The organism is Hymenobacter rigui (genome assembly GCF_003944715.1).
Taxonomy (GTDB): domain Bacteria; phylum Bacteroidota; class Bacteroidia; order Cytophagales; family Hymenobacteraceae; genus Hymenobacter; species Hymenobacter rigui.
Map to the genome: position 1 here is coordinate 514073 of NZ_RWIT01000001.1, position 56954 is coordinate 571026.

A 56954-nucleotide genomic window follows, 5' to 3' on the forward strand; every position below is an offset into this window, starting at 1 on the left:
AGAAACCCCGTGAGCAAGGCTTCACCATGGTCATGGACAAAGGCCTGAGCGTGCGGGAGGTAGAGGATTTCCTGGAAGTAGGGGCCGAGTACACTGATATTGTGAAGCTGGGCTGGGCCACGTCCTACGTGAACCCTAACCTGAAGCGCAAGCTAGCTGTGTACAAGGAAGCCGGTATTCCGGTGTACTTCGGCGGAACCTTGTTTGAGGCCTTTATCATCCGCAACCAGTTCGATGACTACCGCCGGCTGCTACAGGAGTTTGGGATGGAATACGCCGAGGTATCGGACGGCTCCCTGGACCTGAACCACGACAAGAAACTGGAGTTCATCCGCACTTTGTCGCAGGATGTGAAGGTGCTGAGCGAAGTAGGCTCGAAGGATGCGGAGAAGATCATTCCGCCCTACAAGTGGATTTCGCAGATGAAAACCGAGCTGGAAGCCGGGGCCGTGAAGGTAATTGGCGAAGCCCGCGAGGCCGGCAACGTGGGCCTGTTCCGCAGCACCGGCGAGGTACGCTCGGGTCTGGTGGAAGAAATTCTGACCCAGATTCCGTTCGAGAAAATTATCTGGGAAGCTCCCCAGAAGGCGCAGCAGGTGTGGTTTATCAAGCTGCTGGGCCCCAACGTGAACCTGGGCAACATTGCCCCCAACGAAATCATCAGCCTGGAAACCATCCGGCTGGGCCTGCGCGGCGACACGTTCCTGGACTTCCTGGACCTGGAAAACGTGGACGAAATGTTCAAGCCCGAGCCCAAAGCTCAGGGCAAACCCGGTACCTCTATGCCTCGCGGCTAGGCGGCGCTAACCCCAGCAGGCGAAACCAAGTACAAGAAAAGGCCGGACCGCTCAGCAGTCCGGCCTTTTCTTGTACCCAATCACCCGCACCATGAACCGTTTTACCTCCACCTCTGCCTGGGCCAGCCTCGCGCTACTGGCAGCCTGCGGCGGCCCCTCAAAAGAGGAAAAAGCCGAAGCCGCCGCCACTACACCCGCCGATACAGTAGCCACGGCCGCCAACCCGGTGAGTCTGCCCGAGCCCTACGCCACCAAATCCGTAACCAAGCGCAGCAAAGTCATTGGCTGGCCGGCTGGCAAAATGCCCACCGCGCCGGCCGGCTTCGTGGTAACCAAATACGCCGATGGCCTGATCAGCCCCCGCAACGCCTACGTACTGCCCAACGGCGACGTGCTGGTGGCCGAGGCCAACACCATACCCACCGACGTGAAGGAAAAAGTAGCGGCCCAGCTGGAGCTGGACCCGTCTAAATCGTTGCGGGCCAGCAGCGCCAACCGTATCACGCTGCTCCGCGACACCAATAAAGACGGCAAGCCGGATACTCGTACGACCTTTCTCTCGGGCCTGAACCAGCCGTTTGGCATGGTGCTGATTGATGGGAATTTCTACGTGGCCAATACCGATGGCGTGTGGCGCTACCCCTACAAAGCGGGCGAAACCAAAATCAGCGCGGCCGGTAAGAAAATCATGACGCTGCCAGCCGGGGGCTACAACAACCACTGGACGCGCAACCTGCTGGCCGGGCCCGGAGGCAAGAAAATCTACGTATCGGTGGGCTCCGCTTCCAACGTGGCCGAGCACGGCATGAAGGAAGAGGAACGCCGCGCCAATGTGCTCGAAATAAACCCCGATGGCAGCGGGGAGCGGGTGTACGCCGCCGGCCTGCGCAACCCCGTGGGCCTGGACTGGGCCCCCGGTACCCAAACCCTCTGGTCGGCGGTGAATGAGCGGGATGAGCTGGGCGACGAACTGGTGCCCGACTACCTGACCAGCGTACAGCCCGGCAAGTTCTACGGCTGGCCCTACGCCTATTTCGGCCAGAAGGAGGACCCCCGCCGCAAAGGTGAGCGGCCCGATCTGGTGAAGCAAACCGTGGTGCCCGAAGTGGCGCTGGGTCCGCACACGGCTTCTCTGGGGCTGGCGTTTTACAAAGCCGATAAGTTTCCGGCAAAGTACCGCAACGGCGCGTTCATTGGGCAGCATGGTTCCTGGAACCGCTCAAAGTTCTCGGGCTATAAGGTGGTGTTTGTGCCGTTCAGCAACGGCAAGCCCAGCGGCCCCATGGAGGATTTCCTGACCGGCTTTATTGCCAACGAAGACGACAAGGAGGTGTACGGCCGCCCCGTGGGCATTACCGCCTTGCCCGATGGCTCGTTGCTGGTAGCCGATGACGCCGCCGATACCCTGTGGCGGGTGGCGGCGCAGTAGAGCCCAGAGTTCCGATTCAGGCAAACCGGCCTGCCTCCGCTACGGCGGTTGGTGGGCCGGTTTGCGGCGTTTAGGCGCCGGAGCATAGCGTTGGTGCAATAATCAGGCTAGCTGAACTGTAGCCCTGCATATTTGGGTACTTCATTCTTCCGCCACTTCTTATTTCACTACTTCCATGACTATGTTCCGTACGCTGCTGCTGGCCGGTACCCTGGCCCTTACTTCCCTGAGCACGCAGGCCCAGAAAACCAAAATCAAGACGAAAGCCGCGGATAAGGCACCGGTAGCGGCGGCCACGGCCAACTCCCTGCTGTGGGAAGTGTCGGGCAAGGGGCTGGCGCAACCTTCCTATATCTACGGCACTATTCACCTCATCTGTCCTCAGGATTTGCAGGTGACCGAGCCCATGAAGCGGGCTTTCGGGAGCAGCAAGCAGGTGGTGATGGAGCTGGATATGGACAGCCCCACCATGATGCAGGAAATGCAGGCCGGCATGATGATGACCGACGGCCAGACGCTGGAAAAGCTGCTGCCCGCTGCCGACTATACCCGCGTGGGCGACTACCTCAAAGCCAAAGCCGGCATTCCCATTGCCCAGCTGGGGATGCTCAAGCCGTTCATTGTAACCTCTATTATGTACCCGGCTTTGCTGGGCTGCACCCCGGCTAGCTACGAAACCACCTTCGTAAAACTGGCCCAGGAGCAGCACAAGGAAGTAACCGGCCTGGAAACGGTGCAGGAGCAGATGGGCTTCTTCGATAAGATTCCGTACGCGGTGCAGAGCAAGATGCTCTCCGATATGGTGACTAAGGAAGCTGAAGCCAAGCAGGAGTTCCAGCAGATGCTGACGCTGTACAAAGCCCAGAACATTGAGGAGCTGCGTACCGTGAGCAACAAAAGCAGCTTCGGGTTTCAGGAGTACGAGCAGCTGCTGCTGGACGGCCGCAACCAGCAGTGGATTGCCCGCATCGAGAAGCAGGCTGCCGCGCAGCCTACGTTTTTTGCGGTAGGAGCGGCCCACTTGGGCGGCTCGCAGGGTGTGCTCAACCTGCTGCGTCAGCAGGGCTACAGCGTGAAGCCGGTGCTGCAGTAAGCCTCCGGTGTTTCGATTTCCAACGGCCTCCCGGCGGCGTAGCGCGTGCTGCGCAGCCGGGAGGCCGTATGTTTACGCCCCATGAACAAGCTGCTTGCCTCTCTGCGCAACTGGGTCAGTTACGCGCTGCCCCTGGCCCGGCGCGTGCCCTCGCACTACAGTCCGGGGCTGGTGGTGCGCCAGCACCAGGGCCGCAAGGTGCTCGATACCCAATACGCCAACTATAGCTACGGCCCCCTGCACCAAGTACTGCGCTACGCCCTCATGCACGTGCCGGCCGGCCCGCCCGATGCGCCGGTACTGGTGCTGGGTATGGGGGGCGGCGGTATTATTGAGCTGCTGCGGCAGGAGCGGGCCCATACCGGACCCATTACCGCCGTGGAGCTGGACCCCGCCATTGTGGAAGTAGCCGCCACGGAGTTCAACATCCGGCCCGACAATACGCTGCAGATTGTGTGCGCTGATGCCTTTGCCTGGCTGCCCACGGCTCCCACGGCGGCCTACGAACTGGTGGTGGTGGACCTGTTTCTGGATCTGCTGCTGCCTCCGCAGCTTTCTAATCCTGGGTTCTGGCAGCATCTGCGGCGGGTGCTGCGGCCCGGCGGCACGGTAGTGCTGAATACGCTGCAGCAGGCGCCACTCTACATCGATGGACAGGTGGCTACGGAGTATCTGGCGGGGCTGGGGCTGCGGGTGAAGGAGCTGGAGGTGGAGTACAACCTGGTGCTGATTGCGCGGGGCTGAAGCCTGGCCGGTGCCGCACCCGACCGGAGCCCGTGACGCGGGCAACAGATAAACCCCTTTCTTTGCAGCCTCATCACTGCCCTTATGGAAATTCTGAAGCACCTGCTTGATTTTGTTCTGCACCTTGATAAGCACCTGGCTGAAATCATTCAGGACTACGGTACCTGGACATACGCCATCCTGTTTCTGATCATCTTCGTGGAAACCGGGGTGGTGGTGCTGCCCTTCCTGCCCGGCGACTCGCTGCTGTTTGCGGCCGGGGCCCTGGCCGCCAATCCCGCCAACGGCCTCAGCGTGTGGGCGGTCATCGGACTGCTGATTCTGGCCGCCGTGCTCGGCGATACGCTCAACTACCATATCGGCGACTTTCTGGGGCCGCGCGTGTTCCGGGAAAACTCCCGCTGGCTGAAACGGGAGCACCTAGACCGCACCCAGGATTTCTACCACAAGCACGGGGCCAAAACCATCATCATTGCCCGCTTCATCCCCATTATCCGCACGTTTGCTCCGTTTGTGGCGGGCATCGGCACCATGAGCTACTCGCGCTTCCTCTCCTACAACCTGATTGGGGCGGTGCTGTGGGTGGTGCTGCTGACGGGGGCCGGCTACTTCCTGGGCAGTTTCGAGTGGATTCAAAAGAACTTCGGGCTGCTCACCATCCTCATTATTCTGATTTCGGTATTGCCGGCCGTATGGGAGTTTTTCAAAGCCCGGCAGGAAAGCAAGCGCCCGGTAGCGTAACCGGAAACCATTGTATTTCCTCCAGAAACCGCCCGGGCTGCTTTGGCCGGGGCGGTTTTTTTTGTTGCTTACCTCTCTGAACCCCAGCTCCTCCGTTATGCCCGAATTCGGACTCCTCGGCCGCTCCCTCAAGCACTCCTTCTCGCAGACCTATTTCACCCAGAAGTTTCATAACCTGGGGTTGGAAGACCACCGGTATGAGCTGTTTGAGCTGGCTACCATACACGAGCTGCCGGCGTTGCTGGCGGCCCACCCGGAGCTGCGGGGCCTCAACGTCACTATTCCGTACAAGGAGCAGGTGTGGCCCTTTCTGGATGAGGTAGCGCCCACGGCCGCGCGGGTCGGGGCCGTCAACGTCATCGAGTTTCGGGCTGGTGGGCGGCTGGTGGGGCACAACACCGACTACATCGGCTTCCGGGATTCTCTGCGCACGTTTCTGCCTAAAGGCAACCTGGCCGAGTTCCGGGCGCTGGTGCTGGGCAGCGGCGGAGCCTCAAAAGCGGTGGAAGTAGCGCTGAAAGACCTCGGTATTGGTTACTGGGTGGTGTCGCGCAATGCCATGGGGGCGGGGCTGACGTACCAGGAACTCACGCCCCGGCTGCTGCAGGAGCATCAGCTCATCATCAATACCACCCCGCTGGGCACGTTTCCCGCCACCGAGGAGTGCCCGTCCATCCCGTACGAGGCCCTTACCAGCCAGCACTACCTCTACGACCTGGTATATAATCCGCGCGAAACCGAATTCATGCGGCGCGGCCACGCTCAGGGAGCACACGCTAAAAACGGCTTCGAAATGCTCTGCCTGCAAGCCGAAGCCGCCTGGGAAATCTGGAATGGGTGATGAAATGACGAGGATAATAGACCGTCATTCCGAGCGAAGCCGAGGAATCTCGCGTGCTGACGTTGTGGTAGTAACCCCAACATCAGCACGCGAGATTCCTCGGCTTCGCTCGGAATGACGTTTTTACTTCATTGCCATTTACCCCATCACCCCATTGTCTATCCGCCCTGCTGGCCGCCGCTGCCGCCGCCTTTGCTGTCGTCGTTGCGGATGGAGCGGCGCTGGCGCTGGCCGGCGTCCAGCTTGCCGAAGCGGTAGTTGAACGAGAGGCGGAAGCTGCGCTGGTAGGAGTAGAAGCTGCCGTAGTTCACAAAATCGGGGGTGGTGGTGGTGCTGCGGAACTCGCGGCCGGGTGCCAGGAAGTTGTTGACGCCCAACGTTAGGTCGGCTTTTTCGGCCAGTAGCAGCTTCTTCGCGCTGAGGCCGTAGTACACGCCGCCCGAGTAGCGCGTCTGGAGCTGCACGCCGCCCGTCCAGAAACCGCCGTAACCCTGTGCCGAGTACGTTTTGCTCAGCTTTACCGAGGAATTGACGTTCATATACAGGCTGGCCCGGCTGTTAGTGCCTTGGAGCACCGAGCTGTACAGGCGGGTGTAGTCGCCGCTGAGGTTGGAACTCAGGTCCCAGTCCTTCAGGGGTTTCCAGGAGCCGTACAGGTTCACGCCGTAGTTGTACACCGTGGCCAGGTTGCCGTAGGTGGTTTCGTTGCGGGCCAACGCTTGGTTGTAGGAGCTGAACCGCTCGATGGAGTTGCCCGTGCGCCGCACGAAAGCTGAGGCGTTGAAGGAGCTTTTCTCCCCGAACGTACCGTAGCCCAACTCCAGCAAATCGGCCGTTTCGGGCCGCAGGCGGGGGTTGCCGAAACTGACGGAGCTGGGCGTTACCTGGTTGACGTAGGGGTTCAGAAAGTAAATCTGGGGGCGCTGGATGCGGCGGGAATAACTCAGACGGAGCGTCTGACCGTCTTTTTTGAGGGTACGGGTAGCACTGAGGTTGGGCAGTACGTTCAGGTAGTCGTTCTGGAAGCGGCCGGCCTCGTTCTGAAACTCCCCCGCAATATCCGTGCGCTCCAGGCGGGCCCCCAGGCTGAACGTGTATTTCTTGCCCGCCGAAAAGTTGTAGGTGCTGTACGCGGCCAGCACGTTCTGGGTGTAGTCGAAGCGGTTGGACCGCAGGGCGCTACGCGCAAAATCGGTTTGCCGGCTTACCAGCAGCGTATCCAGCGTATAGTCGCTGGTTACTCGCCGACCGATATGCTTGGCCCCGAGTTCCAGCGTGTTCTTTTCCCCAAACGGATGCGTGTAATCGGTCTGGAAGGTGGTTTCGAGGTTGCGGGCCAAGTTACGGCTGGCTTCCCGGTACTCCACGGGGCCGCCAAACAGCTCTGCCGTTGGGAACTGGTCGAGGCGGTACTGGCCCCGGCTGCGGTTGTTGGTGTGCTGGGCCAGTATGCTCCACTCGCGGCGGGGCTGCTGTTCGCCAAACGTGCGCGTATAGCCCGCATTCAGGTCGAAGTTGCGGCTTTCATCCTGGCGAAGAATGTCGCGGGTATAGAGCGTGTCCAGCTGGGGCTGGCCCTGGTACTGGTTGAACAGCTCCTGGGGTGTGCTGTTGCGGTACAGGTTGCCATTGCCGCTCACCGTGAAGCTGTGCAGGGGTGAGGGGTCGTAGGTAAGCTCCACTTGTCCGTAGCCGCCCTGGCCCTGGTTGCGGGAAGTGGTGCGCTCCGTGAGTTGGCCGGTGCCACCACCGGGCAGAAAACTGGTGCGCTCGGTGAGGCTTTTGAATGGGTACAGGTTGCGGAACCCGCTGAGTTTGGTATTCACGCCTACCTTGCCGCGCTTGGTATTCAGGCTGCCATTGAGGCCCTGGTTGCGGTTGCCGCCGCTGGCCCCCACGCTGCCGCTGGTACCCTGCAGACTGCTCTTTTTGAGCACAATGTTGATAACCCCGCCCGAGCCCTCACCGTCGTATTTGGCCGAGGGAGCCGTAACTACCTCAATGGCCTTGATCTGGTCGGCCGGAATCTGCTTCAGGGCTTCGGCCAGGTTGCCGGCCAGCAGGGCCGAGGGCTTGTTGTTGATGAGGATGCGCACGTTGCTGGTGCCACGTAGCTGCACGTTGCCGTCGCCATCCAGGTTTACCAGCGGGGTTTTGCGCAGAATATCGGCGGCCGTGCCGCCGGCGTTGCTGGCGTCCTGGTCGGCGTTGTACACGAGGCGGTCGGGCTTGGTTTCCACCACGGGCCGCTCCCCGGTTACGGTTACGCCGGCCAGGTTCTGGGCCGAGGCCGTGAGCGTGAGGCTGCCCAGGTCTTGGGGCTCAGCCGTAATAGTTACCGGCTTCACCAGGCTGCCATAGCCCACAAAGCTGATTTGCAGCCGAAACGAGCCAGTGGGCAGGTTCTGCAGCTCGAAGTGGCCGTCGGCATCGGCGGTGCCGCCCAGCAGCGGGGCCGTGCCGGTAGCGGGCAGCAGGGCCACGGTAGCGTACTCCACGGGTTTCTGGGTGGCGGCATCCAGCACCCGGCCCGTGAGCCGGCCGGGTCCTTTAGTGGCGGAAACGGTAACAGACACCTGGGCGTGCGCGGCCAGGGGAGCAGTGGTCACCAGTAAAAGCACCGGTATGAATTGCTTCATATATAGAAATAGAGGAAAGAGAATATGATCAGGGACCAGTTGAGGCCCGAAGAAATCGGGAATACAACGACGTAAACCTAGCCAGTATTGGAGCCAAGAGCACAGAAAATCAACCAACGTTGCAGGCGGCATCAACCAACAGGCAATTCAGCCCAAATTACCACTCCGGCAGCGCGGCCGGCAAAACCGGTGCCGACTGGTAAGCAGGAGCCACGTATTGATTGAAGCCAGCTACGAGGTTGGTTGAAAACCCGCCCGAAAGTGCCCGGCTGGTTGTATGTTGCCAATGCATTGGGTAGGCGGCAGAGCCTGCCATTATCTTACTTCGCTCTGAACCGGTTTTTTTCTCCCGCCCGTGCCGCTCGCCGGCCCGCCTGGCAGTTGCCCCCGTGGCTGCGGCGTTTGCCCTGGGTGCACCTGGGGTGGTTTGCGTTGCTACTATACTTTGATGCCCAGGGCTGGCTACTGAACCAGGGGGTGCTCATTCCGCCGCTCAAGGACCACTTCTGGCCCCTGGCCCTGGTTACCAATACCCTCGATTCGGGCCTGTTCTACCTCAACTGGTTTGCCATGCCGGCCCTGTTCCGGCGCGGGCGCCTGGGAGCCTATCTGCTAGTACTGGCACTGGGGTTGGGGGCGTTTTGCACCACGCGCATCGGGGTGAGCTACTATTTCGAGGAAGTGAAGGTGCAGGGCCAGAACCAGCCGCTGGGCTTCTACGTGCAGGTGTTGCAGAGCTATTACCTGTTGCTGGGCGGGCTGATTTTGGCGCTGAGCTTCTTTCTGCGGCTGGCTGGCGACTACCTGCGGGAGCGGGACAACCGCCGGGAGCTGGAGCAGCAGCACCTGCGTACCGAGCTGGCTTTGCTCAAAAACCAGCTGCACCCGCACTTCCTGTTCAACACGCTCAACAACATCTATTCCCTCACGCTCAATGCCTCGCCCCAGGCCCCGGAAGCGGTATTGCGCCTCTCCGAACTGATGCGCTACCAGCTCTACGACAGCTCCGAGGACCTAGTGCCGCTGGCCCGGGAAATCCACCACCTGCAAAGCTTCCTCACGCTGCAGCACCTGCGCCTGCCCCCCGAAGATGCCGACGAAGCCATTCAGTTCACAGTGCTACTGCCGCCCGGTGCCGACCACGCCTGCCGCCTGCCGCCCATGCTGCTGCTGCCCCTGGTGGAAAATGCCTTCAAGCACGGCGACTTAGCGGCCCGTCCTCACGCCGTGCGCCTCAAGCTGGAGCTCACGCCCGAGGGCCAGCTGCAGTTTCTGGTGCGCAACCGGGTTGCCCCGGAGGCCGCCGGTCCCGGTGGGGTTGGCCTGGCCAATCTGCGCCGTCGTCTGGAGCTGCTCTATCCCGAAAAACACGCGCTGGTTGTTACCGCCAATGCCCAGGAATACGCCGTGCGGCTGTCATTACAAATCAGCGGCTGGTTGTAGTCGTTCAGTTAAATCCATTCCTTCTCCCAAACCTCCCGCATGGAATCTGCTGTTACCCGTCGTCCGATGAGCTGCGTGGTGGTGGATGATGAGCCGCTGGCCCTGAAGGTGCTGGCCGAATACTGCGCGCAGGTGCCGTTTCTGGAGCTGCGCGGGCAGTTCCAGGAGGCACTGGCGGCCGTGGCCTATTTGCAGGATAACCCCGTGGATGTGGTGTTTCTGGATATTCAGATGCCCCGGCTCACGGGCCTGCAGCTGGCGCAGCTGCTGCCCTCGCCCCGCCCGCTTATCATCTTCACCACTGCCCACCCTGATTATGCCGTGCAGAGCTACGAGCTGCCGGCGCTGGATTACCTGCTCAAGCCCATTTCCTTCGAGCGGTTTGTGCAGGCCGCCCACCGGGCCCGCGCTGCGCTGCAGCCCGCTCCTGTAGCTGCGGCCCCAGCGGAACCTACGGAAGCCGTGGAGTCCGGCGAGGCGCTGTTTGTGAAGCAGGACAGCCGCCTGCGCCGGGTGCCCATCGATGAGCTGTATTACGCCGAGGGGCAGAAGGAATATCTGATGTACTACACGGCCACCGGCAAAATTCTCACCCTGCAGTCCTTCCGCAAGCTGGAAGAGCTGCTGCCCACCGGCCGCTTTGCCCGCATCCACAAATCCTACCTCATCAACCTGCGCCACCTGGAGTTTGTGGAGCGCCACCGCGTGCAGGTGCATGGTGCCCAGCTGCCCATCGGCGAAACCTACCGGGAGGCGTTCCTGGAGCTGCTGCGCTACCACGGAAAGCTGTAGCCGTCATTGCGAGCGAAGCGAAGCAATCCTTCCTTCACCCTGCTCCAAACCCAAAAGCAGCAGAAAGCCCCTGACGTCCGTGCTGGCGTCAGGGGCTTTTGAGTAGGTCGCAGGTCTGTGCTCAGATAAGGAAGGATTGCTTCGCCTCTGGCTCGCAATGACGGGCGTGGGCTACTGCTGGCCTTGGCCGTTACCGTCGCCGCCTTGTTTCACGTCGTCGTTCTGGATGCTGCGGCGGCGTTTGGGGGCTTGCTGGGTTACTTTGCCGAAGCGGTAGTTGAAGGCCAGGCGTACCCCGCGCAGGTAGATGTAGTTGTTACTTTCCTGGCGGAACTGGTCGGTGTTCAGTGTTGATTTCAGGTTGCGGGTGGCCGAGAGGAAGTTGTCGGCGTTCAGGGTCAGGTCAGCTTTGTCCTTGAGTAGGTTTTTGCGCAGACCCATTGAGTAGAACGTCCAGGCGGCCTGACGGCCCTGCAGCTGCACCCGCGGCGAGTTGAGGCCCCCAAAGAACTGCAGGCTCAGGCCTTTCTCAAATTTGTAGCCCGAGTTCAGGTTCAGGTTGTACATCACGCCGCTGTTGTTCAGGTCCAGCGCTGCGCTTTTCAGGGATACGTAGTACACGTTCACGTTGCCGCTCACGTCCCATTTCGGCACTGGTTTCACCGAGCCAAACAGGCTGACGCCGTAGGTGGCGTTGCGGCCGATGTTGCGGAACGTCTGGTTGTTCACGCCATTCTCCACAAACCGGTAGCTCTCAATGGCGTTGCCGGTGCGCCGGGCGTAGGCCGACATGTTCAGCACCGAGCCCTTGATGAAGGTAGTGTAGTTGATTTCGTAGCTGTCCGTTAGCTCGGGCTCCAATTGGGGGTTACCGTAGCTCACGTTCAGGGTATCGGAGGTGTTGCGGAAGGGGTTCAGGTAGAAAATCTGGGGGCGCTGAATGCGCTTGGAGTAGGCCAGCCGCAGCGTCTGACCCGGTTTCTTAGGGTTCTGGGGCTGGTAGCTCAGGCTCAGGTTGGGCAGCAGGTTGGTGTAGTTCTGCTTCACGGCCGAGTTTTCGCTCTGCTGTTGCTGGAAGTTGCCGTTGATGCGCGTATTCTCCACCCGGGCCCCCAGCTTCAGGCTCACCTTCTTACTGGCCGAAAACCCGTAGGTACCGTAGCCCGACAGCACATCCTGGTTATAGTCGAACAGGTTGGAGCGACTGGGGTTGTATACCGGGTCGAGGGTGCCGCCCGTAGCGGGGCTGTTGAACACGTCATAGTCGCTGCTTACGCGGCGCAGAATAGCTTTGGCCCCGGTTTCCAGCAGGGCAGTCTCCGAGAAAGGGTGGGCGTAGTCGGTCTGGAGCGTGGTTTCCAGGTTGCGCGAGAGGTTATCCGACTCTTCGCGGTAGTTCTTGGCCAGGTTCTCGGTAGTGTTACCCGCAAACTGATCCAAGTGGTAGGCCTGCACGTTGCGGTTGCGGGTGTGCTGGGCCAGCACGCTCCACTCCCGGCGCTTCTGCTCGAAGGTGCGGGTGTACGAGCCGCTCATGTCGTAGCTCTGAGTGCGGAAGCGGCGCTCTGTGTCGCGGGTAAATTCGTTGCTTACCGGCAGCAGCACGTTGTTGTACTGGTCGTAGTTGCCGCTGTTGCGGAACAGATTGCCCTGCACGTTCAGCGTGAGGTTGTGATACTGGGCCGGGTCGTAGTCCAGTCCCAGCCGCCCGAAGCCGCCGCCCCCGATAGTATTCCCGTCGCCCTGCTGTTCCAGCGAGAGGCGCTCCTGGCCGCTGCCGTCTTTCAGGTAACGGCTCAGGTCATTCCGGTTGGGGCTGTAGAAGGCAAACCCGCTCAGGGAGCTGGTGAGGCCCACTTTCCCCTTGCGGTAGTTGAGCGAGGCGTTGCTGTTGGAGCTGCGCGTACCGGCCGCCAGCCCCACCGAGCCGTTGATGCCCTCCAGGTTGTTCTTCTTGAGCGTGATGTTGATGATGCCGCCCGTGCCTTCGGCGTCGTACTTGGCCGAGGGCGTGGTAATTACCTCCACGCTCTTGATCTGGTCGGCCGGAATCTGCTTCATGGCATCGGCCACCGACGAGGCCACAATGCCCGAGGGCTTGTTATTGATGAGCACGCGCACGTTGCTGGTGCCGCGCAGCTCCACGTTGCCGTCGGGGTCCACGTTCACCAGGGGCACTTTGCGCAGCACGTCGGCTGCGGTGCCGCCGGTGTTGGTCAGGTCCTTCTCGGCGTTGTACACAATGCGGTCCGGCTTGGTCTCGATAACGTCCCGCTCGCCGGTTACCGTCACTTCGCCCAGCTTCTGGGCCGTGCCCTCCAAGCTGATGGTGGGCACCGTGGTCAGCCCGCTGGTGATGGTGACGTTGCGCGTCTGGGTGGCGTAGCCGATGAAGCTGATCTGCAGCCGGAACTCGCCGGCGGCCAGGCCCTGTAGCTTAAAGCGGCCCCGCTCGTCGCACACCCCACCGTCAATAGGCGTATTGCCGCTCAACGGGAGCAGCGTAATGGTGGCAAATTCCACGGGCTTCTTGGTAGCGGCGTCCAGCACGGTGCCTTCCAGCCGGCCGGTGCCTTTGGGTGCCGTGGGCAGAATGGGCCGGGCCGGTGCCGCCGCGCCCGGCTGGCCCGGAGCCCCGGCCGGGCGCTGACCCGTGGTGGGGGCACCAGCCGGCGGCGTAGTCTGAGCCAGAATCGGAGTAGCCAGTAAGCCAGTGAGAAGCAGCGGAAGGGTAACAGTTTTCATCGAGAAATAAAGAAGAGGTAGTTGCAAAGAGAGGGGGCCGGCGGCAGCGCAGAAAACGAAGGTTGCCGAACGGTAGAAAGTAGCGCCTGAAGCGTTTGAAAAGCGGGGTAAGCTGCGCGGATAAGGCGCGCCAAGGACCAGAAAATGGCTGTTACGTTGCCGCCGCCGGTAATTTTAGTTGGTCACGTTGCGGCGCAGCAGCACGAGGTAGCCCAGCACCAGCACCCCGGCAAACCAACCCAGGGAGTACCACTCGTGCTTGGCCAGCTCGTGAGCCACAGTGAGGGTGCCTTTTCCCATCTTCATAGCCATGGCAGTACCCAGCGGCGCGGCGTAGGGAATTTTATCGACGTGCTCCCAGCTCAGCAGGGCAATGGTGGCCACCACCGCGCCCATGCCCACGCCCACCGGTACCACAAAGGAGCGCCAGAACAAACTCACCACGTACTGTACCGCCAGCAGCCCCAAGGTGGCCACATAAGTGCGCAGCAGCATCCACACAACGGTATCAAAAGGAATAGTAGACAGTGCAAATCCCAGCTTGGGCTTAAGCACACTCAGCAGCATCCCGGCTCCCAGCAGTAGGCCCACAAACAGCAGCAGGGCCACGGCATTCAGCGCCAGAATCAGCAGGAGCTTGGACAGAAACACGGCCCCGCGCCCCACGGGCTGAGCGTACAGGTGCTTCCAGGCTGTGGCTTTGGTTTCGATGTTGACGACCAGGCTGGTGAGCAGCACCACAAACAGCGGCAGCAGCAGGGTGCCTGCCGTCTGCCAGCTGGCGTTGATGAAGCGGGGCCACGCGCTGCCACCGGCCTTCATGATGATGTCGCCCTTGAAAAAGAAAATCAGGAACGTAATGAGCACCGGAAAAGCGCCGCTGAGCAGCGTGAGCCGCAGCGCAGCCGTGCGCTTCAGCTTCAGCGTATCGGAGGCCAGGGTGCGCTGCAGTTGCAGGAGCGGAGCCGGCGCGGCGGACAAAGTCGGAAAATCGGCAAGGGTAGAGGGCAGAGTAGCTTCCATAGGAAAAAGTGGATAGGAGGTAAGTGGCATTCCAGGCAGCGCGAGGAAAGAAGGAAGAATGCGTTACACCGCGGCCACGCGGGTTTCGGTGAGGTGCAGGAAGGTGTCCTCCAGGGTAGGCTGCTCCAGGCGCAGGCCGTACAGCGGCTGCTCGGCGGCTACCAGCTCCACGGCCAGGGCGGCAGTGTGCTCCTGGCTCAGCCAGGGCAGCCAGAGCGTGCCGGGAGCCGCCACGGTGGCACCGGCCAGCAGGCGGGGCAGCAGGTTGCGGCAGCTTTCGGCGTCCTGGGTTTCTACTACCAGGCGGGCCCGACCGGTTTGCAGGCGACGCAAATCGGGCAGGCTGCCCTGGAACACCAGCCGGCCCTGCTGAATCACGCCCACGTGGGTGGCCATTTTCTCAATCTCGCTGATGAGGTGGCTGCTGACCACAATGGTTTTGCCGTGCTGCTTGCAGAGGCGCTGCAGCAGTTCCCGCATCTCAATAATGCCGTTGGGGTCGAGGCCGTTGGTGGGCTCATCCAGCAGCAGCAGGTCGGGGTCGGAGAGCAGGGCAATGGCCAGTCCCAGGCGCTGCCGCATGCCCAAGGAATACTCCTTGGCGGGGCGGTGGGCATTATCGGTCAGGCCTACCAGCTCCAGTACCTCGGCCGTGCGGCTGGCGGCCACGCCCCGCAGGCGGCGGGTGGCTTCCACGTTTTCGCGGCCCGAGAGGTGGTCGTAGAGCGAAGGGTTTTCGATGAGGGCGCCCACCCGGTCCAGCAAAGCCACCCGGTGCCGGGCCAAATCGTGGCCGAACAGGTGTACCGAGCCGCTGGCGGGCCGCAACAGCCCCAGCAGCAGCCGCATGGTGGTGCTTTTGCCGGCCCCGTTCGGCCCCAGGAAACCGTAGAGGCTGCCCGGCTCCACCTGCAGGTTTACATCGTGCAGGATAGGCCGCTGGCCGAAGCGGAAATGCAGGCTGCGGGTTTCCAGCAGCAGGGGAGTAGTTGATTTCATAGCGCAGAAAGACAGAGAGAACGGCAGCAAACCTAGCGGCCCTGCTATATCTTCTTCGCTCAATTCAACCAACCCACCGGCCCGGCCCCGAAACGACGGTTTTTCTCGACTAAACCCCATTTCCAACCCCTTGCCCAGCCTTGCTGCAGGTTAAGGCTACCAACGTGGGCGTTGGGGGCAGTAATGGGCGGGTTGATTGAAAAAAAGCCCAAAATGGACCGGCCGCGTGCTATTTTCGATGATGGAAGTTCTGTCCGCTCCCTTAAAAGCATCGTCGGCGAAAGAGGCCGTTGGCTCCCGCCCCGGCTGGCGCAAGCGCCTGCGCGCTTGGCTCCGCCCCGATACGTGGTCGGCGGCCCAGGAAAACCTGCGCGTCCCCCGCTGGATTCACGTGGTGCTGTGGGTGGTGCTGGTGCTGCTGGATGGCCTCAAGCTGGGCAGCGTGATTAACGTGCTGCCGCGCTTCCCGGCCACCCTGGCCGAGTGGCAGCCGCTGTGGCCCATGGTGGGGCGGTTGGTGGTGGAGGATATCTGTGCGGCCACGCTGTTCTACCTGACCTGGCGCTGGCTGGTGCCGCGCACCCTCGGGCGGGCCCGGGTACTGCAGTACGGCCTGCTCACGGCCCTTCTGGTGCTGCCCTACGCCTTTGCCATCGGCTGGCTCACGGCCCAGACTTCCCGCAAGGGCGTGCAGATTTCGGCCTACCGCGTTACGCGTCCGGTGGGCACCAAGGGCCGGCAGGTAACTACCATTGTACCCGGCCGCAAACCCAACGCCGATACCACTGAGGTGTGGGCCCGCATCTTCAGCTCGGCCATTGTGGGCGTGTTCATCATCGGCAGCAGCTCGGCCCTGCGCATCACCGGCGACTACGTGCGGGGCCAGCGCAACCGCCGCGAAATGGAGCGGCAGCAGCTGCTCACGGAGCTGGCCATGCTCAAAACCCAGATTAACCCGCACTTCCTCTTCAACACGCTCAACAACATCTACTCCCTCACCAGCCGCAAGTCGGATAAAGCCCCGGAGGCGGTGCTGCGCCTGGCCGAAATTATGCGCTACCTGCTGTATGAAAGCAGCACCGATACCGTACCGCTGAGCCGGGAAATTGCCCATTTGCGCAGCTTCCTGGATTTGCAGCGGCTGCGGCTATCGGCCTCGGCCCAGGATGCCATTCAGTTTGACGTGGAAGGCACCTCCCCCGATTGCGCCCACCCTATTGCGCCTTTGCTGCTGCTGCCGCTGGTAGAAAACGCCTTCAAGCACGGCGACCTGACGGCCCGGCCCGTGGCCGTGCACATTTCCCTGCTGCTGGCCTCCGATGGGCTGCTGCGCTTTACGGTGCTCAACCACGTGGCCCCCGCCGATGCCGAGCGGGAGCTGCCCAAGCAGCCCGGCGGCGTGGGCCTCGTGAATCTGCACCGCCGCCTGGAGCTGCTCTACCCCGGCCGCTACGCCCTCGATGTGCAAACGCCCCCCGGCCAGCACGTTGTAACGCTGGTGCTGCTGCAGTAAAGACAACAGAACGTCATTCCGAGCTTGCCGAGGAATCTCGCGTGCTGACGCTAGGATTACGCTGGAACATTAGCACGCGAGGTTCCATGCTCCGCTCGGAATGACAGGCTTCCCGCATATCTTTCCGCGGCTGCTGACTAGCCAAGCTGCTCACTCACCAATTCACTAAATCACCAACTCACCGATGACCTGCGTTATCCTCGATGATGAGCCCCTGGCCCTGGACCTGCTGGCCGATTACTGCGCCCAGGTGCCCGGCCTGGAACTGACAGCGCAGTTTGACGATGCGCTGCAAGGACTGGCCTATCTGCAGGATAACCCCGTGGATGTGGTATTTCTGGATATTCACATGCCCCGGCTCACGGGCGTGCAGCTGGCGCAGCTGCTGCCCCAGCCCGGTCCGCGCATCGTCTTCACCACTGCCTACGACCAGTACGCCGTGCGTAGCTACGAGTTGAATGCCGCCGACTACCTGCTCAAGCCCATTGCCTTCGAGCGGTTTGTGCAAACGGTGCAGAAACTCCGCCAGCAGCTGCAGCCCGCCGCGCCCGTAACGGCCGCTCCGGCCGCAGCTCCCGCGCACCCCGAAGCCACGCCCACCGCGCCTGATGCCATGTTCGTGAAAAACGACCACCGCCTCCAGCGTGTCGCCTTCGATGATATTCTCTACATCGAGGGCATGAAAGAGTATCTGATGATTTACACCGCTACCGGCAAAGTGCTCACGCTGCAGTCGTTCCGGCGGGTGGAGGAGGTGCTGCCGCCCGAGCGGTTTGCCCGCATCCATAAGTCGTTTCTGGTGGCGCTGAGCCGCATTGAGCACGTGGAGCGCGGTAAGGTGCAGGTAGCCGGCCGCCTCCTGCCCATCGGCGACACCTATCGGGACTCATTCAACGCATTGATTAAGGCGTATAATCTGCTGTAGAGTGGAAGCTAGGAGTCAGGAGACAGGAGCTAGGGTACAGTTCATTATCTGCGCAACGAAAAAAGGACCTCACGACGCTAGAACAATCTGTTCTAGCGTCGTGAGGTCCTTTTTGAACTTTGGATGACAGGTGGAGTACTAGCCCCTAACTCCTATCTCTTGACTCCTACTTCGCTGCCAGCTTCTTGGCAATTTCGGCGGTGTGGCGGCCCTGGAAACGGGCGCCTTCCAGCTCATTGCCGCTGGGCTGCCGCTCCCCCTGGCCGCCGGCTACGGTGCTGGCACCGTAGGGCGTGCCGCCGGTTACGTCGGTGTGGCCCATCTGGCCCTGCCAGGCGTAGGGCAGGCCCACAATTACGAGGCCGTGGTGCAGCATTTCAGTGTGCAGGCTGCGCAGAGTCATTTCTTGGCCGCCGTGCTGGGTGGCAGTGCTCACGAAGCCCCCGCCTACTTTACCTACCAGCTTACCCTGCGCCCACAGCGCCCCTGTACCATCCAGAAAAGCCTGAATCTGACTGCACACATTGCCGTAGCGGGTGGGCGTACCGATGATGATGGCATCGTACTGATCCAGCTCCTCGGGCTTGGCTACCGGAATATGCTCAAATGCTTTCTGCGCCTGGGTAGCGCCAATCTGGTCGAGTAGCTCCTTGGGCAGGGTTTCGGGCACACGCTTGATGATAACCTCATTGTCGGCTACCTGGCGGGCGCCTTCGGCCACGGCTTCGGCCAGCTTGTACACGTGGCCATAGGTGGAGTAAAACAGCACGAGCGTTTTCATAGAAAGTGGGTTTAGGAGATGAATTGGGAAAGACGAAAAACAAGGCGCAGGCCGCTTTCGGCCCGCAATGCATGTAACTACACGGTAAGACCGGGCCAGGTTACGAAAGCCGAAATTCTATAACGGCAAAAACCTGTCATTGAGAAACTTATCTTGTATTCCCTAAAAAAGCATTTGCCGCGTGCAACCTCCCGTGGGCAGTCAGCCTCTTGGGTGCGTAACGGTTGTTTCGGCTGCAGGGCCGGCCACCAGATTAGTTTATTCCACTTTGCAGCGTATGCAGCATTCCTACTTGCACGGTTTCAGCCTTCCTGCCGGAGGAGCAGCCGTAGGTGAACACCCTAACGCCGACCCCTGCCAGGGTCGGACCCGTCGATGAGCGCCCTCTCGGCCACGTTGGGTGGGGGCGGGCTGCGTAGCCTGCTGCCCGGTGCTACTGAGCGCCGGGAGTCCCTATCGTCGTCCGTATCCGCTCCTGTGCGCACTCTTACCCCGCCTTCCCAACTTTCCGACCTGGAGTTGATTGACGGTTGCCTGGCGGGCAGCCGCCTGATGCAGAAATATCTGTATGAGCGTTTTGCCGGCCGCATGATGACCGTGTGTCTGCGCTATGCCCAAACCACCTTTGAGGCGGAGGACGTGCTGCAGGAAGGGTTTCTGACGGTCTTCAAGAACCTGGGCAGCTTCCGTAGGGAGTGTCCGCTGGAATTCTGGATTCGCCGTATTATGGTCAATGCCGCTCTTCGCCAGCACCGCCGCAATGCCCCGCTGGTAGCCGTCAGCGACGGAGGTGAGTATCCCGAAGACCTGGCCGGCGAGGAATTCACCCTCTCCAACTACAACTTCGAGGAGCTGCTGAATCTGATTCAGGAACTGGCCCCTCGCTACCGCATGGTGTTCAACCTGTTCGCCATTGAAGGCTACGGGCACAAGGAAATCGGCGAGATGCTGGGAATTTCCGAAGGCACCAGCAAATCACAATACTCCCGTGCCCGGGCCATTTTGAAAAGTAAAGTCGAGCGTCTCGACGCGCACCGCACCCATGGCAGCTTCCGCTCCTAACGATACCAACTCCAACCACCAGCCGCCGCAGCCCACCGGCGACCTGGAGCACCTGTTCCGGCAGAAATTCGCCGATGCAGAGGTGGCTCCGCGCGCCAGCTTCTGGGACCAGCTCGACCACGAGCTGGTAGTACAGCAGCACGAGCAGGTGGTGCAGGAAAACACGGCCTACCGCCGCCGCTTGGTGCTGCACCGCTGGGTGGCGGCGGCTTGTCTGTTGCTGGCCCTGGGCTTTGGCAGCTGGGCGTATCTGGGGACTCAGCCGCTGGGCTCTGCTCCGGATTTTGCCTCGCAACTGGGTACCGGTGACGCCGCCGGGCAGCTGCCCGCAACTGCCGGTAGCACCGCCTCGCAGCGCACTGCTGAAGACATGACTGCCGCAGCCAGCACCTCAGCGGTGCAGGAGCTGCTGGCAGTAGCCGGTAGCAGTACCGGTGTGCCGCAGACTGGCAACGCCGGTTCTCATTCAGCCGCTGGAGCCTATTATGGTACCAATGATGCCGGGCAGGCTGTAGTCGCGCAGGGAAGCCGTTTCGGGTATGGCTACACGCAAGCCGGCTACGCCAACAACCAATACGCAAACAGCTCCGCAGGCATTCAACTAACGAATGCCAACGCTGGTGGTGCCGGTCTGCAAACGTACTCTCTCTCGGAGGCCGGCCTGCTGGCTCCGCGGGCTGCTTACCTGCGCCGCCTGTTGGGCCTGGGCCGTCCCGATACACTGAAGCCCGCGCTGCAGGCCGTACCCCAGCCCGCCGCTACCGAGGCCCTGGCCGCTGCTGTGCCTGAACAGGAGCAGAAAGAAACGCCAAAGCTGTGGAAGCGTCTGCGCCTGGGCGGCAGCTACGCCGCGGGAGCCTTCAACCCCAACATCAACTTTTCGCGCACCGATGGCCGCGTAAAGGCTGACCCGGTATCCAACGCCCTGCGCTCCTACTATCAGGAAGAAGCTGAGGATGAATACCGCCGCAACCTGCGGGCCGGTTTCAGCCAGCGCGTGGCTATTACGGCTTCCTACGCCCTCAACAAGCACTGGACATTAACCACGGGGGCCGAAGCCGCCGAACAGCGGGCTACTTCTGCCACCACGTATGGCTTCATTGATGGCAAGCAGGTGGGCCCTCAGGCCGCCGATATTTTCAGCCGGCCGGCCGCGTACAACCTCGCTCCGGCACAGCCCCGCACTACGTCGTACCGCTACCGTACGGCCTCTGTGCCGGTAGGCGTGCAGTATGGCTCCAGCAAAGCAGGCTTGTCGTTGTACGCCAAAGTTGGGGCAGCGGTGAGTGTGCTACTCAGCAGCCGCTCGGAGCTGGATGGCTCGCCGGAAGCCGCCCGCAACTACACCGCCAAGTCGACCGACTCGCCGTACCGGCAGATGCTGGTGGCTGGCCGGGGTGGTGCCGGGGTGCGCTATCAGCCGGCTTCGGCAGGCTGGAGCCTGTCCGTGGGCCCGGTAGCCGAAACCTATTTCACGACGCTCAACGCGCATCCCAACCAACGAGCCATCAACCAAAGCCGCCCCTATAGCCTGGGAATTGAGGCCAGTGTAGAATTCGGGACGCCCAAGCCAATGCCCGGCGTTCAATAAGTAGCCAGCGGCTCTGTAGCCGTACCTCACATGAACCGCATCATAGTTATTTGTCTGTCGTGGCTCCTTCTGCTGGGAGGAGCTACGTCCTGTTCTTCCACCAACGATGCCGCGGCGCCCTCGTGTGCCGGCAACTTTGCCGATACACTCATTGAGCAGCTCAAGCAGAAACCTAAGCAAACTCCGGCGGCTGAGGTGACCCAGTACACCTACCGTTACCAGATCGTATATCTGGTAACCGGCGGCAATACCAGCTACGTGTTTGATGCGTGTGGCCAGGTTATCTGTTCAGCCGCAATGGGCGCTAACAGTACCGGTGACGGCCGCTGCCCCGATTTTGCCGCCACTGCCACCAATCCCCAGCTCATCTGGCGCGACCCGCGGTAGTCGTGCTGCTAAGTCAGGGCAATAGATACCAATAGCCATGCCCCGGCCATCAAGTCGGTAATGGGGCCGCTGTACCTTTCTTCCTTGTCGGGTGATAGTATTGATTATATCATCCGGGAGCTGAACCAGAAGCCGGATATCAATTCGGGCGCATGGAAAGCGGTGAAAAATGGCAACGTATATCTGCACCACCAGACTAAGGCGCTAACCATTATTCCGCACCTGATGAACATGACGGTGGCCAATCAGCAGGACTGGGCCGCCACGGTGCAGCGCCTCGGTCTGCAGGAGCAACCCACCGTGGTGAAGTCCAGCCATCTGAACGTGGCCCTCTGTAACGAAAAATACTGGCTAGCTGTTCTGCCGCGCAACGCCCTGGTCAGATGGGCGCAGCTGAACCATATCGGGCTTGTGCAGCGGGCCGGCTGATACATGCCTAAACAAAGCGCTTTCCCAAAAACCTGCTCACCAAACGGGCAGGTTTTTTTGTTTCCGGGGAAACCTACACTTTGCTACTGTAGTTATCAAAGGCTGACGTTTTTCAGCGTGCCGCCCGTCGGTCTGTTGTTTTTATTCCCCTGCATGAAGTATCAACTCACCTCAGAATTCAAACCCACCGGCGACCAGCCCACGGCTATTAAGCAGCTGGTGGAAGGCGTTAACAACGGCGAGCCGGCTCAGGTGCTGCTGGGGGCCACGGGCACGGGCAAAACCTTTACCATGGCCAACGTCATTGCCGAAACCGGCAAGCCGGCTCTGGTGCTCTGCCACAACAAGACCCTCGCGGCCCAGCTCTACGGCGAGTTCAAGCAGTTCTTCCCCAACAATGCCGTCGAGTACTACATCAGCTACTACGACTACTACCAGCCCGAGGCCTACATTGCCAGCACCGACGTCTTCATTGAGAAGGATCTGGCCATCAACCAGGAAATTGAGAAGCTGCGGCTGCACTGCACTTCCACGCTGCTTTCCGGCCGCCGCGACGTGATTGTGGTGGCTTCGGTGTCGTGCATCTACGGCATCGGCAACCCGGAGGAGTTCAGTAAAAACGTGATTTACATGGCTCCCGGCCTGCGGTACTCGCGCAATAACCTGCTCTACCAGTTTGTGCAGATTCTGTACTCACGTACCGAAATGGAGTTTACGCGCGGCAGCTTCCGGGTGAAGGGCGACACGGTGGATGTGTTTCCGGCCTATGCTGACTATGCCTACCGCATCTTCTTTTACGGCGACGAAATCGAGGCCATTCACAAGATTGACCCGCAGAGCGGCAAGAAGCTGTCCGACGAAAAATCGGTGACGCTGTACCCGGCCAACCTGTTCGTGACCGGCAAGGATACGCTCAACCAGGCTATCAAGGAAATTCAGTTTGATCTGGTGCAGCAGCACGCGTACTTTGAAAAGGAAGGCCGTGACGCCGAGGCCAAGCGCATTATGGAGCGCACGGAGTTCGACCTGGAGATGATCCGGGAGTTGGGCTACTGCTCGGGCATTGAGAACTACTCGCGCTACTTTGATGGCCGGGAACCCGGCAGCCGCCCCTTCTGCCTGCTCGATTATTTCCCCGATGATTACCTGCTGGTAGTGGACGAAAGCCACGCCACCATGCCCCAGATCCGGGCCATGTGGGGCGGCGACCGAAGCCGCAAAACGGCCCTTATCGAGTACGGCTTCCGGCTGCCCTCCGCCTTCGATAACCGCCCGCTCACGTTCAATGAGTTTGAAAGCATGTACCGGCAGGCCGTGTATGTGTCGGCCACGCCCGCCGATTATGAGTTGACCCAGGCCAACGGTGTCGTGGTGGAGCAGATTATCCGGCCCACCGGCCTGCTCGACCCCGAAATTGACCTGCGCCCCAGCGCCAACCAGATTGACGACCTGCTGGATGAGGTGGACAACCGCGTGAAGATGGGCGACCGGGTGCTGGTGACAACCCTCACCAAGCGCATGGCCGAGGAGCTGCAGAAGTACATGGAGCGCCTGGGCATCAAGAGCAGCTATGTGCACTCCGATGTAAAAACGCTGGACCGCGTGGAAATTCTGCGTCAGCTGCGTTTGGGCGAAATTGATGTGCTCATCGGGGTAAACCTGCTGCGCGAAGGCCTCGATTTGCCGGAAGTGAGCCTGGTGGCCATTCTGGATGCCGATAAGGAAGGCTTCCTGCGCGACCAGCGCAGCCTGATTCAGACGATGGGCCGCGCTGCCCGGAACGACCGGGGCAAAGTAATTATGTACGCCGACCGGATTACGGGCTCCATGCAGCGGGCTATTGATGAAACCAACCGCCGCCGCGCCACCCAGTTGGCCTATAACGAGGCTCACGGCATCACGCCGCGCACCGTGCGCAAGTCGCGCGAGGCCATCATGGAGCAAACCTCCCTGTCGGATTACCGCATCCAGGAAGGTGCGGCCTACTCCGGCCCCGACGCCGATGTTGCGTTGGCTATTGCGGCCGAGCCAGTCGTTTCGATGATGGGGCGGCCGGAGCTGGAGAAGCTCATCAAGCAAACCGAAAAGCAGATGGAAGCCGCCGCCAAGGACCTGGACTTCCTCTCCGCCGCCAAGCTCCGCGACGAGCTAGCCGCTTTGAAGCAAGTGCTTAAAACCAAGCGGGAATAACCGCCTGTGCATTGAGCGGCTGCAATTGCTGCCCCCGATAAGCTACCAGCCATTAGTGGTTGGTAGCTTATTTTTCTTGTGGGTATATGTGGTTGATTCGTAAAGTGTTGGGTTTGTGAAATTGTGGCTTTTTAATGCCGTTCGGGCCCGGCAGGTTGTTGATAAACACCAGTTTGCGCACGTGAGCATAGCGTATAGTCATCCGCTTTCTGCCTGGCCCAGCAAAACGGAGGAATGCTGAAAGCGACGCGGCATTTAGGTGGGTGTGTCGCATTGTCCGACCAGCAGAAACTGGGCTGGGAGGCCATGCGCTGCCTGCTCAACGAACTGTCGCTAAGTAACCGGGCAATCGGTCAGCAGGACTTTCGATAACGACAAGGAGGGCAACCGGGATGCGGTGTATCTGTACCGCCAGTAGCACGCGGTGCTGGTTAATACCCGTACGGCTCAGCTGCCAAGGCGCGGAACTGGCAGTAGCATAGTCGTGGCTAAACGGTTAAGCTATTCTTTTTTTATCCCAATTTGGTCTGGTAAATAGTCTATATAGATAAAACTTGCTAGGCAGATATATGGGCAATAAAAGCGCGGATAGCCTGTGTTTCCAACTTTCTCAGCTTATGCAGTAAGTAGCATTCTGAAACAGAAATTTCCAGGTTTTAGAATGTGTAAATAGTTGATATAAAGGTAAATCCAGCGGATTTTGTTGTCAGGTATATAGTGGTTCATAAACCACTACTGCTATGCCTTTCCTCCGGATTATTGTCTGTTTACTGGTCCTGATAACCGGACTGCAGTCTACCGCCTTGGCCCAGACGCCCGCTATGCAAACAGCTACCTCCGTAAGCCGTACTGACCCCGGCTGCGTGCTTATTATCTGCGGCAGTATTAGCCGGGCTGGTAACGCCGCCGATACGGATCCGAACACGGCGGCCCGCATTTCACCGCCATTGGCCCTGGGGCAGGCCGTGCTGGGGCTGCGCTTCGAGTCGGCGGCTCCGGTAGGTACCAGTGCCGCCCTGCTGCTGTCCAGCGGCAGCGACCTGCTGGACGTAGGGGTACTCAGTAATATCAATGTGAGCACCTACCTGGGTAAAAGTCGCACTGCCCGCCAGACGATGGCGCTGTCGTCGTTGCTGACGGTGAATGTACTGAGCACCACGGCAGCTCTGGTGCAGTTTCCGGTGCAACAGACCTTTGATCAGGTAGAAATTTCAGTGGGGGGTGTGGTAAGTTTGAGTTACTCACTGCGGGTGCATGAGGCCTACGCCGCCTCTGCAGTGGCCCCGTTGCCCGTAACACTTACGCACTTCAAGGCTCGGCCGGCCGCTGGTGGAGTAGAGTTGAGCTGGGCCACGGCGCAGGAGCTGAACAACGAAGCCTTTGTGGTGGAGCGCTCCGCCGATGGGCAGCAGTTCGAGGAGCTGAGCCGGGTGGCCGGAGCAGGCAGTACAGCCCAGACTCAGCGCTACACTTACCTCGATGCCCGCCCGCTGTCACTGGCTTATTACCGCCTGCGTCAGCTCGACCACGACGGCAGGGCAACGTGGAGCTCAATAATAACCGTCCAGGCCAACGCTGCATCGGAGCTTGCGGTGTTTCCGGTGCCGGCCGGGACACAGATAACCATCAGCGGCCCGGCCGGGATTCCGTTTCAGATTATCAATCAGCTGGGCCAGGCTGTACGTGTAGGCACCGTTGGTGGCGACCCGGTGTCATTGGCCGAGTTGCCGGCCGGAGTATACATTGTGCGCAATGAGGCCACAGGCCGCAACACCCGTTTTCTGAAGCAGTAGCCGGGCCTACTGCTGCGCCAGCCAGCCGGGAATTTCGATCAGTGAGGCTACTTCCTGAAATGCCACGCCCATCAGATCCGCCTCCGAAACCCGTTCCATCACCCAGGTAGTGTGGTACGGCACGTACACGGCCTGGCTACCCAACCGCGCCACCGGCAGCACGTCCGACTTCAGCGAGTTGCCAATCATCACAAATTCTGCGGGCTGCAGGCCGTGGCGGCTGAGGATGCGCTGGTAAGTAGCTTCATTCTTCTCGCTGACAATTTCCACATGGTCGAACAGGTCGCCGAGGCCGGAGCGAGCCAGCTTGCTTTCCTGATCAAACAGGTCGCCCTTGGTGAGCAGCATCAGCGGGTAGCCGCGCTGCTTCAGCTCCGCCAGTACTTCTGGTACGTGGGGCAGTAGCTCAATAGGATAATCGAGCAGACGCTTGCCGTGGTCGAGGATGTGCTGGATTTCCTGGCCGCTGACCTGTCCATTAGTGAGCCGGATGACGGTTTCAATCATCGACAGCATAAACGACTTGGCCCCGTATCCGAACAAGGGCATATTTTCGCGCTGCACCTCAAAAAACCGGGCGCTGAGGTCATCGGCCGTGCCGTAGTGGCTTAGCAGTTCGTAGAGCCGGGCTTCGGCCAAATCGAACTGGGGCTGATTGGGCCAGAGTGTATCGTCGGCATCGAAGGCAATCAGGCGGGGCGCGGGCATGGCAGCAGAAGTAAGATAGACGAGCAAAGTTACCGAACTTGCCGCCCATGAAGCAGCTGATTGACCTGGATACCTGGAATCGAAAAGAGCATTTTGCCTTCTTTTCCAGCTTTGAAGAGCCGTTTTGGGGTGTGGTAGCGGAAGTGGACGCTACGCAGGCGTTGCGCCGGGCCCGGGAGTTAAACTGTTCCTTTTTTCAGCTGTATCTGCACTGTGCCCTTACGGCCGTAAACCGGGTCGAAAACCTGCGCTACCGCATTGAGGAATCCCAGGTCGTCTGCTACGACCAGATTCATGCGTCGCCTACTCTCGGCCGCCCCGACCATACGTTTGGTTTCGGTTTCGTACCCTATCATCCCGATCTGCAGACATTCGGAAACGGCTTACGGGCCGAAATGGAGGCTGTGCAGCATAGCACCGGCCTGCGCCTCGGCCCCGAAACTGCCCGCCCCGATGTCATTCATTTTTCGGCTATTCCGTGGCTGTCCTTCACTGGTCTTACGCACGCCCGCTCATTCTCTCACCCCGATAGTATCCCTAAGATATCTGTCGGCCGCCTGCGCCCTGAAGGTAACCGCCACTTGATGCCCGTAGCCATCAACGTGCACCACGGCCTGGCCGACGGCTACCATGTAGGCCTGTTTATGGAAGCCTTCCAGCAGGCTCTGAATGGATAATCAGAAAGGCCCCTGTGCCGGCTAGCACAGGGGCCTTTGTACAATTAGCGGGAAACGAGGTTCGAACTCGCGACCCTCAGCTTGGGAAGCTGTGTAACTAGCGCATTTGCCTCTCTTTAGCTGCCCCTGTTAGAGTATTAAAAACTTGTTTTTCAACAAGTTTGCTTATTGTGGCTTGTTGTGGGTATGAGGTTTCTTGTTACTTTTGTGTAAACCGTCGTGTAAACCGACTGGCGGTTTACACACTATGGCTAACAGCAAAACCACAGAGCACAAAGAGGGAAAGGCAACCGTCCGAATCGTTTACTTCACTAGCAAGACGCTAGCCGATGGAAGCCACCCCTTGCTTGTTTGCATTACCAAAGACCGCAAACGCAAGTACCTGGCAACGGGGCAGGCCCTTTTGCCTAAGTATTGGAACGCCGAAAAAAGTAACTACAGGGACGCCATTCGCAAGAGCTATCCCGAGCCCCAACGAGACAAGCTGATAACCAAGCTGGCTGAGTGGGAAGCCAAGTACAGCGGCGCAGCCGATACCCTAGCTGAAGCCGACGAACAGCACGACGCGCCGGCAGTAGCCGCTAAAGCCATTGAGAGCCGCAAAGCCCAGCGCCGCGTGAAGCTGTTAGCCTACTGCTACGAATTGAGTGAGGGCTACACCAAAACGGGCCAGACAGGCAACGCAATTGTCTATCGGGACCTTGCCAACCAGCTAGCCAAGTTCGTAGCTGCTGAAGCCGACGTAACCCCGCCCCCTAGCGGCCGGGGCAAGGGCCAAGAACTGGCAGCATGGGTTAGTCAGCACGACATAACCTTAGACCGTGTAAACGTGAACTTTTGCCGCGAATGGGAGGCCACGCTCCGCGCTACAGGTATTCGGGAAATAACCTTGTCCCTACGGTTTCGCACGTTGCGGGCCGTGCTCAATCAAGCCATTGCAGCCGGTCTAATGAAAGCTGAGAGCTACCCCTTCGCCCGCACGGTGGCTGAAAAGCACAAGTTCACGGTGGGCAAGTTTGACGTGAGCACGGCTAAGCGTGCTATCAGTCGGGAAGAACTACGGCGGCTAGAGGCGCTAGAGCCCACTAAAGAGCGTCAGCAGCTTGCCAAAGACGTGTTTCTATTCGGCTTTTATTGCGGTGGAATCAATTTCGTGGACTTAGGGCAGCTACGTTGGAAAGACCTAGCCGGCACTGAGGAAACCGGGCTACGGCTCAATTACACCCGACAAAAGACGGGCGGCAAGTTCAGTCTGAAGCTCCTGGCTCCTGCTGCTGCCATTGTAGCCAAGTATCGGCCCTTTACCTACGCCGGCCCCGAAAGCTATGTGTTTCCAGTGCTCGACACAGCCAAGCACCAAACGCCTCAACAGGTAAAAAACCGGCTCCACAAGGTACTAGGGCAAGTAAACGAAGACCTCAAGATCTTAGGCCAAGCGGCTGCCATTGCTACGCCGCTCACTACCTACGTAGCCCGTCACTCATTCGCAACTACGCTGAAGCTGAGCGGGGCCGCAACGGGCCAAATCTCGCAAGCAATGGGCCACAAGTCTGAAGCAGTTACCGCTGTGTACTTGGATTCCTTCGCTTCAGAGGTAATGGATAATCTGTTTGACGGGCTTCTATAAAGTAAATACATCTGTCTTTTTAACACCTTCTCGCTATGTCTGACGCTCGCCAACTAATCTCCGAAATTCACGGTGCTACCATAGAGGCTGAATTTGAGCGCGTGGCTGCCAAAGTGCAAGCCCGATTTCCAAATACATCAAATCCAATTGATGTACTGAGCATCTATCAACCTGAATTAACCTTTGCCAGACGACTAGTAGCACAGTGGAAAAGCGACTTTCCCAAAGGAGGCCGGCCCCCTCAATACCAAGCTAAAAAGGGGCTAGTAGCTTTGCTAGAGGAGGAAATAGCTTTCTGGCAGGGGAAGACGCATCCTAGCGCACCAGCAGCGGAAGCAACTACGCCGGAAGTAGCAGATGCTCCCAAGCTGTCCTTGCGTCAAGTAGCCCTCTTATATATCTACACAAGGCAGCATATATCTAACAGTGAGGCAAATGCCATAGCGCGGGCCAACGGTCATACCAGTGGTGAAAAGCTATACAAGCACTACAACAACTTGTCTAAGACTGAAAACCGCACTTGCATAGATGGAAAAGCATTGCAGCCTCTAATCAAAGACGTGCAAGCCGTATTACCCTGGCTTAGCGGACAGCAAAAGGAATATGTTGAAAGTGAGTTAAAAACGCTGAAAAGCAAAATTATAGACCGGTCTTAGACCGGTCTAACTTTTTGTGGGTCAATACATTTGCTGGCATCAAACCAATACGGCCCAAGCAAATGACTAACCCTTTTGAAACCATCAATTCTAGGTTGAGCAACCTAGAAGCATTGCAGCTAGAGACGCTGCAATGCCTACGCCAAGCCATTGCCCAGCCCGCGCCTCAAGTGGGCGGCATAGAGCTTGCCCAAGAGCTTACACGTCTTTCCAAAGCTCGCATTTACACGCTTGTATCGGAGCGGGCTATTCCCCACGCCAAGCGCGGTAACCGGCTTTTCTTCAACCGTCAGGAACTACTTGAATGGGTAGCGGCTGGCAGCCGGGCAGCGGCCTAGCACTATGAAGGCGGGCAAGATGGTTGATACTATCCGGTTTGTAGTGCCAGAGCGGCTAGTACCCTCTTGGCTACGTGCTGAGCTAGACAGCCCCCTTGCGACGCCTCATGCCTTAGGCGAAACCCTGACACAGCGCCGGGTATCGGTAACAGTGGGCAACCTGAACCTACGCCGCAACGCGTTAGGAGAGTACGTAGGCGAAAACAGCCTGCACCGCTTTGGCCAAGGCCACAACGGCGGCACCTTCACCCGCGCCGATGTTGCCGCTGCTATTCAAAACCTATCGGATACGCTAGGCTTCAATGTTTCCTGTTGTAAGCTTACTAAAGTAGCTTTTGGCTCCAACCTGAACGGGTTAGACGTGCAAGCCACGCTGCAAGCCCTTGCTGACTATAAAGGCAAGCGGTTTCTGAAGTACGAAAAGGGCAAGAGCATAACAGGAGCAAAGCGGCTACTCACAGAGCTAGAAATTAAGCTGTATGACAAACAGCGGGAACTAGCCGAAAAGCGTCAAGCTCTGCTGCCTAGTGCCACCCTCCGCTTTGAGCTGACAAGCCGCAAGCTGAGCTACCTACGGCGGCTAGGAGCCACCACAGTAGCCGACTTAGCAAGCCCCGAATTTTTCATAGCAGCAGGAGCCGAGCTAGAGGACCGGCTAGGAGCTTGCGGCTTTACCGAACAACTTAATGGGGAACTACTGTCAGCCGATGAAATTGAGGCGCTAGCTCTTGTAAGCAGCCCGCTTTTCGCCGCCTACGCCGCTAACCGAGCCAACAAAGACCGGGCAACCCGACGCCGCAAGCTGGCAGCTCAGGCCCGCGAAAAGGCCCTGCTGTCAAACCACAAGCATGTCTTGCTAGCACGTCTAAAAGCGGCCTTGTCGGAACTGGCCTAAAAGGGCCGATTTCGACTTGTATATAACCGGAAATCTGTCATCATACACGCGACAAGCACCCCAAAGCAGCCCCACCAAAAGCAGCATAAAGTAACAAAGAGCAGGCTCACAGAATCAGCTAGTAACGAAGGAAACCCTCAGAAGCTAGAAAGCATGGAAACGCCAAACACAGACGCAATCCCAGAAGACAGGAGCGGTAGCCTTTTGAAGTTGAAATACCTCTCAAACCTCAAAACACGATAGAGAGCATGGAAAAGTCAGAAGATAAAAAGAAGGATAAACTTCTGTATGTAAATAAGTTGAGTCAGAAGAACCGGCAAAAAGTGCTTTTCGAAGCTTTCATCGACTATCCGACAGGATTCGGATACAGAGACCGGATTAGAGATATGGCCGTGCGAGCTAACGTAAAGCCTGCAATTATCTTCCAACACGCACGCCGTCACGATTGGGAGAATACCCTAGCACAGGTCTTAGAGGCACAAAAACAGGAAGAGGCATTTGCACAAGCGTTGGACAGCGCCAACCCGCTAGAGCGAGAAATTCCCCTCTCCACCATAGCCAATAAGGTGAAGGGCCTCAGCTGGCTACTCCTGACAACGGCCCGCACCTATGTACAAGCGACGGCATACATGATTCAATACTATGCGGCTCGTATTGCCCGCGTAGCATCTGAAGCAGGGGGCTTTCATCTTCTCAGCAGTGAAGAACTAGCGGAGGTCAAAGGCTACCAAATCCAGCTACAGCAACAGGCCAAACAACTAGAGCCCTACATGAAACCAGGGGCTATTACGGCCCTACTCAGCAGTATCAACTTCTCGCAGCAGATACCAGACGACAGCAGCGAAAGAGATACAACGGCCTTCACAATTGCTTCGCTTACGGCCAAGATGCGAGAGTTAGGCATGTTGTCCGCCTTTGATAACCCAAGCCGAGCCGTCCAGGGCTTCACCGACGAACCCTTGCCTATCCTATCGGGGCATGTCAATCAGGACAACAATTCTCCGATCTCTTTCCAAGACGGAACAACCCCCGGCTTGATTTAAAAAGTAACTTTTTCACCTAACCCTGTACACTCATGGCATTTCAATTTGGCGGGAATAATCCCGGCGCTGGCTATGGTTCCAGCAATCAGCACATCGAGATTAAGCCTCATATTCCTACGGTAGAGTTGAGCACGTTATACGTACTCCTACCTCAGCATTTCGCCGTTGTAGCATTAGGCCCCGGCAAAAGCCTAGAGCAAAGCCGGGCCCGGCTCGGGGCTACACTAGGTAGCAATGGTTATGAATGGGAGGCCGTAGTGGAGTATGCTCGCAATGTCTACGAGCATAAGAAAGGCAAACTACGGGGCGTCAATTCCGAAGCGGAATTTTTGGCTGAGTTCGAGAAGGTGAGGCCACACCATTTGGCCGCTTTCCTAGCCTCTAAGTAACATGCAGTACACCGTACAAGGCCACAGAATCATGTGCTGCCAAGTGCTACCAAAAGTAACTTTTCAGTTTCAGGGCTACACGGTTACAACAGGCCCGGACACAATTGTAGGTTGGGTGCTAGTTGGTGGCATCTGCAAAGGGGTTACTGGACAGTGGCACGATAACTAGTAAGCACATGGCAATGATCTCTTTCACCGTCGCAGAAGCTAGGCTGCTTTCGCATAGCTTGAATAGCTGCAAGGTTAGCCAGTTCAACCAAAAGCAATTAGAGGCGCTTCCCACTATTGGCCGTAAGCTGGCGAACTTCCTACTCGATAACGAGCATAAGAAGCCAAGGAAATCACAAAATCCCCCCTTCTACAATGAAGAACGCGCCAACAAAACGGGCGTTTTTACTGTCCTTCGAGATACAGATATATAAAAAGCTCGAAAGAACGGAATATTCCACAATCAATAGTTTGTGGAATATTCCGTTCTTTCGAGCTTTTTAGTCTACATAGACATGAATATTGAATAATAATCATGTCCTATATCAACATCAGTTAAGTTCTTGTTGGATGATGCTAACAGATAAACTATATTCGGAGATTTATTTATCTTAAAATATTCATCGCTATATGTGTTTTGTATTATAAAATCTACAAAATGAAACGGAAGTATTATATGTTTAAATGGGATTCTTAACTCTTGTATGCCGTCAATCTGTAGATGATTAGTATTGTGTGATGTGACGTCTCTGTCATAGTCAAATCGAACGTGAGTTGTATTGCTAACAGAGATGCCCTGTCCCATTAAATCATGCAATAACATGTAGTGAGCTTCAAGAGCTTCGCTAAATGTTTCTCCGTAATAAGTGTCAATATCTTCTCTTTCGATATTGATTGTTTTAGGTGCTGGGTAATAAGCTAGTCTTATCTTTTTAAGGCCAGTATTATCATAGCTATAATATATTTGTACAGCAGATCTGTCTGTTAGAAGAAATGTAAATTGTCTGTTAGCAATCAAGTCTTCGTACTGCTTTGAGTATACCTGCTTAGATATGCCAGATTTATAGCTGGGCCAGCATATCTCATTGTTTTGTTCGGAATAATTCCTGTCTATTATGAAGTCTTTGAATGCCTTATAAGTGGCATCTAGATTTTCAAAAACATTATTAATTGGAATCATCCTTTTTGATAATTTTGCTAAGTAAATCAGGGTTCTGTCTTAGCGTTTCAATTAAAATTTCTGGGTTCTTACTTATTAATTCATCTATCTGTCTTTGTGATTTTTCTATTTCGTTTTCGGCTTTGTTTAAGATGACCCTTCTTCTTTTTAACTCTTCCTCACTAGGGAATTTGAAATTGAACCTTGGGTAATCGTTACTTATATGCCTTATTTCCTCTGCAAGTTCGTTGATTCTTCTCCCGTTGCCACTTATATAACAATATCCTCTAGAGCGTGTGATGGACACAAATGCTGCGTTTCTTGAACGAAACGAAGTGTTTGTTATAGCGAATTGGGCATCAGTTACAAATACAATGTTTGCCTCATTCCCTTTTGCTCTATATGGAGTGAGAAGGTTCACAAACCCCTTCTCCTGAAAAGTATCAGCAGATTCAATATATCCAGGAGTTATACTCTTGACGCCAAGAAAATCTAACTGCTGGCGCATGTATCCGAAAAGTTCTCCTGTTCCTAGCGTCGCAAGTGTTATTACCATGATCTGCTCAGGGCTAATGCCCTGAGTCGAAATCAGTGTATGTATCTTCTGAGCTACAGAATCATACTCCTCTTTCCAGCTGCTATAGGATTCAAAAGACACTAGCTGCTTGTCATCAGCAGCCTTCTCTTTTAATATTTTTTCAAGTATGTTTTTGCTGAAAGTTTCTGGTCTTTCTATTTCAACCTGATCACCTTCTTTGAAGGTGCTTTTATTAGGTTTAAGTACTCTGTATCCAATGGCACTCCATGATTTATTATCTGATAAAATATCGACTATTCCTTCTTTGCGATATATTCCTAATCCTAGCCCGTGGGCAGTCATTAAAGTAATTCTAGGATTTCTGTAGCAATTGGATAATATAAAATCTTTTTCAATGCCACCAATATATGTCCCTTCAAGCTCTGTATTAGGGATATTTGGATTACCTTCATTGTCTAGTCCAAAAAGATCTCTAGGCTCTTTTATCTTTAATTCATTCAACGATTGAAATTCGTCGTATGCCCAAATTATACGCTTAGGGTTTTTTGTGAGTAAATATATGACTTCGAAGAAAGGCTGTGGAAAATCTTGGGCCTCATCAATCAGTACCATATCATAGTATGGATCCGGGTTTAAAGATTTTAGCTTTCTTAATAGATCGGTAAAAATGAATTCTAGAGGATCTAATTGATTTTTAACATCGCCATATGCAAACGGATTTAATCCAAATCTTTTGCAGACGGAATAGTAAAAGCCAGCCCTACCTTTACCTCCCCAAGCATGCATTACTTCAAGAACTGACCAATCAGGGCTGCTCCTTGTTTCATAGGTATAATACTTAGTTATAAGGTCATGTATCTGATTATACATGCTTTGAGTATTGAACACAGATAGGATTCTCAACTTTTCGTCTTCCTTATGTGTCAAGGCAGCCTTAAGGGCGAGAATAACTGTCTTGCCTGTTCCCGCAAGCCCTCTTATCCTTTGCGGGCCAGAAGGTATTTGCATTGAAACTTTACGCTGTTCTTCATCAAGAGTAAAAGTATTGTCCATCGATCTGTCAATAAGATCTCCTAACAATGTACTCTCAGGATTTAAGACCGCTTTACGAGCTTTTGCAAATACTTTAGTCCCTTCTATAAGGCTTTGAGATTGTTTAGATACATATATGGAATTATTGCTGTTTCTTATAAATGATCTTATATATGATGTTATTGAATTTCGATCGATATGTGGGTTTATTAGGTTAAGAGAGGCTATTTTGTCAGCTGGAGTATTGCAGAATACTAATACTTTGCCGATGACAATTTTTAATTGTCCGGTTCTTCTATCGTAAACTCTGCCATCTTGCTTAAGTCTATTTTGGATCTCGCGTTCAAAGTTGTCAATGACAATATCACGCGAGGGGATTGTTACCCCAGTTTCTGTGATCCAATATTCATCACTATCGTCAGCTGGCCCTAGTATGTGCTCAGATACGATATCTATTATTAAAATACCATGCTCATATATTTGAGCTATGAATGAAGGAATGTCTTTACCCTGCATTCCAACAGAGGGCATTCTATAGCCAAGGGTACCTTCAAATGACACAAAATCACTATTGATCTGTGTTCCTATAATCTTCTCTTCAGCGGAACTGTTGTGGCCTAAGCTACCTGAGATGTACTGCATGTGTTGGTGCTTCGATGTGCAATGCAAAAGTGACTATTAAATAACTGCTAACTGCCTAGTCGAAATATCAAGGAATATAGGGCTATTACAAACACATCTGAAGCGGAGGCGTGGCAGAAGTGTTTTTGTGTAAACCATGATGTAAACCAAAAACAAATCAGCCACTTATGCTGATGCATAAGTGGCTGATTATCAGTGAGCGGGAAACGAGGCTCGAACTCGCGACCCTCAGCTTGGGAAGCTGATGCTCTACCAACTGAGCTACTCCCGCTTCTGGAGTTAGGCAAAAGTACGGGCGAAAAATCAAAATCCAACTGTCTGCGTATCGGAAGAAAACTGCTTTTCTTCGCAGTGCGGTATAGCCGCACACTACCTTGCTGATTACCGCTTATGCCCTGGCCGCTTCCTTCTGCTACCCGTCGTTTGGTGGGCGTATTGTTTCTGATAGCAGGCTTTATGCTACTGCTGGGTGTTGTCCTGCGCCTGTACGTGGTGTATGACGCCTACCAACGGCTTGGTGCTGATGCCGTGGCCTCAACCCAGCTGGTAGTGTACCTGATGATGATGATTGGGGCGCTGATGATGCTGCGCTACGGCTGGCGGGAGCGGCGCGGCAACGATACGGTGGACTAAAGACCTGTACCTTTGCGGGCCAACAATTCCTGAGCACATCTCTTCCGTATGTCTTTTCCGCTCCGTATTCAGGTAGCCAAGCGCACTGCTGCCACTGCTGCTCAACTGGCCGAAATAGGCCGGCGCATGTTTCACGACACGTACGCCGACCAGAACAGCCCCGAGGACATGGCAGCGTATGAAGCGGCCACATTTGGCCCGGAGATTCAGTTGGCAGAATTGCAGGATCCGGATATCGTGTTTCTGGTAGCCTACATGGTGCAGGAGGCCGTGGGGTATGCCAAGCTGAAGCTCCATTCTACGCTGGGGCTCGACCCGGCCAAAACACCCGAGGACCGTCTGGAAATTGAGCGGTTGTATGTGGCCGAAGACTGGATTGGGACCGGCCTGGGTGCGGCCCTGATGCGCCGCGCCATTGAGGAAGCGCGGCAGCAGGGCAGTCGGGCGGTGGTACTGGGCGTGTGGGAGAAGAACGAGCGGGCCCGAACGTTCTATCAGCGGTTTGGCTTCAAACAGATTGGGGAACATACCTTCACTATTGGCTCTGATGTGCAGAACGACCTGATTCTGCGTAAGGGCCTTTAACGTGCCAAGGCGCTGTACCACCGCTGCCTCAATTCCGGCTTTTCTGTTTAGCTACCTCCGTCTGCTGCGTATGCGCTGTTCCCGGTTTGTCTGCTCTATTACTTGGTGCCTTGCTGTGAGCGTAAGCCTGTGCGGAGTAGCGGCATGTTCAGGTAATGCGGACTCAGCAGAGGAAACGGCCGCTACTCCACTGCCGGCCGGTCATTATGAGGGGCCCGTTACGTATCAGGGTAGCGAACTGCGGGTGGCACTAGAGCTCCGGGAAACCAGTGCCGGCCAATTACAGGCAGAAGTGACTTTCCCGCAGATGCCGGAATTGGCCTTTGAGCCGGTACAAGCCTTCTATAAAGCCCCGCAGCTCCGACTGGTGCAGCAGGCAGAAGGCGGCATCAGCGTACAGGCCGTGCGGGAAGGCGACTTCCTGCGGGGCGTACTGAATTGGGACAGCCTACAGGCTGATTTTGTGTGGGTGCGGCGCGGAACTGCGCCTGCGCGCGGCTTTCGGGAGCAGGTCCTCCCCGGCCGCAAGGGCCTTCGCCTGCTGCTTCCCGATGATACACTAACCCACCATCCGGCGCTGGCCTTGGTGGCTTTTCCCGCAACAACCGCCGCTGCCACCCAGCGAGCCATGTATCTGGCGCGGCACGGAGTAGCGGCGCTGGTGGTTCCTACTGAAAGCACCACCCCTGATTCGATAGCGGGGGCCACGGTGAGCAGCGCATTGGTGGCACTACGGCGGCAGACCGGCGTGGATTCCAGCAAAACCGGCTACTGGGCCCGCGGCAGCTCTACGCGGGTGGTGGCGGCCGCCGCTGCGCGGGAGCCCCGTCCGGCGTTTGTAGTGCTGGAAGGAGCTGGTGCCGACACGCGGGCGGAAGCACAGCCCTACACTGTTTTCAATCAGCTGCGGGTTCCGGTACTGGGCCTGTACGCTGCGCTGGATACCACGGTGCAGGTGCGCGAAAGTGCCCGCCGCCTGCGCACGGCGTTGGGGTTCCGGCGTGGCACGCAGGTGCGCATTGTGCCGCAGGCTACTCCCGATTTTATTCAGCCCGGCCGTACCCGCCCCGATGGACAGTGGCAATGGCCCCAGCCGGCGGCGGGCTACTGGTCCGGACTGGTGGAGTGGCTCCGGCAGCGCTGAAGCGCATCAGCTACAGGGTCAGCAAGCCTTTTTCGCGCAACAACTGCCAGGCGGGGCTTAGCAGGAACTGCTCCCAGGGCTGGCCACCGGCGGGGTAGATGGCGGCGGCTTCCTTCAGCAGCACTTTGGAATCGTAGTCGGTAGCCAGTTGGGTCAGGAGCGTGTGCAGCCACGGACCCAGCTCGGCCGGCACTTTTACCTCGAAATCCTCTGCCTGCTCATAGAAGGTAAGCACGGCGCGCTGGCCTTTTTTGGCTGGCTCATAGCGTAGCTCCGGCGTATTGCCCAGCCAGAACAGCCGGTTATTGAGGCGGGTGGCATCGGGCTTGCCAGGCTCCTGCACGGCCTGGCTGATGAGGTGGCGCGGCACGGTGGTTTTGGGCGTACGGAAATCAAACCAAAAGCTGAGCGGCTCCTGCAGCGCCACACCATGTAGGTAGTTGTACAAGGCCTTGGCCAGCCCCGGCCCGAACTGCTCGTGGTCGGTGCCGGTGGGGTCGTCATGCCACAGGTCGTTCCAGGCAAAGGGGCCGGGCTCGGGCCCCACGGCCGCTACTTTGTACTTCGCGGGATTTTTGCCGACGGGGGAGTGGGCCGTCATCGAAAACCGGTGCCAGTAGCCGCTCTGCACAATACCGGCCTGAAACAGCTGTCGCACCACTTCCAGCGAATCCACGGTTTCCTGAGCAGTCTGGGTGGGGAAGCCGTACATTAGGTAAGCGTGCACCATAATACCGGCTTGGGTGAAGCCATCCGTTACCCGGGCCACCTGCGCAATGGTTACGCCCTTTTCCATCAGGGCTAGCAGTCTATCGGAAGCTACTTCCAGGCCCCCGCTCACGGCAATGCAGCCCGAGGCAGCCAGCAGGCGGCACAGATCGGGGGTGAAGGTTTTCTCGAAGCGGATGTTGCCCCACCACGTAATACTCACGCGGCGTTTGAGCAGCTCCACAGCCAGGTCGCGCAGGGCCAGGGGCGGCGCGGCCTCATCCACGAAGTGGAACCCGGTCTGGCCGGTCTGGGCAATAATCCGCTCGATACGGTCCACCAGCAGCGTAGCCGGCGCCGTTTCGTAGCGGCTGATGTAATCGAGCGTTACGTCGCAGAAGGAGCAACGCTTCCAATAGCAGCCGTGCGCAATAGTGAGCTTATTCCAGCGCCCGTCGCTCCAGAGCCGGTGCATGGGGTTCAGCACTTCAATCACCGACAGATACTCCGTCAGCGGCAAATCGGAATAATCCGGCGTGCCTACCTCGGGGTGCGGAATATCGGCGGTGGTAGCATCGTTGCGGTACTCCACTTCGCCCGCCGCGTTGCGCAGAAAGGTGCGTTGGAGGGGATAAGTTTCGGGTTTCGGGTTTCTGGTTACTAGTTGCTGCTCTTCGGGAGCAATTCCATCAGAACCAGAAACCAGCAACGAGCAACTAGAAACATATTCCAACAGCCGCAGCCAAGGCCCTTCGCCGTCGTCGAGGGTCAGGAAGTCGATATAGTCGAAAAAGCGGGGCTCCTGGATAGTGCGCAGTTCGGTGTTGGGGTAGCCCCCGCCCATGCTGGTATAAGTGGCCGGGCGCAGCTGCTTCACGCGCTGAGCCAGCCGCAGCGCGCCGTACAGGTTGCCGGGAAAGGGTACCGTGAAGCCCACAATATCGGGTTGGGCGCGCTCCAGCAACTCGTCCAGCAGCTCCAGCAGCATCCGGTCGAGCAGGTTGGGGGCCGCCTGTAAGGCCTCGTGCAGGGCATCAAACGAGGTGGCCGACATGGCCAGCTTCTCGGCGTAGCGCGAAAAGCCGAACTGCGGCCCTACAGTTTCCTTGATCAGGTCGCCCAGATCTTCCAGATACAGCGTAGCCAGGTGGCGGGCCTGATCGGTGAGGCCCATAGTGCCGAAAGCCGTTTCTAGGTCGGCTACGTTATCAAAGCGGCTGGCCTCGGGCAGAAAGCGGCTGTGGCAGATGCGCGGAGCCAGCGTATTGTCCTTATTCTGCAGAAACCGGATAACCGGCTCGATGGTGCTCAGGTAGCTGTTTTTAAGCCGCAGCATCCGGCGCGCGTTGTCGCTGAGCTCGAAGTGACCGGCCTCAATTTCCGCAAACACCCGCGTCAGGCCTTCCTTCGAAAACAGCTTCAGCACCAGCTCCAGCCCTAAATCGGCCTGCGTGACCTGGTAGCCCCGCCCGCCCAGAAAGCCCTTGAGGTAGGCCGTGGCCGGGTACGGGGTATTCAGCTGCGTGAGCGGCGGCGTGATAAGCAGAATGCGGGGCTGGGCAGAAATCGACACGGAGACAACAACCGCCAACCGGCGGCAAAGGTGCCCGCAAAGGTACGGCGTTCAGTTGCCAGTTATCAGTTGTTCGTTGTCAGATGATGGCTTTGCACTAACAACTGACAACGAACAACTGATAACTATCTACCGTCCCATCTTCATCAATGACGGGTTCAGCCGCAGATACACCTGCGCCGAAACCGGAGTAGAACCGTAGTACACGTCCCGCAGCAGGCTGCCTTCAGGGCGGTATACGGTGGCCTGGGCACCCAGTGTCAGGTCGGTTTTGGCGAGTTGTGCTATCCGGTAGTTTGCGCCCAGCGTGAGGGCATGGATGTTATACACCGATTGGTTGTAGGGCGGAAAATCCTGAGGAGGAAGCTGCAGTTCCTCATTCGATTTCTGCACGAATTCATAGCGGCCATATACAGCCGGTTTGCCCAGCTGTACGTTGGTTTCGGCCAGTACGGAATGCGCGGCCTCATCGGTGCGGCCGCCCTCCACGTGCTGATTCATACCCCACACCAGCGCCGAGGTGATGTAGCGCCCTTCACCCCACTGACTGCTCTGAATAACGGAGGCGGTAGTACGCTTCACATCTTCATCCGCGTGTAGCTCCTCGGGGCTTTTGATGAAGGCCCGGCTGACCTGCAAAGCCAGTGCCCCGGTAGGGTTCCAACTCAGGCGGCCCGCCCACGAGTCGGCGCGGGGCTTGTCGAAGCCGTAGCGGTGCTCATCCGGTTCCCGACCCGTGAAGTTGGAGCCTTCCAGCTTAAACTGCTTGTAGCGCAGGCCCAACGTCGCTACGCCAAAGGTAATGTGGGTAGCATCCTGCCAGTGGTGGCCCAGGGCGGCATCGGGGTTGGGCATGGCCGAAATGCGGTGCATGAATGCCACCGGCCCAATGGCGGGCTCACCGGGGTAGCCCACGTAAGCCGTCAGGTCCACATCCTGAGAAAAGGCGTGGGTGTAGCCAATGCTCAGGGACGAAATCAGGTCGTGGGGGTGCTGGCGGTCCACCAATGGCCGGCCTTTGTAGGCTTCACCGCTCTGAAACAACAGCGGGTAGCCGTTACCGCCCTCCGTGAGCGGGTCCAGCGAGAACATGGCCGTAAGGTTCAGCAGCCCTTTCTCCCCGATGGGGCGCTGGGCCATGGTCATAAACCAGTTAGGGGCATCTACGGTACTACCGCCCCGCCGCCCGTTGTCGCGCCCGATGTTCTGGTTGGTGTAGCGCAGATACAGCGCGCCGTGGTTCATCACCATCCACTTGCCGTGGTGACTCATCCACATATACATAGGAGTGTTATCGGGGTTCCAGGCTGTACCGGAGCCGTTGCGGTTCATGGGCAGGTTGCGCGAATAGGCATGGCTCATGTGCTCCATGCCTTCCATAGCTCCCATCTGGCCCATGCTGCTCATGTCGTGGCCGGCGTGCTGCATGCCGGGCATGGGGCGGCGGGTGGTATCGGTGGGGGCCATACCGGGCATGGCCATATTATGGCCCGCGTGCTGGCTGTGGTCCATGGGCGCGGCGCGGCGGGTGGTATCTACCGGGGCGGTAGTAGGGGCCGGAGCTGTGGTATGGTGCTGATGCTGGGCATAACCGGTCTGCAGGGCAAACAGGCTCAGGCCAAGTGTATGGAGGAGAAAGGTGCGCATAATGAACCGGGCAAAGTAGGAGCAGCTGTGTGAGCAACATTACTGCCGCTGGTGGCTTTGGGTTCTATAAAACCCGGGCCCAATGCGTACGATGTTCGGGCCTAGATTTTCAGAAACTGAATGCAATCAGGAAGGAACATCATGCAGAGCGAAGCATGATGTTTAAAGGGTTTTGATGCTTGTCCTGACCTCAGCAACGAAAAAAGCCGACCCACGGAATGTAGGTCGGCTTTTTTCGTTGCTGGCTTGCTGTTTAGGCCAGCTGGTCCAGCGAAAGGCGGCGGGGCATCAGGTCGCGGCGGAATTCGCTTACGGAGCGGCCGGTGACCTGACGGAACTGGTTGCTCAGGTGCTGGCCGGAGCTGTAGCGCATCTGTTCAGCAATTTCGCTCAGCGTCATTTCATTGTAGCTCAACATTTCCTTCACCCGCTCGATCTTCAGCCGAATCAGGTATTTCTCGATGGTGAGGTTGGCCGTCCGCGAGAATACCTTGCTCAGGTGCGAGTACGTGGCCGCAAACCGGTCAGTTAGGAAGGCTGAAGTAGTCAGGGGCATGCGCGCGGTGCGCAGGTGCTCCAAGTATTCTACCAGCGCCGATTTGATTTGCTCGGTCAGCTGGTCGGCACGGCCCATAATCACATCGAAACCGGCTTCGCGTAGCATCGGAGCCACGGAAACGGGGTCGGCGGGCGTACTCTGGTCCAGTTGTGCCTGGCCCAGCGTCACGTCGGTGGGGCGGTAGCCGGCTTGTTCGAGGAGGTTGCGCACGGCATCAATGCAGCGTGGGCAAACCATGTTTTTAATGTGCAGAAGCGTCGTTTTCACGGATGTTGAGTTGAGTTCAACCGCGTTGCGGTACGCGTAGATTTACGAGGAGAAGGTGGGGTTGTGGTGGGTTTTGCCCGCCGGGTACGTTCCGGCGCAGGCTCGGCCCACTGCTTCCCAAACCAGTTGGCTGCCGCCCAATTCACAAAGGGAACCACCCCTAGGAATGTTACAGCCAGTAGCCAGAAAAATACGAAAAAAGCACCGAAAAGCCGACCAAAAAACTGGTCCTGCGTTCCGTACAGATACCCAATCAGCAGCAGAGCCAGCAGTAGACTGCTTCCAGCCAGATAGGCGACTTTCCGCAGAAGCGGTTGGTAGGCGGCTGATGAGGAGGCGCGTTTCATAAAGGCTATACAGACAGGCAAAGATAACCGACTGTTGCATACCCGCCAGAAACCAGCTGGTGGCGGAAGATTAAGGGTACTGCTGAGGCATGGAAGGAAACGGCTGAAAGTGGTGAATTGGCAGTGGTTGAGGAACGGAAATCATCATACGCAAAAACCAGCCTTGCGGCCAGCCGTACAGCCTAAAATAGTTCCTCTCTTACTGCTCTTCCAACTCCAGACCCATGAAAACGCTCATCTCATTCCGGCCACTGGCCATGGCAGTCCTCCTGGCCGGTACTGTATCGGCTTGCAACACGGGTACCGGCAACGGCGACACAAATGTGGAGCGCGGGGCTGAAAAAAGCCTCGATCCGGCCACTCATCAGAACGCCTCCGTTGCCGCTGACTCGGCTGCTTCCGGCCTTAGCCGCGACACCAGCACCGGCCCCACCGGCCGGCAGCAGTATGAGAAGGCTGCTGATACCAAGGACCGCAACCACGACGGCATTGCCGATTAGGCAGCAGTACAGTACGTGCCTAAGCAGAAAAGCCCGCAACAGCTGTTGCGGGCTTTTCTGTTTGGTAGGCGGGCGGGTAAAGAGAGCTAAGTTGTTTTCGGAAGCTGGAAGCGGGAATATTACTAGCGGTGCACGGGCTTAGTAGAACACGAAGCCATTGGGGCCGATTCCGACCGTGAAGGAGTCGATGGCCGTGCCGTTGGTACGGTACCGAATTACCTTGTCGGCGGCCGTGAAGGAACCTATACCGCCGTAAATGGTGCCATCCTGCGGATCAACCCCCAGCCCGTAGAAGCTGCGCTTAATGAGGGGCGTGGCCGGCAGCGTGGCATCACCGGTGCCCAGGGTGTACACGCCGCCCAGGTACGTGAAGTACAACTGGTTTTTGGCCCCGTTGATGGTGAGGCGGTTGGGTGTGCTACGGTTGGAGGCTACTTCGCGGGTGATGGCCGTCAGCTGGCCCGGCACAATCATCGAGAGGCTGCCTTTGGTGGTGCGGGTGTAGTCGGTGCTATAGTCGGCGTTGTAGTATACTTTGCCGCCACTCAGTACCCACACATTGCCGTTGGCATCCTGCGCCAGGCTGTTTGGCGAGTCGCCTACCGTAATGGCGCCTTCCACGGCATCGGTAGCAGTGTTGATAACGGTAACCGTGTTGCCACCGCTGTTGGTCACGTACAGCCGGGACCCGGCCACCAGCAGCCGCTCCGGCTGCACACCCACATCAATGGTTTTGGTAACAGTATTGGTTTTCAGGTCAATCACCGATACGCGGCCATTGCTGCCGCTGTAGGATACGGTTTCGGTAACGTAGCCTTTGCCGGCCGAGGCCGCCGCAAAGTAGCGGGGCAGCTTCAGGCCGGTAACGGTAGCCTTCGAGCGGAATTTGGCCAGGGACACTACTTCCAGCTTGTTGCTGTTGTTCACCACAATGTATCCCAGGCTATCCTGCACGGCCATGCTCTGGGCCACGTCGCCCAGGGTCCGGCCATTGGCGGTGCTGAATAGGCTCTTACCCGTAACGGCGCTGCTGGCTTTGCTGAACAGGCTGATGTCGGCGTTTGAGCGCAGGAAGTTGCCTTCGTTCACCACAAACACGCTGCGGGTTACAATGGGCTGTTCGGTTGGTTTCGGGTCAGTAGATGGGTCGCAGGCCAGCAGGCTCAGGGTAGCAGCACTGCCCAGCAGTAGCCGGCCAGGCAGACCGGAAAAGGCGTTCAGTAGTTTCATGAGAAAATAGGGAGTGAAAAAAATGACGGGTTATTGCCACAGCAGCCGCAGGCTCAGGCTGCCGTGGCGGGGCGGCATGGCGCGGTTCTGGTAGCTTTGATACAGGCGGTTAGTAAGGTTGTAGCCTTGGGCCAGCAGCTGCAGCCGCCAGCCGGGCCGGGCCGTGAGGGTGTAGCCGGCCGTGGCATTCAGTAGCAGATAGCTGGGCAGAAACTCCGTAGCCGACGCATCGGTGTAGCGGTAGCCGGTAAATGTGAGGGCCGTACTCAGCTGCCAGCTGCGCCAGGTATGGTCGGTGCTGAAAGCCCCCGTGTGCAGCGGCACAAATGGCAGCTGCCGGCCCACGGGGTCATTATCCGTAGCTACTCCCTTGGTTTTCTCCGACTGCGTGAAGCTGTAGCTGGCCCGGGCCGCTGCCGTGTAGCGCCCCTGTTTCCAGGTAAGCTGCGTGCTGGCCTCCAAACCCTGAGCCCGCACCTGTCGCAGGTTGCGCGGCGACCAATACGAAGCACCTGGCGTCCACTGCACCCAGTTATCTACCAGTTGACGGTAGGCGGTAAGCTCCGTCTGCAGTTGGAGGTGGGCTGGGGTTGCCGTGAGAGTATGCGTTACGCCGCCTTCGTAGCCAATGCCCTGCTCGGGCAGCAACCCGGGGTTGCCGCCGGGGCGCCAGTACCGCTCGTTCAGGGTAGGGGCCCGGTAGCTGCGTGAGGCATTGCCTTTGAGCTGAATAGCGTGCTGAGCAGTCTGCAGGGCTATCCACTCGGCGCCAGCGGTGGGAGTGAGCGGCGGCCGGCGACCAGGCAGCATGGCCTGCCGCAGGTTTAGGGACAGGCGTAACCGGGGGCGTGGGTCGTAACGGAGCAGGGCAAAGCCTGAATAGCGGTTTTCTGTGCGTGGCTGGCTGCCGTACCCATCTACCTGTGCGGCAAAATGCTGAGCCTCAGCCCCCGCGCGTACTGACGCATTCGGCGCGAAGGTCCAGGTGTGCTCGGCCTGGGCTTGGCTGGTGCGCACTCGTGATTCGCTCAGGCCGCTCACCTCGTCGCGGTAATTTAGCACATCCTCGAACCAGGCGGCGCGGCCGGCCCACTCATGCGCCTGGGTTACGTACCGGTAGCCGGCCATCAGCCTTCGGCTCTGGTCCCGCTCCTGGGCGCGCGTATTGTTGGTGCCGATGCCCGGCTGAATCTGGCGGTCCGCATCCGTCAGCCAGGCTGCCGCCGATACTTCACTGCGCTGCCCCAGCCGGAGCGTTACGTCCTGCGTGAGGCTGGCTTGCCGGAAAGCCGCATTTTCCTGGCGTCGCCGTACTAGTCCCTGGGCTTCCCGGGTGTAGTACGGAAAGTCGTTTTCGGCCTGGCGGTAGAGCAGACTGGTGCGCACGGCCAGCTTCTGGTTGCTGAAAGCCGCTTCTACGGTGCCGGCTCCCAGTCCGTAGCTGCCGTAATCGGCCTGAGCCGTGCCCCGCCACCCAGCCCCCCACCGCGTAGCCGACGACAGCAGCACCGTGCCGCCCACCGCGCCGTTGCCGTAAGTAGCCCCGGCCGGGCCGGGCTGAATTTCTATCTGAGCATTGCCACTGACGGGCAGCAGGGAAAAATCGGCTTCTCCCAGAGAAGGCAGATTGATGTTGAAGCCATTCCAGAGTACGGCCGTGTGCCGGGCGGAAGTACCGCGCAGCGTGATGGAAGCCAGCTGACCCGGACCGTAGTTTTTGAGATAAATGGCCGTGCGGGCGCTCAGCGCATCGGTAAGGGTACCGGTGCGGTAGTTGGTGAGGGCCAATGAATCCAGCATGAGCCGCCGGCTGCCCACGGCAAACCGCTCCGGGCGCACCCCGGGAATCCGCACGGTGGGCAGTTGCTGAACGCGGGCAGTATCGGCGGTAGGCGTTTGGGCCAGCGCCGGCAAAGTCAACACGCACAAACTACTAGTGAGCCACCGAAGTAGCCACCTGCGCCGCAAGGCCGTAAAATCCATCTGGTGAACCAAAATTTTCGAAATCGAAAAATTCAGTTCAAAACCTCGTTGCCTGGCCGCTACGCACAGCCAAACCCCGAAGCCGAGGCCGAAAACAGAAGAGTATGCTGCCCGACCGAAGCCGGACCACTGATTTCATTCTCCGCCCTTCCTCCGAAGGCGCTGAACATGGGAAATGTAGCGGCAGGTCTCCTGGCTTGCTCCGGGCGCGTCGCCTTCCCATTTCATGGCTTCCCGCAGGAAACCACCCGTGAAACAGTGGCCGGTGTTGACGCGCCGACTCGTGAAGCGTACAGTTGCGGGGACAGCTCCGGATTTTAACCGGATTCCCTTTTCAGCCGCGCCCCGCACTTGGGGTCTGGCCACCTCTACAGCGGCAAAGGTAGGCAATGCCACGTATAGGTTGGTTATCTGGCTGAAATTCCTGCTACCTCTATGTCCACACTACCTCCGGCCTTCTACCGCCGCCCCGACCCCGTTCAGATTGCCCGTGAGCTGCTGGGCAAGCACGTGTATTCCTGCTTGGATGGCCAATTAACCGGCGGCCGTATCGTGGAAACGGAGGCGTATTCCCACGAGGGCGACGACTCCATGCAACTGCACCTGAAGCGGCGCGGAACCCATGGCCGGGCGTTACACGAGTCCGGCGGACGAGCCTATCTGTATCAGGTGTACAACCGCCATACGCTGTTCAACATCAGCACCAATGCCGCCGAAAAGCCCGATACGGTACTAATACGAGCTGTTGAACCACTGGTGGGATTAGACGTTATGGCGGCTCGGCGAGGCGGCCTGGCCCCCGACTCGCCTAAACTCACGGCCGGACCAGGGCTGTTCACCCAGGCCTTCGGTATTACGCCCGCCCTCAGCGGCACCGATTTGCAGGGCCCGGTACTTTGGCTAACAGATGAAGGCGACACCATTGCCGACGCCGATATTGTGGCCAGCCCCCGCGTGGGCCTGGCCTACGCAGGCGAAACGGCCGCCACGCTGCCTTGGCGCTTCCGCATCAAGGACAGCAAATGGACCAGCCCGGTGAAGTGAAATCTGGATGGAGTATACTGGTTTTCTGACTGTGCGTTAGCTCGCCAACACGCCGCACCTACCACAAATCCTCATCCACAAAATCCGCTTAACATCGAGTAATCAGTGATACTTCTCGCACACCAGTACCATCAGCTTGCCTTCCAGATTGGTGGTAGCAAACAGGTACAGGTCGCCGCCTTCTTTGATGGCGGTGCGGTGCCGGAACTCGGCTACTGAGTCTGGGAAATTGCGGGTGGTGACGTGGGCACGGTTGTCGGGGCCGAGGTGGGCGCGCAGGGCCGCGCCGTCATACTTTTCCACGGCCCGTATCCGGAAAATCCGGCCTGGAAAATCCGGACGCAGCACATCCGAAGTGTACAGGTGACTGTGCTGGTGCAGTTTCAGCAGCTCGAAAGCTGTGCCGATGCTCTTGAATGCCCCGGCTTTCAGAACGGCCACGTTCGGCTCATACAAGTACTGCTGAGGCTCGGCATACCGGGCTACGGCGCGGGTTTCGCGGGCCCGGTTCAGCCGGAATTCCTGCTGCTGACCGTTGCGGAGCATGTTCACAGTGTACCGTTCAGGGTCAACGGCTGGCTCAGGGCCCAGCTCATACAGCACTTCCTTGCACTCATTATCCACGGCCACCACCCACAGGCGGCGTACCTGCCGCAGCTCCTGAATAGCCTGCTCAATATCGAGCATGGGGGAAGTTTTGAGCAGTACACATCGGCTTTTATGCAGCAGCAGCGGCATCAGACGAAGCACATCCGGCTCACAGTCCTGCAGGCGGAAAATCTTCTTGGCAGCCGTGTCGCGGCGGGCGGGGTCCAGGTACAGCCAGTCGAATGTATCGGGGGTGTTACGCAGAAACTGTACGGCGTCGCCGGTATGGCACTGCACGTTTTCAATGCCCAGCTGTGTCAGGTTGAAGCGCACTACATCTGCCAGGGCCGCGTTGCGCTCTACGTAATGCACCTCGGCAATAGTAGCCGCAAAGTGAGCCACATCTACCCCGAAGCCACCCGTCAGGTCGGCCAGGCGCTGCCCCTGTACCAGGGAAGCCTTAAATGCCGCCGTACGGGCCGACGAGGCCTGTTCCACGGACAACGTGGGCGGAAAAACAAGGTCGGGGTTTTCGGCCCAGGCCGGGATTTTGGTCTTGGCCTTCTGACGGGCCTGAATCTGACGGATGAGGTCGGGTACCGGCAGGCCGGGGTAGCGTCGGGCCTGCAGGGCTAGTTGGGCGGGGTCGTCGTGCAGGTGCTCAGCAACGTATCGGCGGGCCGCAGTCGGCAGCGGGTATTCCATGTAGGGTTCCTACGAAAAACAGGCCGGCGCCGGACGCTGATCCGGTGCCAGCCCTGGCGAAAAGCAGCATCAAACGTAAGCAGGAAATCCGGCAACAGCCAGTTTCTGCTCGCGTGTAGGCCACTGGGATATAAAGACAGGCATTCCGGACAGGGAAGGAGGCCGCCGCCGCTTAAGGCGTGCTGCAACTCCAATTCCTGCCCGGAATGCCTGAAAACGCGAGTTAGGCTAGCGTAGGTTCCAGCTGAGGGCCAGCAGCGGCTGACCGCTCCGGCTGGCGGCCAGACCTACCGCACTAGGCCGCAGCTGATACAATACCCCCGTGCGGGCTGCCGGCACCCCGGCATTATGTGCCTCTACCGCCCGCTGAAAGTGCGAGTTGGTGTTTCGCGAAATAAAGATGTTACTCAGCAGGCTAAAAGCGGCCACACCAATGGCAGCCTGCTGCTGCGTATTGAAATATTGCTGTTTTTCGTCTTTGGCCAGTACCTGCTGACCATACACGCCTACTGCTCCTACAAAGGTGAGGCGCTCAGCCAGAAACAGCCATTTCTGCCGCCGGTACCGGTTCAGGTTGTCCAGCGCTTCTTGGTTGCCGGCCAGGTAAGGGCGCAGCCGCTGCCCGAAGAACCCGGCACTCTGGTAGTCGGAGCCTGCATCTCCCAGACCCGTAGCGAAATAGAAGTTTTTTTGCACGCCGTTCAGTCCCCGGTCCTTGTCCTCCGGAGCCAGCCGGATAACAGTGGAGGCCTGCTGTGCCTGGGCAGATACAGAGAAGCCTACAGCACACAAGACAACGAAGGCAGAGCGACGTAAAACGCCGGAAATACGGTTCAGATGGGGTTGGGGCATGTGGACAAAACTAGTGCATATATAGTCAGGTTGCTAAGTGTTTGAGCGAGAAAAAAGTGCAATTCATCGAGGAAAAGTTTTAGAGCCAATCCAACAAAAGCACTCCGGCCTTCGTTCTGGCAGGCAGTTCACCAATTTCTCTGCTCATGAAAACGCTGACTTCTCTTTTCCGCCCGGCCGTTCTGTTGGCTGTTCTGCCCGCTACACTGGTATTCTCGGCTTGCTCTAACGACGACGATAATAATGCAACTCCGGTGCCCGATCAGGGCAGAGTTACCGCCGTACATGCGGCCCCTAATGCCAACGTCAAGGTATCGGTGCTGGTCGACGATAAATCGGTGAAAGACCTGAACTATGGTGACAACTCCGGCTACTTGGCCGTGGATGCAGGAAGCCGGGTCTTCAAGATCAACGTGGCAGGCACTTCTACCACCGTAGCCACCGCCACCCAGACTGTTGCCAAGGATAAGAACTACTCGCTCTTCGCCTACAGCCCTACCACCCAGGCCAACTCCATCAGTGCCATCTGGGTAGAGGACGACCTGACAGCTCCTGCGGCCAATCAGGCAAAAGTACGCGTGGTGCATCTGGGCCTGAATGCGCCCTCACCCGTGAAGCTCTCCCAGGAAACGGTAGCCGGCTCTACTGATGTGCCCGGTGTCAGCGCGGCGTTTGGTGCAGCCTCTTCCTTTGCTTCCATTCCCACCGGCACGTATAACCTGCTGGTTACGACGGGAGCTACCTCTGCCAAGGTTGTAGCTGTCGGCGACGGTAATGGCTCCGGTACGGGCACCAAAAACTACGAGGCCGGTAAGATATACACCGTTTTGGTGCGCGGCAGCCTGGGCAGCCTCAACACCGACCTGCAGCCCAAGGCGGTGCTGATTCAGAATAACTAACTCGGCATCTGTAGCTTGAGTGCTGAAGCCCGTCCTGCCATCCGTGCGGGGCGGGCTTCGTTGCGTATAGTAAGGAGCATTGCTGCTTGAAAAGAAAAGGATAACAAATCGAGTATCTTTGCGGTTAGAAACCGACTACTTCACCTCTGTATCTGACTGATGGAGACTAAGACCACGGCCTACGTTCCGTACAAAGTAAAAGACATGAGCCTCGCCGAGTGGGGCCGCAAGGAAATCCGCCTCGCCGAAGCCGAAATGCCCGGCCTTATGTCGCTGCGGGCGGAGTATGGTGCCAGCAAGCCGCTGAAAGGCGCGCGCATCGCCGGCTGCCTGCACATGACCATCCAAACGGCCGTGCTCATCGAAACCCTCGTTGAGCTGGGTGCCGACGTTACGTGGTCGTCCTGCAACATCTTCTCCACTCAGGACCACGCCGCTGCGGCTATTGCCGCCGCCGGTATTCCGGTGTATGCCTGGAAGGGTATGAACGAAGAAGAGTTCAACTGGTGCATCGAGCAGACCCTGTGGTTTGGCGAGGAGCGTCAGCCCCTGAACATGATTCTGGATGACGGCGGCGACCTGACCAACATGGTGCTCGATAACTACCCAGAGCTGGCCGCTGGTATCAAAGGCATTTCGGAGGAAACCACCACGGGTGTACTGCGCCTGATTGAGCGCGTGAAAGCTGGTACCCTGCTTATGCCCGCCTTCAACATCAACGACTCGGTAACCAAGTCGAAATTCGACAACAAGTACGGTTGCAAAGAGTCGGCCGTGGATGCTATCCGTCGCGCTACCGACACGATGATGGCTGGTAAAGTAGCCGTGGTAGCTGGCTATGGCGACGTAGGAAAAGGCACGGCCGCCTCGCTGGCTGGTGCTGGTGCCCGCGTTATCGTGACCGAAATTGACCCCATCTGCGCCCTGCAGGCCGCTATGGACGGCTTCGAGGTGAAGAAGATGGAAAATGCCATTCCGCGCGCTGACATTGTTATTACCACTACCGGCAACTGCGACATCATCCGGGAAGAGCATTTCCGTGCCCTGCGCGACAAAGCCATTGTCTGCAACATCGGCCACTTCGACGATGAGATTGACATGGCGTGGTTGAACAAAAACTACGGCCACACCAAAGACACCGTGAAGCCCCAGGTAGACATCTATACCATCGACGGTAAAGAAGTCATCATTCTGGCGGAAGGCCGCTTGGTGAACCTGGGCTGCGCTACTGGCCACCCCTCGTTCGTTATGTCGAATTCCTTCACGAACCAGACGCTGGCTCAGTTGGAGCTGTGGCAGAACGCTGATAAGTACGAAAACGAAGTGTACACCCTGCCCAAGCACCTTGATGAGAAGGTGGCCCGCCTGCACCTCGCCAAAATCGGCGTGGAGCTGGACGAGCTGACGCCCAAGCAGGCTGACTATATCAAAGTACCCGTAGAAGGCCCGTTCAAATCGGACCTGTACCGTTACTAATAAGCTACGGCTTTCAACTAAAAACCCCGCCCGGCGCAATGCCGGGCGGGGTTTTTAGTTATTGAGTCTGAACTGGGAAACGGTTTTTGTATTCTCCGCTTGAAGTATATAGCGGAATACCCAGAAGTTTCCACTGATGTAGCAATATAACGTCGTACGCTACCTGATGCTGCTGCACATTAGCGGTGCCACCCAGCGGCTTCCAAGTATGCCCGAGCATCAATCCCGAAATGGTAGGATATAAGCCGCTGACGACAAAACTTGAATCGGTGCGGGTGCCTTCAAATATTAAATGAAGCTTATTGTTCGGGTTCAGGGTAACGGTTGTCGATTGGCTCCAGTTGCCGAGGGGCTGCCCGTTGTTGGCGGGAGCCAGCAGGTTGGGAATATTACCTTCCGGCTCCTGACTACTTTTCACCGACAGGCTCATCAGAAACAACAGGGCTAACCCTAAGCCAAGCTGGCGCCTTAAGAGTATAAGAACCTTAAACCAGGCAAACACGACACATACAAGTAGAATGACGTTGAGAATAGTCCACAGAAGAGTAAGCATATAGGAATAGGGTAAAGGATGATACTGAGATAGGACAATATAGAAGGATAAAGCCCGAATAGTTAGCCTAGCGCAGCAGCCTCCACGCCCAGCCGCTCCCGCACGGCGGGGGCCACCACTTGCCCGAACAGTTCGATGGAGCGCAGTACGGCTTCGTGAGGCATGCCTTCCAGCATCAATTGACCAATGAAGCGCGAGTTGCCGAACAGCCCGTGCAGATACACCAGCTTCTCGATAATTTCCTGGGGCGTACCCACGAACAGCGGCCCCTGCGGCCCGCGCAGGTAATCAAACTGCTGCCGCGACATAGGAGGCCAGCCTCGCTCCCGGCCAATGCGGTTCATTACCAAAGAGTAAGCCGGGAAGAACTCATCAGCGGCTTGCCTTGAGTCCTCGGCAATATGGAAGTGGCAGTTAATGCACAGCGGCAGTGCTTCGGTATGACCCGCCTGCTGAGCAGCGCGGCGGTGCAGCTCGGCAAATGACACGTACTGCGCCGGTGCCCCGCCCAGAATGGCAATGGTCAGCCCCAAGCCCAAGGAGCCGGCCCGCGCCGCCGAGGCGGGCGTGCCACCCACGCCAATCCAGATGGGTAGTTTGGACTGCAACGGGCGCGGATACACGCCCTTGCCCTTAATATCGGGCCGCAGCTTGCCCTGCCAGGTTACTACTTCCTGTTCGTTCAGCTGCAGCAATAAGCCCAGCTTTTCGGTGAACAGCGCATCGTAGTCCTTCAAATCCTGCCCGAACAGCGGAAACGATTCGATGAAGGAGCCCCGGCCGGCAATGATTTCGGCCCGGCCGTTGGAAATCAGGTCGAGGGTGGCGAAGTTCTGGAACGTGCGCACCGGGTCGGTGGAGCTGAGTACCGTGACGGCACTGCTGAGCCGCACCCGGCTGGTAACGGATGCCATCGCCGCCAGGACCATCTCCGGCGACGATACCACATAGTCGGCCCGATGATGCTCGCCAATGGCCACCACATCCAGCCCGGCCTCATCGGCGCGGCGGCCCAGGGCCACGAGTTCCTGGGTGCGTTGGGCCGCAGCTGTGTCGCCGCCGGCTACGTGGGCGGGGGCTACCTCGCCAAATGAGCTGATGCCAAGTTCCATTGTTTGCTTAAATCAGGTAGGTACATGAATCTGGTAGCCTAACGCAGTAGAACGCCGCTTTGTTCACGCTACTCGCTTACCGTAAACCACGGCATAGCCAGTCGGCCCGGAAACTGATACACCCGCACGGAGTCGCCGGGCATGGTCTGGTCGTAGGTTTCTTCTGTTACGGTTACATCTTCGGGCGCGGTTCTCGGGCCCCAGGCACCTACTTTGAGATAATAGGTGGTGGTTTTGCCGGAGGAAATGTGTTTGCTGATTACGTTGGCGGCGTACACGCGCGGCGTGGCCTCATCGAACACGCAGTTGATGGCCACCACCGCGCTGTAGCCGTACACCAGCGCACAGAAGAATACAGTGGCTACGGCTCCCCACCGGCTGGCGGGCAGCTTAATGAAACGGCGGTTACCGTAGGCCAGCACCCCGCCAAACAGTACGGCTACGGCCGCCGCCAGCTGCCAGGCCGCCGAGTAATCCAGCAGCTCAAAGTCAAGCAGCACGCGCAGCATTAGAGCAACCGCCGGTATAAATAATGCAGAACCCAGAGCCGGATAGGCACTGTCTTTTCGCTCATCGGCCCGCAACAGGCCCTGGTACCAGAGCAAAGCCAGGGCGGCTACCGGAGGCAGACCGAGGCTGGCCTGCACGGCCACGTCGTAGGGTTTGGGATAGAAGAACAACCATGCAGCCACGGCCCAGGCCAGTGTGTTCAGTACGCGGGCTACCTGCCGGGCCTGGGCTAGCTTTTCCTCCCGTTCCGGCACGGAGCGGCCCAGCGTCTCATCCTGCAGAATTTCCTGGGCCTCCAGTTCCTGTTGCTGCACATCCAGGTTGGGGAACCGCTCGGCCAGCCAAAGCTGAATTTCCTTGTATCCCTCGCTCGTGTAACCTATCCGAATGGATGGATAGGCGTTGGAAACGGGCACGATGTACGTGTACTTATCGTCGGCGCGGTATCCACGGACGGCTTCCAGCGGAAGCTCCTTGCGCCGCAACGCGCCTTTGTAGCGGATGCTTTGCTCGCTAAAAATATGCCGGGCCTTGTACGTTTCAACCAACCCATACACAAAGAATAGCGCCAAGCCCCACCCCAGGATTCCGAAGCCAATGGTAATGCCGTTCCAACCTTCTTCAGTCATGAGGAAGGGTAAGATCAACATGACTACAATGAGCGGGGGAACCAGCAAATACAAGAAGATGCGCCAGCCTTTGGCGGTGCCGTAGCTGTATTCGGTAGTAGTTGCGGTAGAAAGCGGCATTGGTAGAATGGTAAACAGGGATAGTTAACGGCGTCCAAACCTTAAAGCTAGGCCCCCAAACGAAAACGACCAACCGGAATGGTTGGTCGTTGATGACTATAGGCCGCAAACAGCAGAATACTACAGGAAGCTGCCGCCCGTCAACTTCTCACTCAGTTCCCAAAGCCGCCGGGCGTTTTCGGGCGTGTTGTAGCTTGATTTCACGGCTGCCGGCCGCTTCTTCACGAAGTAGCCGCCGCTGGTGTCGGCTACTTCCGGGGTGGTGGCGAGGTAGATGCTGGTTTGCGCACCTTCTTCCGAGGACGTCATGAACGGCGCGGCTACTTTGTAGAATGCCTTGGTAAACCAGTTGGAGCTTTGTCCGAAGCTGCTGGCCACTACGCCCGGATGCAGGCTGTTGGTGGTGATGTTGCTGATGCCGTGCTGCCGCAGCCGCCGGGCCAACTCCTGCGTGAACATGATGTTGTAGAGCTTGGAATTGGCGTAGGCTCGCATGGGCGAGTATCCGCCCGCTACTTCCAGCGTGCTGAAATCTGGCTTGGCAAACTGGTAGGCCATAGAGGCCACATTCACAATGCGGGCCGCCGGGCTTTGCTGCAGCCGGTCCAGCAACAAATTGGTAAGCAGAAACGGCCCCAGGTGGTTGGTCGCCAGCGTCAACTCGTAGCCGTCGGCTGATGTTTGCCGCTCGTCGCCCAGCACCAGCCCGGCGTTGTTTACCAACACATCCAGATGGCCGTAGCGCTGGCGGAACTCCTCAGCTGCCCGCCGTACCTGACTCAGGTCCGACAGGTCGCAGAGCAGCACATCTACGCGGCGGCCGGGCCAGGCTAGGGGCTGAATTTCGTGGCGGGTGTGAGCGGCCTTATCGGCGTTGCGGGCCAGCAGCACCACGTGGTAGCCCTCCTGGGCCAGCGCCCGGGCCGTAACGGTGCCAATACCGGCAGTGGCGCCGGTTACCAGCGCAATTTTTTCGGAAGATGAGGTCATAGACAGAAGCAGATTAGCCGGGCTGTATACGCATCCGTCATTCCTGCAACCAATTCAACCGGAGTTTTTTATAGTCCTGAAGCCAATGGTCAGGCTATTTTACTACTAACAGGCGGCGGCTGGATTGCGGCAAAGCCTGGCCGGCTGCTACCCGAACCAGATAGGAACCGGCCTTGACATTGCTTAAGGGCAGATTGACAACGGTTTCCGAACTGGGTACTACCAGGATTTCGCGCCCGGCTTCATCCAGAACTTGAATTGTGCGCGGTGCTGGCTGAGTAAATTGTACAGTGGCCGCTTCTGTAGCCGGGTTTGGATATACAGTAAATGAATGGTTTACAGGCTGCTTACGTGCCGCCGTCGGTGCGCTGACGGCGGCGCGGCCCGGTACTACCCGATAAGTTGGAAAACTATCCGGCAAGGTCCGGTAAAACCGATGCAGGGCTGCTTTGTCAAACCGCAGCACCACGCTGTCGGCGGAAAAATTGCGGAACCGGACCAGCTCCGCAAACTGCCCATCCTTCACGGCTGCCGATAAGTCCTGCATCTGTGAGTAATCGGTGCCCAGGCCCTGTACCCGGCGGGTGGTGATGCGGGCCGCGTGTACCCAGCTACTGACTGAGTCGCGGCCCGGCGTTACCAGATAGTACA

Annotated in this window: 52 protein-coding genes, 1 tRNA gene and 1 riboswitch (2 of these 54 running past the window's edge); of the genes, 31 read left to right on the plus strand and 22 right to left on the minus strand. The window is 58.0% G+C overall.

The window, feature by feature from the left end; genetic code table 11:
* The 6 genes from EI291_RS02040 to EI291_RS02065 all read left to right on the plus strand — a co-directional run.
* Positions 1-797: the 3' portion of a phosphosulfolactate synthase gene (locus EI291_RS02040; protein ID WP_125417597.1), read on the plus strand. 37 nt of this gene lie to the left of the window's left edge; the window shows 797 of its 834 coding nt (coding positions 38-834); the start codon falls outside the window, past its left edge; it ends in the stop codon at positions 795-797.
* Positions 798-888: 91 nt separating this feature from the next.
* The gene (locus tag EI291_RS02045) at positions 889-2226 is read left to right on the plus strand and encodes a PQQ-dependent sugar dehydrogenase (protein WP_125417598.1); all 1338 of its coding nucleotides are present in this window, start codon (positions 889-891) and stop codon (positions 2224-2226) included.
* A 175-nt stretch (positions 2227-2401) separates the two neighbouring features.
* Positions 2402-3319 (plus strand): TraB/GumN family protein, encoded by a 918-nt coding sequence (locus tag EI291_RS02050; RefSeq protein WP_125417599.1) that lies wholly within the window; start codon positions 2402-2404, stop codon positions 3317-3319.
* Between the two features lie 81 nt (positions 3320-3400).
* Positions 3401-4063 (plus strand): fused MFS/spermidine synthase, encoded by a 663-nt coding sequence (locus EI291_RS02055; protein WP_125417600.1) that lies wholly within the window; start codon positions 3401-3403, stop codon positions 4061-4063.
* Positions 4064-4147: 84 nt separating this feature from the next.
* Positions 4148-4804 carry a DedA family protein gene (locus EI291_RS02060; RefSeq protein WP_125417601.1) on the plus strand — a complete coding sequence of 219 codons (657 nt, stop codon included), beginning with the start codon at positions 4148-4150 and terminating at the stop codon, positions 4802-4804.
* Positions 4805-4901: 97 nt separating this feature from the next.
* Positions 4902-5645 carry a shikimate dehydrogenase family protein gene (locus EI291_RS02065; protein WP_125417602.1) on the plus strand — a complete coding sequence of 248 codons (744 nt, stop codon included), beginning with the start codon at positions 4902-4904 and terminating at the stop codon, positions 5643-5645.
* 158 nt (positions 5646-5803) lie between these two features.
* Here the strand turns inward: EI291_RS02065 and EI291_RS02070 are convergent, their stop codons facing one another.
* Positions 5804-8284 carry a TonB-dependent receptor domain-containing protein gene (locus tag EI291_RS02070; protein WP_170172463.1) on the minus strand — a complete coding sequence of 827 codons (2481 nt, stop codon included), beginning with the start codon at positions 8282-8284 and terminating at the stop codon, positions 5804-5806.
* Between the two features lie 381 nt (positions 8285-8665).
* Here EI291_RS02070 and EI291_RS02075 point away from each other — a divergent pair, with 381 nt between their 5' ends.
* Together EI291_RS02075 and EI291_RS02080 are read left to right on the plus strand one after the other, a co-directional pair.
* Positions 8666-9727 (plus strand): sensor histidine kinase, encoded by a 1062-nt coding sequence (locus EI291_RS02075; protein ID WP_148103365.1) that lies wholly within the window; start codon positions 8666-8668, stop codon positions 9725-9727.
* A gap of 39 nt (positions 9728-9766) precedes the next feature.
* On the plus strand, positions 9767-10519 hold the full coding sequence (locus EI291_RS02080) for a LytR/AlgR family response regulator transcription factor (protein ID WP_240635337.1): 753 nt from the start codon (positions 9767-9769) through the stop codon (positions 10517-10519).
* Between the two features lie 171 nt (positions 10520-10690).
* Here EI291_RS02080 and EI291_RS02085 read toward each other — a convergent pair whose 3' ends face one another.
* From EI291_RS02085 to EI291_RS02095, 3 genes are all read right to left on the minus strand, one after another.
* A complete protein-coding gene (locus tag EI291_RS02085) occupies positions 10691-13264 on the minus strand; it encodes an outer membrane beta-barrel family protein (RefSeq protein ID WP_125417605.1) in 2574 nt (857 codons plus the stop codon).
* Between the two features lie 174 nt (positions 13265-13438).
* On the minus strand, positions 13439-14287 hold the full coding sequence (locus tag EI291_RS02090) for an ABC transporter permease (RefSeq protein WP_170172464.1): 849 nt from the start codon (positions 14285-14287) through the stop codon (positions 13439-13441).
* Between the two features lie 63 nt (positions 14288-14350).
* Positions 14351-15286 carry an ABC transporter ATP-binding protein gene (locus EI291_RS02095; protein ID WP_240635338.1) on the minus strand — a complete coding sequence of 312 codons (936 nt, stop codon included), beginning with the start codon at positions 15284-15286 and terminating at the stop codon, positions 14351-14353.
* A 238-nt stretch (positions 15287-15524) separates the two neighbouring features.
* Here EI291_RS02095 and EI291_RS02100 point away from each other — a divergent pair, with 238 nt between their 5' ends.
* Positions 15525-16799, plus strand: coding sequence for a sensor histidine kinase (locus EI291_RS02100; protein ID WP_125417607.1), 1275 nt, complete (start codon positions 15525-15527; stop codon positions 16797-16799).
* Between the two features lie 184 nt (positions 16800-16983).
* Positions 16984-17724, plus strand: coding sequence for a LytR/AlgR family response regulator transcription factor (locus EI291_RS02105; RefSeq protein WP_125417608.1), 741 nt, complete (start codon positions 16984-16986; stop codon positions 17722-17724).
* A 166-nt stretch (positions 17725-17890) separates the two neighbouring features.
* On the opposite strand, the gene wrbA is transcribed toward EI291_RS02105, so the two are convergent.
* Positions 17891-18505 carry an NAD(P)H:quinone oxidoreductase gene (wrbA, locus tag EI291_RS02110; protein WP_125417609.1) on the minus strand — a complete coding sequence of 205 codons (615 nt, stop codon included), beginning with the start codon at positions 18503-18505 and terminating at the stop codon, positions 17891-17893.
* Positions 18506-18880: 375 nt separating this feature from the next.
* Between wrbA and EI291_RS02115 the strand changes: the two genes are divergently transcribed.
* The 6 genes from EI291_RS02115 (at position 18881) to EI291_RS02140 (ending at position 25957) form a co-directional block, all read left to right on the plus strand.
* Positions 18881-19567 (plus strand): RNA polymerase sigma factor, encoded by a 687-nt coding sequence (locus tag EI291_RS02115; RefSeq protein ID WP_125417610.1) that lies wholly within the window; start codon positions 18881-18883, stop codon positions 19565-19567.
* Positions 19548-21158, plus strand: coding sequence for an outer membrane beta-barrel protein (locus EI291_RS02120; RefSeq protein ID WP_125417611.1), 1611 nt, complete (start codon positions 19548-19550; stop codon positions 21156-21158). Before EI291_RS02115 ends, EI291_RS02120 begins: the two co-directional genes overlap by 20 nt.
* A gap of 30 nt (positions 21159-21188) precedes the next feature.
* Positions 21189-21545 carry a DUF6970 domain-containing protein gene (locus EI291_RS02125; protein ID WP_125417612.1) on the plus strand — a complete coding sequence of 119 codons (357 nt, stop codon included), beginning with the start codon at positions 21189-21191 and terminating at the stop codon, positions 21543-21545.
* A gap of 84 nt (positions 21546-21629) precedes the next feature.
* The gene (locus EI291_RS02130; protein ID WP_125417613.1) at positions 21630-21974 is read left to right on the plus strand and encodes a hypothetical protein; all 345 of its coding nucleotides are present in this window, start codon (positions 21630-21632) and stop codon (positions 21972-21974) included.
* A gap of 153 nt (positions 21975-22127) precedes the next feature.
* A complete protein-coding gene (uvrB, locus tag EI291_RS02135) occupies positions 22128-24164 on the plus strand; it encodes an excinuclease ABC subunit UvrB (protein WP_125417614.1) in 2037 nt (678 codons plus the stop codon).
* Between the two features lie 740 nt (positions 24165-24904).
* A complete protein-coding gene (locus EI291_RS02140) occupies positions 24905-25957 on the plus strand; it encodes a T9SS type A sorting domain-containing protein (protein ID WP_125417615.1) in 1053 nt (350 codons plus the stop codon).
* A 6-nt stretch (positions 25958-25963) separates the two neighbouring features.
* Here the strand turns inward: EI291_RS02140 and EI291_RS02145 are convergent, their stop codons facing one another.
* On the minus strand, positions 25964-26665 hold the full coding sequence (locus EI291_RS02145; protein WP_125417616.1) for an HAD family hydrolase: 702 nt from the start codon (positions 26663-26665) through the stop codon (positions 25964-25966).
* Between the two features lie 47 nt (positions 26666-26712).
* On the opposite strand from EI291_RS02145, the gene EI291_RS02150 reads away from it, so the two are divergent.
* The 8 genes from EI291_RS02150 to EI291_RS22725 all read left to right on the plus strand — a co-directional run bounded on the left by EI291_RS02150 (position 26713) and on the right by EI291_RS22725 (position 32712).
* The gene (locus EI291_RS02150; protein WP_125417617.1) at positions 26713-27342 is read left to right on the plus strand and encodes a chloramphenicol acetyltransferase; all 630 of its coding nucleotides are present in this window, start codon (positions 26713-26715) and stop codon (positions 27340-27342) included.
* A 247-nt stretch (positions 27343-27589) separates the two neighbouring features.
* Positions 27590-28969 (plus strand): site-specific integrase, encoded by a 1380-nt coding sequence (locus EI291_RS02155; protein ID WP_125417618.1) that lies wholly within the window; start codon positions 27590-27592, stop codon positions 28967-28969.
* Between the two features lie 35 nt (positions 28970-29004).
* Complete coding sequence (locus EI291_RS02160; RefSeq protein ID WP_125417619.1) at positions 29005-29625, plus strand: hypothetical protein; 621 nt, start codon at positions 29005-29007, stop codon at positions 29623-29625.
* 62 nt (positions 29626-29687) lie between these two features.
* Positions 29688-29963 carry a helix-turn-helix domain-containing protein gene (locus EI291_RS22720; protein WP_170172465.1) on the plus strand — a complete coding sequence of 92 codons (276 nt, stop codon included), beginning with the start codon at positions 29688-29690 and terminating at the stop codon, positions 29961-29963.
* A gap of 151 nt (positions 29964-30114) precedes the next feature.
* The gene (locus EI291_RS02170; RefSeq protein WP_170172466.1) at positions 30115-30858 is read left to right on the plus strand and encodes a hypothetical protein; all 744 of its coding nucleotides are present in this window, start codon (positions 30115-30117) and stop codon (positions 30856-30858) included.
* 248 nt (positions 30859-31106) lie between these two features.
* On the plus strand, positions 31107-31901 hold the full coding sequence (locus EI291_RS02175; RefSeq protein WP_125417621.1) for a hypothetical protein: 795 nt from the start codon (positions 31107-31109) through the stop codon (positions 31899-31901).
* Positions 31902-31933: 32 nt separating this feature from the next.
* The gene (locus EI291_RS22580; protein ID WP_148103366.1) at positions 31934-32290 is read left to right on the plus strand and encodes a hypothetical protein; all 357 of its coding nucleotides are present in this window, start codon (positions 31934-31936) and stop codon (positions 32288-32290) included.
* A 176-nt stretch (positions 32291-32466) separates the two neighbouring features.
* Positions 32467-32712, plus strand: a complete 246-nt coding sequence (locus tag EI291_RS22725) for a hypothetical protein (protein WP_125417622.1) — start codon at positions 32467-32469, stop codon at positions 32710-32712.
* A gap of 71 nt (positions 32713-32783) precedes the next feature.
* Here the strand turns inward: EI291_RS22725 and EI291_RS02185 are convergent, their stop codons facing one another.
* From EI291_RS02185 to EI291_RS02195, 3 genes are all read right to left on the minus strand, one after another.
* Complete coding sequence (locus tag EI291_RS02185; RefSeq protein ID WP_125417623.1) at positions 32784-33458, minus strand: DUF2290 domain-containing protein; 675 nt, start codon at positions 33456-33458, stop codon at positions 32784-32786.
* Positions 33445-35649, minus strand: a complete 2205-nt coding sequence (locus tag EI291_RS02190) for a DEAD/DEAH box helicase (protein WP_125417624.1) — start codon at positions 35647-35649, stop codon at positions 33445-33447. The genes EI291_RS02185 and EI291_RS02190 overlap by 14 nt, the downstream gene beginning before the upstream one ends.
* Positions 35650-35847: 198 nt before the next feature.
* Positions 35848-35920: transfer RNA gene (locus tag EI291_RS02195), tRNA-Gly, on the minus strand.
* Between the two features lie 119 nt (positions 35921-36039).
* Between EI291_RS02195 and EI291_RS02200 the strand changes: the two genes are divergently transcribed.
* From EI291_RS02200 to EI291_RS02210, 3 genes are all read left to right on the plus strand, one after another.
* A complete protein-coding gene (locus EI291_RS02200) occupies positions 36040-36282 on the plus strand; it encodes a hypothetical protein (protein ID WP_125417625.1) in 243 nt (80 codons plus the stop codon).
* Between the two features lie 48 nt (positions 36283-36330).
* Positions 36331-36867 carry a GNAT family N-acetyltransferase gene (locus tag EI291_RS02205; protein ID WP_125417626.1) on the plus strand — a complete coding sequence of 179 codons (537 nt, stop codon included), beginning with the start codon at positions 36331-36333 and terminating at the stop codon, positions 36865-36867.
* 307 nt (positions 36868-37174) lie between these two features.
* The gene (locus EI291_RS02210) at positions 37175-38011 is read left to right on the plus strand and encodes a hypothetical protein (protein ID WP_125417627.1); all 837 of its coding nucleotides are present in this window, start codon (positions 37175-37177) and stop codon (positions 38009-38011) included.
* Between the two features lie 10 nt (positions 38012-38021).
* Here the strand turns inward: EI291_RS02210 and EI291_RS02215 are convergent, their stop codons facing one another.
* The 4 genes from EI291_RS02215 to EI291_RS22585 form a co-directional block, all read right to left on the minus strand.
* Complete coding sequence (locus tag EI291_RS02215; protein ID WP_240635339.1) at positions 38022-40292, minus strand: B12-binding domain-containing radical SAM protein; 2271 nt, start codon at positions 40290-40292, stop codon at positions 38022-38024.
* Between the two features lie 129 nt (positions 40293-40421).
* Entirely contained in the window at positions 40422-41939 is a 1518-nt protein-coding gene (locus EI291_RS02220; protein WP_125417628.1) for a hypothetical protein, read from the minus strand.
* Between the two features lie 253 nt (positions 41940-42192).
* The gene (locus tag EI291_RS02225) at positions 42193-42765 is read right to left on the minus strand and encodes a helix-turn-helix domain-containing protein (RefSeq protein ID WP_125417629.1); all 573 of its coding nucleotides are present in this window, start codon (positions 42763-42765) and stop codon (positions 42193-42195) included.
* Positions 42762-43112 carry a hypothetical protein gene (locus EI291_RS22585; RefSeq protein ID WP_148103368.1) on the minus strand — a complete coding sequence of 117 codons (351 nt, stop codon included), beginning with the start codon at positions 43110-43112 and terminating at the stop codon, positions 42762-42764. The genes EI291_RS02225 and EI291_RS22585 overlap by 4 nt, the downstream gene beginning before the upstream one ends.
* 224 nt (positions 43113-43336) lie before the next feature.
* Here EI291_RS22585 and EI291_RS02230 point away from each other — a divergent pair, with 224 nt between their 5' ends.
* The gene (locus EI291_RS02230; protein WP_125417630.1) at positions 43337-43612 is read left to right on the plus strand and encodes a hypothetical protein; all 276 of its coding nucleotides are present in this window, start codon (positions 43337-43339) and stop codon (positions 43610-43612) included.
* A gap of 138 nt (positions 43613-43750) precedes the next feature.
* Here EI291_RS02230 and EI291_RS02235 read toward each other — a convergent pair whose 3' ends face one another.
* Both EI291_RS02235 and EI291_RS02240 read right to left on the minus strand, forming a co-directional pair.
* Positions 43751-44842: a DUF5074 domain-containing protein gene (locus EI291_RS02235; protein ID WP_125417631.1), complete on the minus strand. Its 1092-nt coding sequence runs from the start codon at positions 44840-44842 to the stop codon at positions 43751-43753.
* Between the two features lie 30 nt (positions 44843-44872).
* Positions 44873-46765: a TonB-dependent receptor plug domain-containing protein gene (locus EI291_RS02240; RefSeq protein WP_170172467.1), complete on the minus strand. Its 1893-nt coding sequence runs from the start codon at positions 46763-46765 to the stop codon at positions 44873-44875.
* Between the two features lie 225 nt (positions 46766-46990).
* A riboswitch (cobalamin riboswitch) is annotated at positions 46991-47210 on the minus strand.
* 50 nt (positions 47211-47260) lie between these two features.
* On the opposite strand from EI291_RS02240, the gene EI291_RS02245 reads away from it, so the two are divergent.
* Positions 47261-47869, plus strand: a complete 609-nt coding sequence (locus tag EI291_RS02245) for a DNA-3-methyladenine glycosylase (protein ID WP_125417633.1) — start codon at positions 47261-47263, stop codon at positions 47867-47869.
* 102 nt (positions 47870-47971) lie between these two features.
* Here the strand turns inward: EI291_RS02245 and EI291_RS02250 are convergent, their stop codons facing one another.
* Positions 47972-49162: a THUMP-like domain-containing protein gene (locus EI291_RS02250; RefSeq protein WP_125417634.1), complete on the minus strand. Its 1191-nt coding sequence runs from the start codon at positions 49160-49162 to the stop codon at positions 47972-47974.
* 228 nt (positions 49163-49390) lie between these two features.
* Entirely contained in the window at positions 49391-50014 is a 624-nt protein-coding gene (locus EI291_RS02255; protein WP_125417635.1) for a hypothetical protein, read from the minus strand.
* Between the two features lie 146 nt (positions 50015-50160).
* On the opposite strand from EI291_RS02255, the gene EI291_RS02260 reads away from it, so the two are divergent.
* A complete protein-coding gene (locus tag EI291_RS02260; RefSeq protein ID WP_125417636.1) occupies positions 50161-50913 on the plus strand; it encodes a DUF4397 domain-containing protein in 753 nt (250 codons plus the stop codon).
* 159 nt (positions 50914-51072) lie between these two features.
* Positions 51073-52389, plus strand: coding sequence for an adenosylhomocysteinase (gene ahcY / locus EI291_RS02265; protein ID WP_125417637.1), 1317 nt, complete (start codon positions 51073-51075; stop codon positions 52387-52389).
* 58 nt (positions 52390-52447) lie between these two features.
* On the opposite strand, the gene EI291_RS02270 is transcribed toward ahcY, so the two are convergent.
* From EI291_RS02270 to EI291_RS02290, 5 genes are all read right to left on the minus strand, one after another.
* On the minus strand, positions 52448-52942 hold the full coding sequence (locus EI291_RS02270; protein WP_125417638.1) for a hypothetical protein: 495 nt from the start codon (positions 52940-52942) through the stop codon (positions 52448-52450).
* Between the two features lie 62 nt (positions 52943-53004).
* The gene (locus EI291_RS02275) at positions 53005-54054 is read right to left on the minus strand and encodes an LLM class flavin-dependent oxidoreductase (protein ID WP_125417639.1); all 1050 of its coding nucleotides are present in this window, start codon (positions 54052-54054) and stop codon (positions 53005-53007) included.
* 68 nt (positions 54055-54122) lie between these two features.
* Positions 54123-55313, minus strand: a complete 1191-nt coding sequence (locus EI291_RS02280; RefSeq protein ID WP_125417640.1) for a hypothetical protein — start codon at positions 55311-55313, stop codon at positions 54123-54125.
* 120 nt (positions 55314-55433) lie between these two features.
* Positions 55434-56303 carry an SDR family oxidoreductase gene (locus EI291_RS02285; RefSeq protein ID WP_125417641.1) on the minus strand — a complete coding sequence of 290 codons (870 nt, stop codon included), beginning with the start codon at positions 56301-56303 and terminating at the stop codon, positions 55434-55436.
* A gap of 94 nt (positions 56304-56397) precedes the next feature.
* Positions 56398-56954, minus strand: the 3' portion of a protein-coding gene (locus EI291_RS02290; protein WP_170172468.1) for a T9SS type A sorting domain-containing protein. 79 nt of this gene lie beyond the right edge of the window; 557 of the gene's 636 nt are visible here — the last part of the coding sequence; its start codon lies off the right edge, out of view; its stop codon occupies positions 56398-56400.

Bases quoted from the DNA above. Each gene is read 5' to 3' on its own strand.
- uvrB (WP_125417614.1), top strand. From the start codon at position 22,128: ATGAAGTATCAACTCACCTCAGAATTCAAACCCACCGGCGACCAGCCC.
- EI291_RS02055 (WP_125417600.1), top strand. From the start codon at position 3,401: ATGAACAAGCTGCTTGCCTCTCTGCGCAACTGGGTCAGTTACGCGCTG.
- EI291_RS02060 (WP_125417601.1), top strand. From the start codon at position 4,148: ATGGAAATTCTGAAGCACCTGCTTGATTTTGTTCTGCACCTTGATAAG.
- EI291_RS02095 (WP_240635338.1), bottom strand. From the start codon at position 15,286: ATGAAATCAACTACTCCCCTGCTGCTGGAAACCCGCAGCCTGCATTTC.
- EI291_RS02070 (WP_170172463.1), bottom strand. From the start codon at position 8,284: ATGAAGCAATTCATACCGGTGCTTTTACTGGTGACCACTGCTCCCCTG.
- EI291_RS02220 (WP_125417628.1), bottom strand. From the start codon at position 41,939: ATGCGCACCTTTCTCCTCCATACACTTGGCCTGAGCCTGTTTGCCCTG.
- EI291_RS02045 (WP_125417598.1), top strand. From the start codon at position 889: ATGAACCGTTTTACCTCCACCTCTGCCTGGGCCAGCCTCGCGCTACTG.
- EI291_RS02155 (WP_125417618.1), top strand. From the start codon at position 27,590: ATGGCTAACAGCAAAACCACAGAGCACAAAGAGGGAAAGGCAACCGTC.
- ahcY (WP_125417637.1), top strand. From the start codon at position 51,073: ATGGAGACTAAGACCACGGCCTACGTTCCGTACAAAGTAAAAGACATG.
- EI291_RS22580 (WP_148103366.1), top strand. From the start codon at position 31,934: ATGGCATTTCAATTTGGCGGGAATAATCCCGGCGCTGGCTATGGTTCC.
- EI291_RS02200 (WP_125417625.1), top strand. From the start codon at position 36,040: ATGCCCTGGCCGCTTCCTTCTGCTACCCGTCGTTTGGTGGGCGTATTG.
- EI291_RS22725 (WP_125417622.1), top strand. From the start codon at position 32,467: ATGGCAATGATCTCTTTCACCGTCGCAGAAGCTAGGCTGCTTTCGCAT.
- EI291_RS02280 (WP_125417640.1), bottom strand. From the start codon at position 55,313: ATGCCGCTTTCTACCGCAACTACTACCGAATACAGCTACGGCACCGCC.
- EI291_RS22585 (WP_148103368.1), bottom strand. From the start codon at position 43,112: ATGAAACGCGCCTCCTCATCAGCCGCCTACCAACCGCTTCTGCGGAAA.
- EI291_RS02210 (WP_125417627.1), top strand. From the start codon at position 37,175: ATGCCGGAATTGGCCTTTGAGCCGGTACAAGCCTTCTATAAAGCCCCG.
- EI291_RS02120 (WP_125417611.1), top strand. From the start codon at position 19,548: ATGGCAGCTTCCGCTCCTAACGATACCAACTCCAACCACCAGCCGCCG.
- EI291_RS02250 (WP_125417634.1), bottom strand. From the start codon at position 49,162: ATGGAATACCCGCTGCCGACTGCGGCCCGCCGATACGTTGCTGAGCAC.
- EI291_RS02270 (WP_125417638.1), bottom strand. From the start codon at position 52,942: ATGCTTACTCTTCTGTGGACTATTCTCAACGTCATTCTACTTGTATGT.
- EI291_RS02145 (WP_125417616.1), bottom strand. From the start codon at position 26,665: ATGCCCGCGCCCCGCCTGATTGCCTTCGATGCCGACGATACACTCTGG.
- wrbA (WP_125417609.1), bottom strand. From the start codon at position 18,505: ATGAAAACGCTCGTGCTGTTTTACTCCACCTATGGCCACGTGTACAAG.
- EI291_RS02100 (WP_125417607.1), top strand. From the start codon at position 15,525: ATGATGGAAGTTCTGTCCGCTCCCTTAAAAGCATCGTCGGCGAAAGAG.
- EI291_RS02080 (WP_240635337.1), top strand. From the start codon at position 9,767: ATGGAATCTGCTGTTACCCGTCGTCCGATGAGCTGCGTGGTGGTGGAT.
- EI291_RS02230 (WP_125417630.1), top strand. From the start codon at position 43,337: ATGAAAACGCTCATCTCATTCCGGCCACTGGCCATGGCAGTCCTCCTG.
- EI291_RS02140 (WP_125417615.1), top strand. From the start codon at position 24,905: ATGCCTTTCCTCCGGATTATTGTCTGTTTACTGGTCCTGATAACCGGA.
- EI291_RS02160 (WP_125417619.1), top strand. From the start codon at position 29,005: ATGTCTGACGCTCGCCAACTAATCTCCGAAATTCACGGTGCTACCATA.
- EI291_RS02105 (WP_125417608.1), top strand. From the start codon at position 16,984: ATGACCTGCGTTATCCTCGATGATGAGCCCCTGGCCCTGGACCTGCTG.
- EI291_RS02150 (WP_125417617.1), top strand. From the start codon at position 26,713: ATGAAGCAGCTGATTGACCTGGATACCTGGAATCGAAAAGAGCATTTT.
- EI291_RS22720 (WP_170172465.1), top strand. From the start codon at position 29,688: ATGACTAACCCTTTTGAAACCATCAATTCTAGGTTGAGCAACCTAGAA.
- EI291_RS02205 (WP_125417626.1), top strand. From the start codon at position 36,331: ATGTCTTTTCCGCTCCGTATTCAGGTAGCCAAGCGCACTGCTGCCACT.
- EI291_RS02190 (WP_125417624.1), bottom strand. From the start codon at position 35,649: ATGCAGTACATCTCAGGTAGCTTAGGCCACAACAGTTCCGCTGAAGAG.
- EI291_RS02245 (WP_125417633.1), top strand. From the start codon at position 47,261: ATGTCCACACTACCTCCGGCCTTCTACCGCCGCCCCGACCCCGTTCAG.
- EI291_RS02260 (WP_125417636.1), top strand. From the start codon at position 50,161: ATGAAAACGCTGACTTCTCTTTTCCGCCCGGCCGTTCTGTTGGCTGTT.
- EI291_RS02285 (WP_125417641.1), bottom strand. From the start codon at position 56,303: ATGACCTCATCTTCCGAAAAAATTGCGCTGGTAACCGGCGCCACTGCC.
- EI291_RS02125 (WP_125417612.1), top strand. From the start codon at position 21,189: ATGAACCGCATCATAGTTATTTGTCTGTCGTGGCTCCTTCTGCTGGGA.
- EI291_RS02255 (WP_125417635.1), bottom strand. From the start codon at position 50,014: ATGCCCCAACCCCATCTGAACCGTATTTCCGGCGTTTTACGTCGCTCT.
- EI291_RS02185 (WP_125417623.1), bottom strand. From the start codon at position 33,458: ATGATTCCAATTAATAATGTTTTTGAAAATCTAGATGCCACTTATAAG.
- EI291_RS02175 (WP_125417621.1), top strand. From the start codon at position 31,107: ATGGAAAAGTCAGAAGATAAAAAGAAGGATAAACTTCTGTATGTAAAT.
- EI291_RS02235 (WP_125417631.1), bottom strand. From the start codon at position 44,842: ATGAAACTACTGAACGCCTTTTCCGGTCTGCCTGGCCGGCTACTGCTG.
- EI291_RS02090 (WP_170172464.1), bottom strand. From the start codon at position 14,287: ATGGAAGCTACTCTGCCCTCTACCCTTGCCGATTTTCCGACTTTGTCC.
- EI291_RS02085 (WP_125417605.1), bottom strand. From the start codon at position 13,264: ATGAAAACTGTTACCCTTCCGCTGCTTCTCACTGGCTTACTGGCTACT.
- EI291_RS02275 (WP_125417639.1), bottom strand. From the start codon at position 54,054: ATGGAACTTGGCATCAGCTCATTTGGCGAGGTAGCCCCCGCCCACGTA.
- EI291_RS02065 (WP_125417602.1), top strand. From the start codon at position 4,902: ATGCCCGAATTCGGACTCCTCGGCCGCTCCCTCAAGCACTCCTTCTCG.
- EI291_RS02050 (WP_125417599.1), top strand. From the start codon at position 2,402: ATGACTATGTTCCGTACGCTGCTGCTGGCCGGTACCCTGGCCCTTACT.
- EI291_RS02115 (WP_125417610.1), top strand. From the start codon at position 18,881: ATGAGCGCCCTCTCGGCCACGTTGGGTGGGGGCGGGCTGCGTAGCCTG.